Origin of the sequence: Nonomuraea sp. LP-02, assembly GCF_036289125.1 — a bacterium.
Taxonomy (GTDB): Bacteria; Actinomycetota; Actinomycetes; order Streptosporangiales; family Streptosporangiaceae; genus Nonomuraea; species Nonomuraea bangladeshensis.
This window is the reverse complement of record NZ_JAXCLK010000001.1, coordinates 7,843,266-7,899,788: the sequence shown is the minus strand read 5'-3', so window position 1 is coordinate 7,899,788 and position 56,523 is coordinate 7,843,266. Positions and strand designations below refer to the sequence as shown.

Sequence of the window (56,523 nt, the reverse complement as noted above, 5' to 3'; positions counted from 1 at the left end):
TCTCCGCCACCGTCTCGATCCTGGCGTTGATCATGCGCGAGCCGATCGACGGGTCCTTGGCCCAGGCCGGCACCAGGCCCCATTTGACGACCCTGAGCTGCCGCACCGCGCGATCGCCCTCGCCGTGCACCCGGTCCATGATCGCGTAGACGTTCTTGGTGGGCGCGACGTTGTAGTCGGGGCCGAGCTCCTTGTCGGGCTCGCCGTCCAGCTCGACCTGGAACTCCTCCAGGAGCTCGTGCTTCTTGCGCGCCGAGGCGTATCTACCGCACATGACCCCACCCTGCCACGCGACGCCGACACCTACGCCTTCCCGCCGCGTGTTCACCGTCGTCCACAGGTGGTGACCCCGGCCCGTCACGCCCGGATAGGCTTTGACCATGTCCGTTCCGCACTGGCCCGCGCCCACCGCCGCCGCGCCCGTCAGCGCCGCCGTGCCGCTGCCCGGCAGCAAGTCGGTGACCAACCGCGCACTTGTCCTGGCCGCGCTCGCCGAGGGTCCCGGCGTGGTGCGCAGGGCCCTGCGCAGCCGCGACGCCGACCTCATGGTCGCCGCGCTGCGCGCGCTCGGCGCCCGGCTTGAGCCGTCCGCCGAGACCCCGGCGAGCGTCGACTGGCACGTCACGCCCGGCCCGATCCGCGGCGGCGCGGCGGTCGACGCCGGCCTCGCGGGCACGGTCATGAGGTTCGTGCCGCCGATCGCCGCGCTGGCCGACGGGCCGGTCTCCTTCGACGGCGACCCGCACGCCCGCAAGCGCCCGATGGGCCCCATCCTCGACGCCCTGCGGGCGCTCGGCGCGCGCGTCGACAACGACGCGCTGCCGTTCACCATCAGCGGGCCGCTGACCGGCGGCGAGGTCACGCTCGACGCCTCGGGCTCCTCGCAGTTCGTGTCGGGGCTGATGCTGTCGGCCGCGCGCTTCGCCAAGGGCGTCACGATCCGGCACGCCGGGCCGCCGGTGCCCTCCCAGCCCCACATCCGGATGACCGTGCAGATGCTCAGGGCGGCCGAGGTCGCGGTCGACGACAGCGAGCCCGACGTGTGGCGGGTCGAGCCGGGGCCGATCGCGGCGCGCGACGTCACGGTGGAGCCCGACCTGTCCAACGCGGCGCCGTTCCTCGCCGCCGCGCTCGTCACGCGCGGCACGGTCACCATCCCCGCCTGGCCGCGCGTCACCACCCAGCCGGGCGACGCGCTGCGCGGCCTGCTCACGTCCATGGGCGCCACTGTCGCCCGCGACGAGCACGCCGACGCCGCCGACCTCGTGGTCACCGGCACCGGCGAGATCACCGGCATCGACGCCGACCTGCGCGAGGTCGGCGAGCTCACGCCCACCATCGCCGCCCTGGCCGCGCTCGCCACCACGCCCACCCGCATCCGCGGCGTGGCCCACCTGCGCGGCCACGAGACCGACCGGCTGGCCGCGCTGGCCACCGAGATCAACCGCCTCGGCGGCGACGCCGAGGAGACCGGCGACGGGCTGATCATCCGCCCCCGCCCGCTGCACGGCGGCGTCTTCCACAGCTACGACGACCACCGCATGGCCACGGCCGGCGCGGTGATCGGCCTGCGGGTGCCCGGCGTCGAGGTGGAGAACATCGCGACGACCGCCAAGACCCTGCCGGAGTTCGTCCGCATGTGGGCGGCCATGCTGGAGTCCCGGTGACCAGGCGGGCTGGTTTCGCGACCAGCGCTCGGGGCACCTCGCAGAGGACCCGAAGGAAGGACCTCACGCACATGGGAGCGGACCGCTGAGAAAGCGGGAATACGACGAGGACGACGTACGGGTGAGGCCGGGCAAGGGCTCGCGGCCGCGCACCCGCATCCGTCCTGCGCACGAGGACGCCGTCGAGGGCTTCGTGGTCGCCGTCGACCGGGGCCGCTACACCATCCTGGTCGAGCCCGACCGCGCCAAGGGCTCGGCGCAGAAACGCAAGCAGCAGCACCAACGCCGGCTCGTGGTCGCCATGAAGGCCCGCGAGCTGGGTCGCAAGGGCATCGTGGTCGGCGACCGGGTGGCGCTGGTGGGCGACGTGTCGGGCCGGCCCGACACGCTGGCGCGGGTGGTGCGGGTGGAGCCGCGCACCTCGATGCTCCGCCGTTCGGCCGACGACACCGAGGACACCGACGGCATCGAGCGCCCGATCGTGGCCAACGCCGACCAGCTCGTGATCGTCACCGCGCTCGCCGATCCGCCGCCCCGGCCGCGGATGATCGACCGCATCCTCGTGGCGGCGTTCGACGCCGAGATCGACACCCTGCTCTGTCTCACCAAGTCCGACCTCGCCCCGCCCGACGGCCTCGTGGCCCTGTACGAGCCGCTGGGCGTCTCGCACGTCGTCGTCCACAAGGGCGGCTCGCTCGACGAGCTGCGCGAGCACCTGACCGGCCGGATCAGCGTCCTGGTCGGCCACTCGGGGGTCGGCAAGTCGACCCTGGTCAACGCCCTGGTCCCCGACGCCAACCGGGCCGTCTCCCAGGTCAACGCGGTCACCGGCAGGGGCCGGCACACCTCCACCTCGGCGGTGGCCCTTGAGCTGCCGGAGGGCGGCTGGATCATCGACACGCCGGGGGTGCGCAGTTTCGGCCTGGCCCACGTGTCGGTGGAGACGGTGCTGGCCGCCTTCCCCGACCTGGTGGAGGGCACGGTTGACTGCCCCAAGGGCTGCACGCACCTGGCCGACGGCTGCGCGCTCGACGCCTGGGTGGCCGCGGGCAACGCCGATCCCGCCCGGCTGGAGTCGCTGCGCCGCCTGCTGTCCAGCCGCGAAGGCGCGCTCGACGACGCCGCCGAACGCGCCACGTGACGATCAGCGCCGGTGGGGCCGCAGCGTCCAGGTGATGGCGACCGTGGAGACGAGGACGCCGTCGCCGTCCGTCAGCTCCACCGCCACGTCGAACTCCGGCCGCCCGCCCGCGTCGAGCTCGGCGACCACCGCCTCCCGCGTGGCCAGCAGCCGGGCCTCCGCGCACACCTCGCCCTTGGCGAACTTGCGGTACTCCACCCTGGCGCCGGTGGTGAGCGGCACGGCCCGGCCGAGCTCGTCCCCCAGCAGCGAGAGCATCGCCGCCCCCGAGGCCGTCTCGGCCAGCGTGAACAGCGCTCCGGCGTGCGGTCCCGCCACGTGGTTGTGCACGTCCTCGCGGTCGGGCAGCCGGCAGACCGCCCGCCCGTCGCTCACCTCGTCGAAGACGATTCCCACGGTCCGGGCGAAGGGGACGGTTTCCAGCAGCAATGCACCAACATCCAACGACATATCCGCATGCTACCGGCGAGTAACGAGAAGGGCGGTTACCAGAAAAGGGGCGGCTGCGACTGATGTTCCATCCGCCCGGCACGGTAGCGTGGGCGACCGTGCAGGGTTACAACGATGATCTACGCCTCGCGCACGTCATGGCGGACGCCGCCGACGACCTCACCATGCGCCGGTTCAAGGCCGTCGATCTCAAGGTCGACACCAAGCCCGACCTCACCCCGGTCAGCGACGCCGACCGCGCCGTCGAGGAGGCGATCCGCGGCACGCTGCGCCGGGCCCGGCCCCGCGACGCGGTCGTGGGCGAGGAGTTCGGCACGACCGGCCATGGCGCCAGGTCCTGGATCATCGACCCCATCGACGGCACCAAGAACTACGTACGCGGCGTGCCCGTGTGGGCCACGCTGATCGCCCTCATGGAGTACGGCCGCGTCGTCGTCGGCCTCGTCTCCGCCCCCGCGCTCGGCCGGCGCTGGTGGGCGGCCACCGACGGCGGCGCGTGGACCGGCAAGAGCCTCGCCAAGGCGTCCCGGATGCGCGTCTCCTCGGTCTCCGACCTGGGGGACGCCTCCTTCTCCTACTCCAGCTTCGGCGGCTGGGAGCAGACCGGCAGGCTCGAGACGTTCCTCGACCTCAGCCGCGCCTGCTGGCGCACCCGCGCCTACGGCGACTTCTGGTCGCACATGATGGTCGCCGAGGGCTCGGTCGACTTCTCCGCCGAGCCCGAGCTGTCGGCCTGGGACATGGCCGCGCTCACGGTCATCGTCGAGGAGGCCGGCGGCGTCTGGACCGACACGACGGGCGTACGCGGGCTGGAGGGCGGCAGCCTGGTCTGCAGCAACGGCCTCCTGCACGACGAGGTCATCGCCCGGCTCAACGGCACCCGCGTCCGCTGAGCGACCGCGCTTACAACTCCAGCACCCGCCGCACGGCCGCCATCAGGCTCCCCCGGTAGGACCCGCCGTACAGCACGACATGCACCAGCAGCGGATGGAGCTGGTGCAGCGGCACCCGCTCGCGCCACCCGTCGGCGAGCGGCCACTCCTCCCGGTACGCCCCGAGCACCCGGTCCAGGTGAGGCAGCCCGAACAGCGCCAGCATGGCGAGGTCGGTCTCCCGGTGCCCGCCGTGGGCGGCCGGATCGACCAGCACCGCCGAGCCGCCCGACCACAGCACGTTCCCGCTCCACAGGTCACCGTGGATCCTGGCCGGCGGCCCGGCGGGGCCCGCCACCTCGGCGAAACGGTCCACGGCCCGCTCGACCTCGGCCACGTCGGCCGCCGGCAGCCGCGCCTGGCGCAGGAACGGCAGGACCCGCCGCTCGGCGTAGAACTCCGGCCACGAGCCGCACGGCCGGTTGTCCATCGGCAGCTCGGCGATGAACCCGGGCCACGGCGCGCCGAACGCCTCCGCGCCCGCCCGGTGCATCCGGGCCAGCTCCCGCCCGAACCGCTCGGCCGCCGCGGGTCCAGGTCGCTCCTCCTCCACCCAGGACAGCACCAGCCGGTCCGGCCCCGCCTCGATCACCTCGGGCACCGCGGCGACCTCGCCCAGCCAGCGCAGCCCCGCCGCCTCCGCGGCGAACACCTCCGACACGACGCCCGCGGGCCCGCTCTTGACGAACACCGGCCGCCCGTCGTCCAGCACGCCCTGCCGCAGCCGCCAGCCGTGGGACGTGCCGAGCTCCCTAACCGACCTCATCGGCGACGTGCTTGGCCACGCCCTCGGCCGCCGACTCCACCAGCGAGAGCACCTCCTCGAACCCCTCGTGCCCCCCGTAGTACGGATCGGGCACCTCGGCCCCGGACGGCGCCGCCGGATCGAACGAGCGGAACAGCCGCACCTCCACCCCGGGAGGCGCGAGCCGCCGCAGGTTCGCCAGGTTGTCGCGGTCCATGGCCAGCACCAGGTCGTAACGGTCGAACCAGTCGGCGGTGAACTGCCTGGCGCGGTGCGCGGCCCCGTCGTAGCCGCGCTCGGCCAGGATGCCGAGCGCCCGCTCGTCCATGGGCTCGCCCACGTGCCAGCCGCCCGTCCCGGCGCTCTCGACCATGACCTGTTTGCCCAGCCCGCGGTCCTCCAGGACCCGCCTCAGCACGACCTCCGCCATGGGCGAGCGGCAGATGTTCCCCATGCACACCACGCATATGCGATACGTCATAACACCCATCATGAGGGTGACCGAGGGCGTTCACCGTCCGTTCACCCTTGCTAGGGATCCGAGTCACTTTCGCTGCGTAACTTCATCGGCGACTGAGGACCAAGTGAAAAGGAACCCCACCGTGAAGTATGCAGGCCGGCTCGCCGCCGTCGCCGTCGTCGGTGCGCTCTCGCTCGCTGCGTGCGGCACAGACAACAACGCCTCGGCGGGCAACGGCGGCACCACCGCTGCCAGCGCCCCCGCCGCGGGCAACGACAACGCGCTGAGCGGCACCATCAACGCCGCGGGCTCCTCCGCCCAGGCCAACGCGATTGACGAGTGGAAGAAGAACTTCCAGGCCACCAACTCGGGCGTGAGCATCAACTACCAGCCCAGTGGCTCGGGCGCGGGTGTGCAGGCCTTCATCCAGGGCACGGTCTCCTTCGCCGGCTCCGACTCCGCACTGAACGACGAGAAGGGCGAGCCGGCCCAGGCCGACGCCCGCTGCAAGACCGGCAAGGCCATCAACATCCCGATGGTGACCGGTCCCGTGGCCGTGGTCTACAACCTGCCGGGCGTGGACGGCCTGCAGCTCTCGCCCAAGACCATCGGCGGGATCTTCAACAGCAAGATCACCAAGTGGGACGACGCGGCGATCAAGGCCGAGAACCCTGACGCCAAGCTGCCCTCCACCCCGATCCAGGCGTTCCACCGCTCGGACGAGTCGGGCACCAGCGACAACTTCACCAAGTTCCTCAAGGCCACGGCCGAGTGGCCGTACGAGCCGGCCAAGGCCTGGCCCGCCGACGCCAAGGGCCAGGGCGCCAAGGGCTCCGACGGCATCGCCTCCTCGGTCAAGGACACCGAGGGCGCCATCAGCTACGTCGAGCTGTCGTACGCCGAGAACTCCCAGCTCCAGAAGGCCAAGGTGGCCAACGGTTCGGGCGAGTTCGTCGAGCTGACCGCCGACAGCGCCGCCAAGACGGTCGAGACCGCCGAGATCAAGGGCACCGGCAACGACCTCAAGCTCTCGATCGACTACGGCACCAAGACCGCGGGCGCCTACCCGATCGTCCTGGTGACGTACGAGATCACCTGCGAGAAGGGCCTGCCGGCCGAGGAGGCCAAGCTGGTCAAGGAGTTCCTCACCTACACCGCCAGCGACGAGGGCCAGGCGGCGCTCAAGGACCTGGGCTACGCCCCGCTCGCCGGCGGCCTGCTCACCAAGGTCCGCACCGCCATCGAGGCCATCTCCTAGCGGCCGATGACGACCGACACGAAGATCCGCGACGGCGGACCGGCCATGCGCCGGTCCGCCTCGCGGCGCAGCTCCGGTGAAGGGGCCTTCAAGTTCCTGGCCACCGCGGCCGGGGTCGTCCTGCTGGCGATCATGGCGGCGATCGCCGTGTTCCTCATCGCCGAGGCGGTCCCCGCGCTGCAGGCGAACAAGGGCGGCTTCTTCACGGACCTCGTCTGGGAGCCCAACAGCAGCCAGGTGTTCGGCATCGGCGCGCTGGCGTTCGGCACGGTGCTCAGCTCGGGCATCGCGCTGGTCATCGCGACCCCGATCGCGGTCGGCGTCGCGCTGTTCATCTCCCACTACGCGCCGCGCCGCCTCGCCGGGCCGCTCGGCTACCTCATCGACCTGCTCGCCGCGGTCCCCAGCGTCATCTACGGCCTCTGGGGTCTGGCCTTCCTCGTGCCGCTGCTGCGGGAGCCCTCGCAGTGGCTCAACGAGCACCTCGGCTGGTTCCCGCTGTTCGCCGGCGAGGGCGCGATCGGCGGCAAGACCATGCTGGCCGGCGGCATCGTTCTGGCGATCATGATCCTGCCGATCATCGCGGCCATCTCCCGCGAGGTCTTCCTGCAGGTGCCGCGCATGAACGAGGAGGCGGCGCTCGCGCTCGGCGCCACCCGCTGGGAGATGATCAGGATGGCGGTGCTGCCGTTCGGCCGGCCCGGCGTCATCAGCGCCGCGATGCTCGGCCTCGGCCGCGCCATGGGCGAGACCATCGCGGTCGCGCTCATCTTCCCGGCCACGTTCGACATCAGCGTCCAGATCCTCACTCCGCACGGCAACAGCATCGCGGCCAACATCGCCAACGGCTTCGGCGAGGCCACGCCGATCGGGCGTGGCGCGCTGATCGCCTCCGGCCTGGTGCTGTTCGTCATCACGCTGCTGGTCAACATGGCCGCCCGTATGATCATCAACCACCGCAAGGAGTACGCGAGGGCCGGCGCATGACCCTGCAACAGGAGGCCGTGCGCAAGCCGCGCGGGGTCCAGCACATCTCGACCGGCCGCCGGGTGAAGGACCGCTTCGTCCAAGGGCTGGTCTACTTGGCGTTCGCGATGGCCGTGGTGCCGCTGGTCTCGGTGCTGTGGCTGGTGATCTCCAACGGCCTGGCCCGCTTCGACCTGGAGTTCATGACGCACTCGATGCGCGGCATCGGCGCACGGGACGCGGGCGGCGGCGCCTACCACGCCATCATCGGCACCGTCGAACAGGTGCTGCTCGCCTCGGCCATCTCGGTCCCGATCGGCCTGCTCACCGCCATCTACCTGGTCGAGTACGGCAACGGCGGCCGGCTGAGCCGGGCCATCAGCTTCTTCGTGGACGTCATGACCGGCGTCCCCTCGGTGGTCGCCGGCCTGTTCATCCTCGCGTTCTGGATCCTGTTCCTCGGGATGCCGTACAGCGGGTGGGCGGGCGCCATGGCCCTGTCCATCCTCATGATGCCGACCGTGGTCAGGTCCACCGAGGAGATGCTCCGGCTCGTTCCCGGCGATCTGCGCGAGGCCTCGTACGCGCTGGGCGTCCCCAAGTGGCGCACGATCATGAAGATCGTGCTGCCGACGGCGTTCACCGGCATCGTCACCGGCGTCATGCTGGCCGTGGCCCGCGTCGCCGGCGAGACCGCGCCGATCCTGCTCACGGTGTTCTTCACCGACTCCATCAACAACGACCCGTTCAGCGGGCCGCAGATGGGCCTTCCCCTCTATGTCTTCGACCAGGCGGCGCGTCCCAACGACACCGCCATCGACCGGGCGTGGACCGGAGCCCTCACGCTCATCCTGATCGTCATGCTGCTCAACCTGGTGGCGCGCCTGATCGCCTGGTGGCGTGCGCCCGCCAAGGGCCGATAGGGGGTACCGCCACTCATGTCCAAGCAAATCCAGGTTTCGGGGCTGGACGCGTACTACGGCGCGCACAAGGCCATCGAAGACGTGTCGATGACCATCGAACCGCGCTCGATCACCGCGTTCATCGGCCCTTCGGGGTGCGGCAAGTCGACGTTCCTGCGCACGCTCAACCGGATGCACGAGGTGATCCCCGGCGCCCGCGTCGAGGGCAAGGTGCTGCTCGACGGCGACGACCTTTACGGCGCCTCCGTCGAGCCCGTCTCGGTACGCCGGATGATCGGCATGGTCTTCCAGCGCCCCAACCCGTTCCCCACGATGTCGATCTACGAGAACGTCGCCGCCGGCCTCCGGCTCAACGGCCGCCTGCCGAAGTCGCAGCTCGACGGCATCGTCGAGGAGTCGCTGAAGGGCGCCAACCTCTGGAACGAGGTCAAGGACCGCCTCAGCAAGCCCGGCGCGGGCCTGTCCGGCGGCCAGCAGCAGCGGCTCTGCATCGCCCGCGCGATCGCGGTCAAGCCGCAGGTGCTGCTCATGGACGAGCCGTGCTCGGCGCTCGACCCGATCTCCACGCTGGCCATCGAGGACCTCATGGCCAAGCTCAAGGACGAGTTCACGATCGTCATCGTCACCCACAACATGCAGCAGGCCGCCCGCGTCAGCGACCGCACCGCCTTCTTCAACCTGGCCGGCCAGGGCCAGCCCGGCAAGGTCGTCGAGATGGACGAGACCTCACGCATGTTCACCAACCCGAGCCAGAAGGCCACCGAGGACTACATCACGGGGCGCTTCGGCTGATGACCCGACAGCAGTCGCCCGCCACGATGAACGGGGACGTGAGGACCAGGCCCGTGCTGCTCATCGCCGACCCGGACCCGACCGTGGTCGACGAGGTCGCGGACGCCCTCGAACGCGAGGGCGTGGCCGTCACCGGCGCCTCCGACGGCGCCCAAGGTCTGCTGCAGGCGGGAGCTCTGCAGCCGGACGTGGTGCTCGTCTCGGCCACGATCGCGGTCATCGACGCGGTCGAGTTCGTCCGCGCGGTACGGCTCGCCAGGGCCGTACCGGTGCTGCTCGGCGTCGGCGAGGGGCACGCCGAGCAGGCCGTCCGCGCCCTCGCGGCCGGCGCCGCCGCCTGCGTGGCCAGGCCGTACCGGGTGCCGGAGCTGCTGCCGTTCATCCACGCCGCCTCCCCGGAGACGCGCGACGTGCTCCACGTCGGCGGCGTGGAGCTCGACGCGCAGGCCTACCAGGTACGCGTCGGCGGCCGCACCGTCCACCTGCCGCTGCGCGAGTTCGAGCTGCTGCAGTACCTGATGCGCAACGCCGACCGCACGGTCACCCGCGAGCAGATCATGCGGCACGTCTGGCACACCGCCGCGACGACCTCGACGAACACCATCGCGGTGCACGTCAAGCGGCTGCGCGCGCGGCTCGGCGACGAGGACGACCAGCTCATCCAGACCGTACGCGGCGTCGGCTACCGGCTGGTCACGCCGAGCATCTCCGGAAGTCCCGCATGATGCGCCGGGCCACGCCCTCGACGGTCGCGATGCCCTGACGGACGTCCGGGGCGCCCTCGCTGAGCACGGCCACGGCGTAGTGGTGGCCGTCGCCGCTGATCAGACCGACGGTGACGACGGCCCAGCGCCCGGTCGAGACCCGCCTGAGCCAGCCGTTCTTCAGCGCCACCCGCTCGCCCCGGCACGCCGCGGCGCTCAGACCCCAGTCCTGGCCGTCGACCACCGTGCCCATGAGGTCGAGCACCCGCGAGCGCTCCCGGGCCTTCAGCGGGCTCCTGGGGGACACCAGGGCACTCATGAGCCGGACCTGGTCATCCACCGACGTACGGGTGATTCCCCAGCAGAACAGGTCAACGCAGGAACCGGGCACGCCCAGGGTGTGCTTGAGCCCGAACCTCCGCGCCGCCTTCGTGAACCCGCCCGCGCCGCCGATCCGCAGCCAGAGCCGGTCCGCGGCCTGGTTGTCGCTGGCGCGGATCATCAGCTCGGCGTCCCGCCGCACGTCCCGCGGCAGCTTCTTCCACGGCGTCCTCAGCAGCAGCGCCATGAGGATGAGCACCTTGGAACTGCTCGCGGTGATCAGCCGCTCGCCCGGGTGGTAGCGGTAGAGCCGCCCGCTCGCCAGATCCTTGACCATGGCCGTGACCCGTCCAGGGCGGCCCGCCAGGTAGCGGTCGAGCCGCCTGCCGATCCGTTTCGAGGAGACCGGCCGCAGCGGTTCCACGGCCGCGACGCGCTCGGCCCGCCGCAGCGTCACGCCGGTCGTCGCCCGCGCCACCAGGACGGCCGGGCTGGTCTGTTCGGTCTGTTCGGTTTGTTCGGTCTGCTCAGCCGGCACGGTGACCAGGGACAGGAGCAGGGCGAGAGCGAGCAGCACCCGCCCTGTCACCTGCCCCTGGCCTGTGATCACCCGGGCATTATGGCGAGAACCCGGACGAATCTGCTAGACGGCTGAGGCCATCAGCCGAGCGATCGAGTCGTCGTCACAGGTGGCCCAGAAGCCGCCCACGACGTCCTCCAGGTGCTCCAAGGACTCCGCCGCGAACAACACGTCCTGATATTTCGTGATGTCATAGTGCGTGGTGCCCATGGCCGCCAGATCCAGCGGCCGGATGTCCATGCCGCGAAACTCCTCGATCTCCCCGTACGACGACAGGATCCCCGCCCCGTACGCCCGCAGCTCGCCCTGCTCCCGCATCACCCCGAACTCCAGGGTGAACCAGAACACCTTCGAGACGAACTCCAGCGCCTCCTCGCCCTCGACCCGCCGCGCGGCCTGCCCGGCCAGCCGGTAGAGGGCCGCGTACCGGTCGCTGGCCAGCGCGTTGGCGTGCCCGATGACCTCGTGCACGACGTCCGGCTCCGGCGTGTAGAACGGCACCGAGTGGTGCCGGATGTACTGCGTGGAGTGAAAGAACCCGTCGGCGAGCACCCCGTAGAAGTCGCGCAGCGGCACCAGTCCGGCAGCCGGCAGATACCGGAACCCGGTCAGCGGCTCCAGCAGCCTCGAGACCTCCTCCAACTGCGGGATGCGATCGTCGGGCAGGCCCAGCCGGGCCACGCCGTCCAGGTATTCGGCGGTGGCGTACTTGGCGTGCTTGATCGCCAGCTCCCTGCTGACCATCGCCCACACCTCGTGCTCCTGCTCGGTGTACTCGGCCGCCGGAATGGGCGTCCCCGGTCGGTAGCCGAGCGCCAGGGCGGCGATCGCGTTGCGCCGCGCCCGGTACACCGGGTCCGCGAACCCCGGATGCGACGCGGCCAGCTCGACCACCACCGACCCGTCCTCCTGGGCGGCGATCGGCGCGAAGTACTGTGCTTCCTCGAACATGTCCAGATAACAGCAAGTCTCGCTTTTCCTGGCAAGAGCGCTCACTCTTGCTGCGCGATACGCTCAATTCCGCCCGGTCCAACCGCCGTTCCCTGGTCGAATCGCACACTCCCCCGGAGGCCCTTCATGGACGATCTCGACGCCCGCCTGCTGGTGACCATGCGCGCGCACCCGCGCGTCGGCCTCACCGAGCTCGCCCGGCTGCTGGGCGTCGCACGCGGCACCGTACAGGCCCGCGTCGAGAAGCTCACCGCCCGGGGCGTCATCCAGGACTTCGGCCCCACGGTCGCACCGGCCGCGGCCGGCTACCCCATCCTGGCCTTCGTCTGGCTCCAGATCGCGCAGGGCAGGCTGGAGGAGGCGGTCGCCGCTCTGGGGGCCGTACCGCAGATCCTGGAGGTGCACGGCACCAGCGGCCAGCATGACCTGCTCTGCCGCGTGGTGGCCAGAAGCACCGATCATCTGCAGGAGATCATCGCCCGCATCCTGGCCTCACCCGCCGTGCAACGCACGGACACCACGATCGCCCTGAGCACCCAGATCCCGTACCGCATCGAACCCCTCCTGCAGTAAGACGCGCAGAACCCAGAAATGCAGAAGGGCCCCGACGCGAAGCGTCAGGGCCCTCCATAAAGATTGTCCGGCGGTGACCTACTCTCCCACACCCTCCCGAGTGCAGTACCATCGGCGCAGAGAAGCTTAACTTCCGGGTTCGGAATGTAACCGGGTGTTTCCTTCCCGCCATAACCGCCGTAACCCTCCGAAACAAACAAACACACAGTGTTTGCAGTCTCAGAATTGCCTAGTGGACGCGAGCAAAAACTAGAAAGTATGCTTTGTGGTCAAGTCCTCGGCCTATTAGTACCGGTCAGCTCCACACGTTACCGCGCTTCCACCTCCGGCCTATCAACCCGGTCGTCTACCGGGAGCCTTACCCCCTCACGGGGTGGGAGACCTCATCTCAAGGCGAGCTTCCCGCTTAGATGCTTTCAGCGGTTATCCCTTCCGAACGTAGCCAACCAGCCGTGCACCTGGCGATACAACTGGCACACCAGAGGTTCGTCCGTCCCGGTCCTCTCGTACTAGGGACAGCCCCTTTCAAGTCTCCTGCGCGCGCAGCGGATAGGGACCGAACTGTCTCGCGACGTTCTAAACCCAGCTCGCGTACCGCTTTAATGGGCGAACAGCCCAACCCTTGGGACCTACTCCAGCCCCAGGATGCGACGAGCCGACATCGAGGTGCCAAACCATCCCGTCGATATGGACTCTTGGGGAAGATCAGCCGTTATCCCCGGGGTACCTTTTAGCCGTTGAGCGACACCGCTTCCACACGCCGATGCCGGATCACTAGTCCCAGCTTTCGCTCCTGCTCGACCCGTCAGTCTCACAGTCAAGCTCCCTTGTGCACTTACACTCAACACCTGATTGCCAACCAGGCTGAGGGAACCTTTGGGCGCCTCCGTTACCCTTTAGGAGGCAACCGCCCCAGTTAAACTACCCACCAGACACTGTCCCCGATCCGGATCACGGACCAGAGTTAGACGTTCAAAACGACCAGAGTGGTATTTCACCAATGACTCCACCCGAACTAGCGTCCGAGCTTCCCAGTCTCCCACCTATCCTACACAAGACGCTCCAAACGCCAATGTCAAGCTGTAGTGAAGGTCCCGGGGTCTTTCCGTCCTGCTGCGCGAAACGAGCATCTTTACTCGTAGTGCAATTTCGCCGGGTCTGTGGTTGAGACAGCGGGGAAGTCGTTACGCCATTCGTGCAGGTCGGAACTTACCCGACAAGGAATTTCGCTACCTTAGGATGGTTATAGTTACCACCGCCGTTTACCGGCGCTTAAGTTCTCACCTTCGCCAACTCACGCTGACTAAGCGGTCCCCTTAACGTTCCGGCACCGGGCAGGCGTCAGTCCGTATACATCGTCTTACGACTTCGCACGGACCTGTGTTTTTAGTAAACAGTCGCTTCCCCCTGGCCACTGCGACCCCCACCAGCTCCAGGCGCAAAGCCCATCACCAGCAGAGGTCCCCCTTCTCCCGAAGTTACGGGGGCAATTTGCCGAGTTCCTTAACCACAGTTCACCCGATCGCCTTAGTATTCTCTACCTGACCACCTGAGTCGGTTTAGGGTACGGGCCGCCACAACACTCACTAGAGGCTTTTCTCGGCAGCATAGGATCATCCACTTCACCACAATCGGCTCGGCATCACATCTCACCCTGCATGTGTTGCGGATTTGCCTACAACACGGGCTACATGCTTACCCCAGGACAACCATCGCCTGGGCTGGACTACCTTCCTGCGTCACCCCATCGCTTACCTACTACCCGATCGGACCGAGCGTTCAGCCTGACACCCGCCCCGAAGGGCCGGCCGACTTAAGGACTCTTAGCATCACGAGGTTCAGTATGGGCGCATTGAAGCGGGTACGGGAATATCAACCCGTTGTCCATCGACTACGCCTGTCGGCCTCGCCTTAGGTCCCGACTTACCCTGGGCGGATTAGCCTGCCCCAGGAACCCTTGGTCATCCGGCGCGAGGGTTTCTCACCCTCGATTCGCTACTCATGCCTGCATTCTCACTCGCACAGCCTCCACGACTAGATCACTCTGCCGCTTCACCGGCTGCACGACGCTCCCCTACCCATCAACCCTCCCAAAGAGGATCAATGCCACGACTTCGGCGGTGTGCTTGAGCCCCGCTACATTGTCGGCGCAGAATCACTTGACCAGTGAGCTATTACGCACTCTTTCAAGGGTGGCTGCTTCTAAGCCAACCTCCTGGTTGTCTCTGCGACTCCACATCCTTTCCCACTTAGCACACGCTTAGGGGCCTTAGTCGGTGATCTGGGCTGTTTCCCTCTCGACTACGAACCTTATCGCCCGCAGTCTCACTGCCACGCTCTCACTTACCGGCATTCGGAGTTTGGCTGACGTCAGTAACCTTGTCGGGCCCATCGGCCATCCAGTGCTCTACCTCCGGCAAGAAACACGCGACGCTGCACCTAAATGCATTTCGGGGAGAACCAGCTATCACGGAGTTTGATTGGCCTTTCACCCCTACACACAGATCATCCCCCAGGTTTTCAACCCTGGTGGGTTCGGTCCTCCACCCAGTCTTACCTGAGCTTCAACCTGCCCATGCGTAGATCACTCCGCTTCGGGTCTACAGCATGCGACTCAAACGCCCTATTCAGACTCGCTTTCGCTACGGCTCCCCCACACGGGTTAACCTCGCCACACACCATAACTCGCAGGCTCATTCTTCAAAAGGCACGCAGTCACATCACACACCAGCAAGCTGATGTAAGCTCCTACGGCTTGTAGGCACACGGTTTCAGGTACTATTTCACGACCCCTCACCGGGGCACTTTTCACCTTTCCCTCACGGTACTCGTGCACTATCGGTCATCAGGGAGTATTTAGGCTTACCAGGTGGTCCTGGCAGATTCACACAGGATTCCTCGAGCCCCGTGCTACTTGGGATCCCCTCCAGAAGCCTTCAAGGTTTCGTCTACCCGGCTCTCACGGTCTACGGCAGCCCTTCCCAGAGCTTTCAACTACCCCAAAGGTTTATAACTTCTCGAAGCAGCGGCAGCCACTTCAGGCGGGTCCCACGACCCCGGACATGCAACGCCTGCCGGCTATCACACACGCCCGGTTTAGCCTCATCCGCTTTCGCTCACCACTACTCACGGAATCACTCTTGTTTTCTCTTCCTACGGGTACTGAGATGTTTCACTTCCCCGCGTTACCACCAACCGCCCTATACATTCAGGCGGAGGCAACACCACATGACTGGTGCTAGGTTTCCCCATTCGGACATCCCCGGATCAACGTCTGGTTGGCGACTCCCCGAGGCTTAACGCAGCCTCCCACGTCCTTCATCGGCTCCTGATGCCAAGGCATCCACCGTGTGCCCTTAAAAACTTGGCCACAAAGATGCTCGCGTCCACTATGCAAATCTCAAACAACAAACAGCAACCAGCTCCACACCCACATGGTGGATGTCTCGCTGGTCCTGTGCTCCGAAGAAGACGAGCACAACGTGCCCGTTCCTTCAGGACCCAACAGTGTGTTTCAGACCCGGCCCGAACCCCCGGCGACCCGTTCCCACTCCCAGCCTGCCTCCCAAGAGAACACGACGGGCGGTACTTGCGGCCGGCGACCCGGTCCGGCTGACTAGCCAGTGCTCCACTAGTGAGCTGTCACCCCACCACACGTCGGTGGTGACGGGTGAGAGTGCTCCTTAGAAAGGAGGTGATCCAGCCGCACCTTCCGGTACGGCTACCTTGTTACGACTTCGTCCCAATCGCCAGCCCCACCTTCGACCGCTCCCCCCAGCAAGCTGGTTGGGCCACGGGCTTCGGGTGTTGCCGACTTTCGTGACGTGACGGGCGGTGTGTACAAGGCCCGGGAACGTATTCACCGCAGCATTGCTGATCTGCGATTACTAGCGACTCCGACTTCATGGGGTCGAGTTGCAGACCCCAATCCGAACTGAGACCGGCTTTTAGGGATTCGCTCCACCTCACGGTATCGCAACCCTCTGTACCGGCCATTGTAGCATGTTTGCAGCCCAAGACATAAGGGGCATGATGACTTGACGTCATCCCCACCTTCCTCCGAGTTGACCCCGGCAGTCCCCCATGAGTCCCCAACCACCCGAAGGTGTTGCTGGCAACATGGAGCAAGGGTTGCGCTCGTTGCGGGACTTAACCCAACATCTCACGACACGAGCTGACGACAGCCATGCACCACCTGTCACCCAGCCCAAAAGGGAAGCCCCATCTCTGGAGCGGTCCGGGTGATGTCAAACCTTGGTAAGGTTCTTCGCGTTGCGTCGAATTAAGCAACATGCTCCGCCGCTTGTGCGGGCCCCCGTCAATTCCTTTGAGTTTTAGCCTTGCGGCCGTACTCCCCAGGCGGGGCGCTTAATGCGTTAGCTCCGGCACGGAACCCGTGGAAGGGTCCCACACCTAGCGCCCAACGTTTACAGCGTGGACTACCAGGGTATCTAATCCTGTTCGCTCCCCACGCTTTCGCTCCTCAGCGTCAGGTAAGGCCCAGCAAGCCGCCTTCGCCACCGGTGTTCCTCCTGATATCTGCGCATTTCACCGCTACACCAGGAATTCCACTTGCCCCTACCTACCTCTAGCCGGCCCGTATCCACCGCAGACCCGCAGTTAAGCTGCGGGCTTTCACGGCAGACGCGACCAGCCACCTACGAGCTCTTTACGCCCAATAATTCCGGACAACGCTTGCGCCCTACGTATTACCGCGGCTGCTGGCACGTAGTTAGCCGGCGCTTCTTCTGCAGGTACACGTCAACTTCGTCCCTGCTGAAAGAGGTTTACAACCCGAAGGCCGTCATCCCCCACGCGGCGTCGCTGCGTCAGGCTTCCGCCCATTGCGCAATATTCCCCACTGCTGCCTCCCGTAGGAGTCTGGGCCGTGTCTCAGTCCCAGTGTGGCCGGTCGCCCTCTCAGGCCGGCTACCCGTCGTCGCCTTGGTAGGCCACTACCCCACCAACAAGCTGATAGGCCGCGAGCCCATCCCCAACCGAAAAACTTTCCACCACCATCCGATGCCGGAGGCGGTCATATCCGGTATTAGACCCAGTTTCCCGGGCTTATCCCAGAGTCAGGGGCAGGTTGCTCACGTGTTACTCACCCGTTCGCCGCTCGAGTACCCCGAAGGGCCTTTCCGCTCGACTTGCATGTGTTAAGCACGCCGCCAGCGTTCGTCCTGAGCCAGGATCAAACTCTCCAAACAATGTCTGTTATACAGCTTGTCCGGATGAATCATCCAAGCAAGAATCCGTCAAAAATGACGGGGTCATACATGTGTGATGCACATGCACTGGCTTTTAACACACTGTTGAGTTCTCAAGAAACGGACGCGTACTTCCTCACCGGAATCCCTTGCGGGCCCCGCCTCGGAGGCGTTTCGTTTCGTCTTCGTTGTGTCTTAATTCTTTCAGCCGTTCAAGTCTCTGTCAAATTGACCGGACTTGCTCGACCTGCTGGAATTAATCCGCGCCCCGTTCCGGGGCAACCCCTCTAACTTACCAGCCCGTCCGAAGTGGTCGGTCCAGGTCCATCAGTGGGATTTGCGGGCCGGCTCCTGGAGCTCCGTGAGCCCCGGGCGTCCCGCGCGAAGCAACTCTAGCAGCCGATCGCCGGTGCTTCGCGCAACTCGGGTAATCACATGGTCCTTCCCTCCCCTGCTGTCCCCCAAACCTCTCCCATGCTTCGTCCGCACGTCACGCCGGGTCAAGCGCACAGCAAGTCATCCGCAATCGCTCCCCGGTAGGAAGTACTCCACGAGCAGAGTGCTCTCTCGGAGGTGTCCGCCATGACCCGCTCGGAGTTCGACGACATCCGCGCCTTCCTCGCCGACAAGGGGACCAGCGCCGGAGACCTGCTGCGGGTGGCCATGACGCTCATCGACGATCTCGAGCACGCCCACACGCGCGAGGCCGTCCAGCGTTCGCGGTATCTGCAGTTGCTGACGGCCGCGCGAGCCAGTGCCGCGGCCGAACTGGCCGGCGAGCCGGACCCCCTGTCGTTCGTACGGGACGAGCTGGCCCGGCGCGGCGAGCTTCCCCAAGACGACGAAGAGGTGCGGAGCATCCTGTCCGACGCCCGCACGGCGGCCGCCCTGCTCGCCTGCATGGAGAGCGGCGTCAACCCCGTCCCGCCGAGCACGCGCGGCCCGCGGCTGCGCCGATGCGCCGGAACCCGCCGCACCCTGCGGCACTGAGGCGCTGAGTCGGCGCCGGTCGCATCAGACCTGACTGGATGGCGACTGCGGACATACCTGTCCTTTCACCCTGGACTGCCAGACTGCCGATATGTGGCAACGGAGGCTGAACTGGGCGGCGATCCTCCTGGTCGGGATCTTCGGCCTGTTGTGGGCCGGCGTCGTGCTCTACGCGGACGACTCCCCGCCGTGGATGCACGTCGCGCAGGTCGTCTTCGGCATCCTGCTGATCGGCTGGGCCGTGCACAAGGCGGTCGCCTTGATGGGCAAGCGCTTCTGAGTCAGTGCCGGAATCAACGAAGTCTCCGGCCGGTCGGCCGGAGACTTCGGATCGGTCAGGTGTTGCCTTCGTCCTCGGGGATGGGCTCGTTCTCGTTGCGGATGTACTCCAGCAGGTCGGCTTCGTCGATCACCTCGTCGGCGGGCGGTGCGGTGATGACGACGCGGGACCCCCAGGCGGAGTAGCGGGTGTCGGTCCTCTTGACCAGGGTCGCCTCGGTGTCCGTGGTGAGCAGGCGCTTGAGCGTCCCGTCACGACCGGTCCAGAGCTTCCAGGTGATCTTTCCCCGGCTCTTCGGTCCGATGGGGCGGCCGCTGGTCCAGTGGAACAGCGGGGACTTGGTGATCTTGTCCAGGTCCTGGTAGCTCATGGTGCCCTGGTAGAGGAAGCCGGGCTTGCGGGTCGAGCGCTTGAGCACGGCCTTCAGGGTGGACGGGTCGTACACGTTGATCGGCTGCTGGCTCGCGTCGGCCGCCATGTCGCGGGCCATGACTCCCCGATGCTTGTTGGGGAACCGGATCCACTTCTTGCCGTCGGGAATCGGACCGGGGTGTGCGTTGGCTCCGTCGTACACGGTCGAGCCGACGCGGATCACGCGGTAGGTCTCCTTCCGGGGGACAGTCCACCAGGTGAACTGCGCCGCCGCAGGGCCCGCCGACGCGAGCCGGAGCCGGCCGCTGATCCGGGTCTCCGACGGCCGCTTGCCGAGCGTGATGCGGGTGGTCTCGGAGACCCGTACGCCGTGGCCGGCGCGGAGGTGCCGTTGGAGCGCACCTGCCGGGTCCGTGTCGGCCTGAGCCGGAACCGGTGTGGAGGCGACCAGCACGGCGACCGTCAGGACGGCCCACCGCCTCGGCGTCGAATGTCCCATGGACCCATCCTTGCGGAAAAGCCCTGCCAGTAGGCGGTCAAGCCGGGGAAATGAGTAAGGCCCTGGTCGCCGATTTCTCGGTGACCAGGGCCTTCTTTGGTAGCGGGGACAGGATTTGAACCTGCGACCTCTGGGTTATGAGCCCAGCGAGCTACCGAACTGCTCCACCCCGCGTCGGTGTGACTTCACCAACTATACAGGCCGGCGAGAGTGCTTTGTACACAGACGAACCTGGCCCGCAAACGAGCGAAGGCCCGGTTTCCCGGGCCTTCGACTTCTTGGTAGCGGGGGCAGTGTGCTGGTTCAGGACATAGGAAACCCATGTCGCAAGACATAGGAAACTTCAACAGAGTGTGTCTCGGGACATAGGCAACCACCGCGATCAACAGCGTGGGCGGTGTGTCCAAGGCCAGAGTTGTCATCACCGCCGTTGTCGTCGAGGGCCGCTCCCAAGCAGAGGTCGCCCGCGCCTACGGGGTGTCCAAGGGCTGGGTGTCCAAGCTCGTCGCGCGCTACCGGGCCGAGGGCGAGGCGGCGTTCGAGCCCCGGTCGCGACGACCGCGCACCTCGCCGAACGCGATCGACGCCGGCACCGTCGAGCTGATCGTCCGGCTGCGCAAGGAACTGGCCGAGCAGGGACTGGACGCCGGCCCGGACACGATCGCCTGGCACCTTGCCCACCACCACGGGCGGACGGTGTCGCGGGCTACCATCAGCCGCTACCTCACTCGCCGCGGCCTGGTCGTGCCCGAACCGAAGAAACGTCCCCGCTCGTCCTACATCCGCTTCCAAGCAGCGCTGCCGAACGAAACCTGGCAGGCCGACTTCACCCACTACCGCCTCGCCGGCGGCAGTGATGCCGAGATCCTGTCCTGGCTGGACGACCACTCCCGCTATGCCCTGTCGGTGACCGCGCACGCCCGTGTCACCGGCCCGATCGTTCGCGACACCTTCCGCCACGCGGTCAAGGTTCACGGCGTTCCGGCCTCCACACTGACCGACAACGGGATGGTGTTCACCACCCGGCTGGCCGGTGGCCGCGGTGGCCGCAACGCCTTCGAACACGAGCTGCGCCGCCTGCACGTGCGGCAGAAGAACAGCGCCCCCAACCACCCCACCACCTGTGGCAAGGTCGAACGCTTCCAGCAGACCATGAAGAACTGGCTCCGCGCCCAGCCCGGCCAGCCGGCCACCCTGGCCGGCCTGCAGGCGCTGCTCGACCGCTTCTGCGATGCCTACAACCACCACCGCCCGCACCGGTCCCTGCCGCACCGCGCCACCCCGGCCGCCACCTACGCCGCCTCGCCCAAGGCCCTGCCCGACGGCGGCCGCGACACCGACACCCACGCCCGCGTCCGCCACGACCGCATCGACCCCTCAGGAGTGGTCACCCTGCGCGTCAACGGCCGGCTGCACCACATCGGCATCGGACGAACCCACGCCCGAACCCACGTCATCCTCCTGATCGACGACCTGCACATCCGCGTCGCCAACGCCGTCACCGGAGAACTCCTACGCGAGCTGATCCTCGACCCGGCCCGCGACTACCAGCCCCAGGTAAACCCGAACAAGACGAAACCCCCGAACCCGTAGGTTCGAGGGTTTCCGATGTCCTGAGACATCACATTGGTAGCGGGGGCAGGATTTGAACCTGCGACCTCTGGGTTATGAGCCCAGCGAGCTACCGAACTGCTCCACCCCGCGTCGCTGCGTTGCGCCTTAAGACTAGACGGCAACGCGGGGTGGATGCAAACCGGATGGCTAGGTGCCTCCCGCCGGCGACGCCGATGGGGACGGCGCTGCAGGTGGGGAGCCCGTCGGTGAGGCCGAGGGTGAAGCCGACGGCGACGCTGACGGCGACGGGCTGGCGGAGGCGTCCGGCTGCTGCCGGTTCGCGCCCTCCAGCGCCTTCAGCGCCTCCTGCAGCCGCTTCTGCGCCTCGCCGTACGCGTCCCAGTCGGGCGGGCTGGCCTGCAACGCCTTCTGGGCGTCGTCGTAGGCCTTCTGCGCGTTGGTGATCGCGGAAGTGAGCGCGGAGTTGGACTGGTTGGCCTGGCCCTGCTCCTGCTGCTGGTTGTTCTGCTCCTGCTGCTGTTGCTGTTGCTCCTCCGTGCCGAAGACCTCCTGCAGGGCCTCGGTCAGGGTGCGCCCCACGCCGATCTTGCTGCCGAACGACACCAGGACGCGCTGCAGGATCGGGTAGGGCTCCTGCCCGCCTCCCGCGGTCACCTGGATGTACACCGGTTCGATGTAGACCAGGCCGCCCGCGTACGGGAGCGTGAGCAGGTTTCCGTACCGGACCGACGAGGCGCCGACGCCGAGGAGGTTGAGCTCGCCGGCGAAGCGGCTCTGGAAGGCGTTCTGTGCCTGACCGGGACCGGGGATCGGGGTGCTGGACGGCATCCGCAGGATGCGGATGCGTCCGTAGCCGGACTCCGCCGAGGAGTTGACCGCCATGAACGCCGCCAGGTTAGGGCCCTGGCGCGGCACGAACGTGGTGGTCAGCGAGAACGTCGGCTCCTCACCCGGCATCGTGGTGGTCAGGTAGTAGGGCGGCTGCTTGGTGTTCTTGTCGCCCTGCGTCGGGTCGCCCGGGACGTTCCAGAAGTCCTGGCCGCTGTAGAAGGCGGACGGGTCGGTGATGTGGTAGCGCGACAGGGTGTAGCGCTGCACCTTGAACAGGTCCTCGGGGTAGCGGACGTGCGCCTTCAGGTCGGCGCTCATCTCGGAGGCCGGGCGGATGACGCCGGGGAAGGCGGAGCTCCAGGTGCGCAGCACCGGGTCGTTGGTGTCCCAGGCGTACAGCTTCACCGTGCCGTCGTAGGCGTCGACGGTGGCCTTGACCGAGTTGCGGATGTAGTTGATGCGGTCGGTCGGCTGCTGGGCGATGACGCGGCGGTCACTGGAGGTGTCGCGCGTCATGTCGCCGAGGCTCTCGCTCTGCGAGTACGGGTAGTCGTTGGACGTGGTGTAGCCGTCCACGATCCACACGATGCGGCCGTCCACGATCGAGGGGTAGGGGTTGCCGTCGAGCGTCAGGAACGGCGCGACCTTCTGGACGCGGTCCCGGGGGTGGCGCTCGTAGAGGATCTTCGAGTCGGCGTTGACGTCGCCGGACAGCAGGATGTTCGCCTCGCTGTACTTGGCAGCGTAGAGCATGCGGTTGAAGAACGAGCCGAGGGCGACGCCGCCGCCGGTGTAGGTGGTGTTCTTCTGGCCGGTGCCGCCGGTCTGCGGGTAGTCGAGCTCCTGCGGCCGGTTGGGGTTGCCGCCGGCGATGACGTATTCGGCCGAGGCCGGCTCCTCGCCGAAGTAGACGCGCGGCTCCTTCAGGCCCGTGCTGGTCGCCAGCGGGCCGGTGACCGGCATGTCCTTGGCGGTGTAGTCGGGCAGGCCGCTGCTGTCGACCTTGTTGCCGGGCGCGGCGACGAAGCCGTAGCCGTGGGTGTAGACGAGGTGGCGGTTGATCCAGTTGTTCTGGCCCTCGGGCGGGCCGGTCAGCTCGCGGACGCCGACGACGTGGTCGATCATCTTGCCGTTGGCGTCGGGGTAGCGGTCGACGTCGAGCGGCTCGGCGAAGTTGTAGAAGCCGCGGATGCGCTGGGTCTGCTCGTACGTCGAGGAGACCAGCGCCGGGTCGAGCAGTCGCACGCCGGAGACCGAGGCGTCGCCGCCCGGCTGGACCTTGGCCGGGTCGGCCTGGGCGTTGTACGTCTCGACCTCGGTCTTGTCGACGTTGTACGCCTCTCGGGTGGCGTCGATGTTGCGCTGGATGTACAGCGCCTCCTTGCCCTGCTGGTTGGGCTTGACCTGGAACTGCTCGACCAGCGCCGGGTAGACGCCGCCGATCAGGATGGCCGAGAGCACGAGCAGGCCGAAGGACACGCCGGGCAGCATGCCGCCGGGCCGCACCACGCCGGCGAAGAACAGCGCGGCGCAGATCAGCGCGATGATCGCGAGGATGGTCTTGGCCGGCAGGACCGCGTTGACGTCGGTGTAGGACGCGCCGTGCACGAAGCCCCGGTCGGAGAAGACCAGTCCGTAGCGGTCGACCCAGTAGGCGATGGCCTTGAGCAGCACGAAGATGCCGAGCAGCACCGACAGGTGGACGCGGGCGGCCCGGGAGGCGTGCAGACCGGGCGACTGCAGGCGGAAGCCGCCGTACAGGTAGTGCGTGATCGCGGCCAGCAGGATCGAGATGATGATCGCGGTGAACAGGAAGTTCAGGACCATCCGGATGAACGGATAGTCGAACATGTAGAACGAGATGTCGTAGTCGAACAGCTGGTCCGTCTTGCCGAACGACGCGCCGTTGACGAACTGCAGCCACGTCTGCCACTGGCCGGCGAAGGACGAGCCGGAGAACAGCGCAAGCAGCCCCATGCCGATGATGAAGATCAGCTTGCGGTGCGGGTCGAGCGCCATGCGGTAGCGGTCGGCTCCGCTCGCCCCGCCGAACATCGCGGGGCCGAACATGGGCCGCGTGCGGAAGGCCAGCAGCATGTTGCCGCCCGCGATCACGACCATCAGCAGCGCGCCGACCAGGAACAACACGATCTGGGTCAGCACCACGCCGGTGAAGACCGACGTGTAGTTCACTGCGTCGAACCACAGGTAGTCGGTATAGATGCCGCTGAAGAGGAAGAACAACGCGACGATCGCAACAAGGGCGATCGCCACAGGTAGAAGCAGTCGCGGTCGGCGGGGCAAGCGCATCGCCCTGCCGGCTCCTGGGGTCCGGAAGCTCAAGGCCAACCCCTCGTCGTAATGAAGAAACGGTCCGTGTCTGGCAACCTACACCGCTAGGCCAGCCGTACGGCTAACGCACGGCGGCAGGCGAAAGTTTCCTCGTCCGAGGGTTTGTCTGCCAGTTCACAGGTTCAGGAAGGGCAGGCGGGGACGTTGCCCGTGCCGGTGCGCAACGCGTCGAGCGCCTGCACCGCGGCGTGCAGCGTGTCGGCGCGGACCAGCCGCAGCCCGTCGGGCACCGCCTGCACCGCCTCGCCGCAGTTGTCGGCCGGCGTCAGGAACACCGTCGCGCCGGCCTTCTTCGCGCCGATCATCTTCTGCTGGATGCCGCCGATCGGGCCCACCTCGCCCGTGGGCTCGATGGTGCCGGTGCCGGCGATCTTCTTGCCGCCGGTCAGCTCGCCGGGGGTGAGCTTGTCGAGTATGCCCAGCGAGAACATCAGCCCGGCGCTCGGCCCGCCCACGTCGCCGACGTTGATGTCGACGTCGAACGGGAACTTGTACTTGGTCTGCATGAGGACGCCGACCTGCGGCTGTCCCTTCGGCCCCGCGATCGGCCGCAGCGGCACCTCGACCTTCTGCCCGCCCCGCAGGACGCCGAAGACCACCTCTTCGCCGGGTTTGTGCGCCTTGACGGCGCTGCTGACGATGTCGACGTCCTTGGCGTCCTTGCCGTCGATCGAGGTGATCTCGTCGCCCTTCAGCAGCTTGCCGTCGGCGGGCTTGCCCTTCTCCGTGGAGACGACGGTCACGACCATGCTGTAGGGGATCTTGAGCTCGTTGAGCGCGGCGGCGGTCGCGGAGTCCTGGGAGTTGGTCATCTCCACCGTGTTCTCCTCCTCGACCTCCTTCGGGTCGCGGTTGGAAGGGAAGATGGTCTCCTGCGGGACCACGGCCACGTCGGGATCGATCCAGCCGCGCAGCGCCGTCAGCAGGTCGATCTGGGCGGCGGGGCCGCCCTGGTAGGCGACGGTCACCAGGCTGAGCGCGCCGCTGGTGGGATAGGTCTGCCGGCCGGAGATGGAGATCACCGGCTTCTTCTCGAGCTGGCCGAGGGTGTTCTCGGTCGGACCGGGGCTCAGCACGACGTAGGGGACCGGCCTGAAGGCGCCCGCCACCCCGAACGCGAGCACGAGGAATCCCGCGAGCAACAGCGTCAGGGCGCGTCGAGACATGGTCAAGAGCTTATTCGCCGGCGCCGACCCACTCGGTCGCGCCGTCGGCGAACTCCTGGTGCTTCCAGATGGGGACCTGCGCCTTGAGGTCGTCGATCAGCCTGCGCGAGGCGCGGAACGCCTCGTCGCGGTGGGGCGCGGCGACCGCCACGATCACGGCGATGTCGCCCAGCTCCAGGTCGCCCACCCGGTGGACGGCGGCCACGGCCGTCAGGGGGAAGTCGGCGGCGATCTTCTCGGCGACCGCGCGCAGCTCGGCCTCCGCCGTGGGGTGGGCCGAGTAGGAGAGCCTGGTCACGGGCTTGCCGTGGTCCTGCTCACGCACGGTGCCCACGAACAGGGTGGTGCCGCCCGCGGCGTGGTCGCCCACGGCGGCCAGCACCTCGTCGACGGACAGCGGGGTGTCGCGAATGGCGAGCAACCGGATGACGTCCACGCCGCAAGACTACCTTTCCGCCGTCGCCGCTTCCCGCCGCTCGCCGGGCCCTGCGCCACCCGCTATTGGCGGCGCTTCTTGCGTACCTGGCGGACGATCGCGGCGGTGCCGATGACCGCGACGGTCGCGCCGGCCGCGGTGAGGGTCGCCTCCTTGACCGGCAGCCGCCTGCCGACCACGGTGGTGGCGTCCTCGCGCAGCTCCAGGAGCTGCCGGAAGGCCGCCTCGTTGGTCCAGGTGGGCTTCCAGCCGGCCTCGCGCAGCGTCGCGCAGTCGACGACCCACGGGTAGACGACGTAGTGGAGGTCGGTGGCCGGGGCCGGGGTGATGCCGAGGCGGTGCAGGCGCTGCGCGGTGCCGAACGTCAGCCCCGCCGGCAGCTCGAACCTGCGGATGCCGGACAGCTCCTCGACCTGCTCCTGCTCCAGCCAGCCTTCACTGCCGACGGCCACCACGCCGGTGACGACGCCGCGCGCGGCCAGCTCCAGCACCGAGATCAGGTCGTCGAGATGGCAGAACTGCCAGCGCGGCATGCAGCCCTTGACGGTCAGCAGCCGGGGCGACTCGAAGTGACGGGTGATCACCGTGTCGATGCCGGGGCCGACGATCGCGGCCGGGCGGACCACGGTCACCTCCAGGCCGGGGTGGCTGCGCAGCGAGCGGCGTACGAGGGACTCGATCTCCAGGTGGTCGCCCACGAGGCCCGTGTCGGGCTCGGCCGCCACCGGGGCGTCCTCGGCCAGGGGCACCTCGTTGTCGGGCGCGGCGCCGTACACCATGGCGCTCGTGACCAGCACCACACGCCGTACGCGCGCCGCGGCGCAGGCGGTGAGCACGGTCTGGGCCGCCCTCAGGTTGTAGGCGCGCCGCTCGACCGGGTCGGAGTCGAGCGCGTAGTCGCCCGCCAGGTGGACCAGGACGTCGATGTCGGAGATGCGGTTCGCCAAGAGCGGATCTCGTACGTCGATGACTCTCCAGGTGGCCTCCCGGATGTCGCCGCGTTCTTCGTCGATGGCCACCACCCTGCGGAAATCCGCGGAGGACACGAGCTTCGCGAGCAGCTCCCGGCCTATGCCGGTGGCGGCGCCCGTAACGGCGACGACGGGTTGACGCGGGCGTTTCGAGGTAGGCACCAGGTCCTCACTTTGCACTGATCCGCCGCAGGACGACTAACGTGGCGGATGTGGACTCCTCCATCCTGCACGAGGTAGAGCGGTGACTGACCTGCCAGGTCGTGAAAACGACCCCAACGAAAATCCGTTCGCGATGTTCGGCAACCCTGAGCAGATGGCTCAGGCGATGCGCCAGTTCGCCGACATGCTGTCGGCGCCTCAGGGCTCCGGCCCTGTCAACTGGGACATGGCGAAGAACATCGCCCGGCACGCCGTGGTCGCCGAGGGCGACCCGAGCGTCATGGAAGGCGAGCGCCGCCAGATCGTGGAGGCGCTGAGCCTGGCCGACCTCTGGCTGAACGAGGCGACCACGCTGCCCAGCGGCGTGGCGAATCCGCAGGCCTGGAGCCGGTCCGAATGGATCGAGAACACCGTCCCGGTGTGGCGAAAGCTTTGCGAACCCATAGCCCAGCGCATGGTCGACACCATGGGCGGCGCGCTCGGCGGCGCCGGTCTGCCGCCCGAGGCGCAGCAGATGGCCGGCCCGCTCATGGGCATGCTGAAGCAGATGGGCGGCATGATGGTCGGCCAGCAGATCGGCCAGGCCATCGCCTCGCTCGCCCGCGAGGTGGTGGGCACGACCGACATCGGCCTGCCACTGTCCGACAGGGCGGCGCTGCTGCCGGGCGGCATCGCCCGCTTCAGCGAGGGCCTGGAGATCCCCTCCGAGGAGATCAGGATCTACCTGGCGCTGCGCGAGGCCGCGCACCACCGGCTGTTCCAGCACGTGCCGTGGCTGCGTTCGCATCTGCTGGGCGCGGTCGAGGAATACGCCAGGGGCATCACGGTCGACACCTCCAAGCTGGAGGAGCAGATCCGTGGGCTCGACATCAACAACCCCGAGGCCATCCAGGAGGCGCTGAGCGGGGGCAACCTGCTCAAGCCCGAGGAGACCGAGCGGCAGAAGGCCGCCCTGGCCCGCCTGGAGACGACGCTCGCGCTGGTCGAGGGCTGGGTCGCCACCGTGGTCGACAGCAGCGCCTCCGGCAAGCTGCCCTCGTCGGTCGCGCTGGCCGAGACCGTACGCCGGCGCCGGGCCACCGGCGGGCCCGCCGAGCTGACGTTCGGCACGCTGGTGGGGCTGGAGCTGCGGCCCCGGCGGCTGCGCGAGGCGGCGGCGCTGTGGCGGGCCCTTGAGGAGGCGCGCGGCGTCGACGGCCGCGACGCGCTGTGGGGGCACCCCGACCTGATGCCGACGGCCGACGACCTCGACGACCCCGAGGCGTTCGTCCGGGGCGAGCAGGCGTGGGACATCTCCGAGCTGGAGCGCAAACCGGACGACGGCAAGGGCGACGGTGAGGGCGAGGGCGGCGCCAGTTGAGCCTGCACGGCGACGCGGTCTCGGTGCTGTCGGCCTGGACCGCGCCCACGCCCGAGGAGGAGGCGCTGCGCGTCGAGTTCCTCGGCCACCTGCGGGACCACGACGACGCGATGCTGCGCGCCTGCGTGCCCGGGCATCTGACGGCGACCACCGCGGTGCTCTCGCACGACGGCGCGCGGGTGCTGCTCACGCTGCATCCCAAGGCCGGCATGTGGCTGCCCATGGGCGGGCACTGCGAGTCCTCCGACGCCTCGCTGGCCGAGGTGGCTCTGCGTGAGGCGCGGGAGGAGTCCGGCATCTCCGGCCTTGAGCTGCTGCCCGGGCCGCTGGCCGTGGACAAGCACGAGGTGTGGTGCCATCCCCCGACGAGCTGGCACCTCGACGTCGAGTACGCCGCCGTGGCCCCGCCCGGCGCGGAGGCGGTGATCAGCGAGGAGTCGCTCGACCTGCGCTGGTTCCCCGTCGAGGAGATCCCCGAGCTTTCCGACGAGGCGACGCGCCGGTTGGCCAGACGTGGACAGGCGGTGCTCGGCCTGCGTTCCGGCCGGGTTGGCTAGAGTCCTTTGCGTCGTTCCAAAAGGGGGTCTGGTGAGCGCTCCGGCTGAGTCGCCCGTGGGTGGCACGATCGTCACGCCCGTACGCAGACGCCGGAGGGTCCCCGGATCCGTCCTGACCTGGATGGCGGTGACCCCCTTCGCGGCCTGGGCCGCCGTCAGGGTGGCGGGGCTGGAGCGCGGCTCGCTGCCGACGCAGATCATGACGGCGACCCCGTACGCGGCGGCGGGATCGCTGCTCCCGCTGCTGATCGCGGCGGCCGGGCGGCGGCGCGCGGCCACCGCCGTGGCGCTGGTGGCGACCACGGCGCTCGGTCTCGCCGTGCTGCCCCGGGCGCTTGGTAAGGCCGAGGCGGCCGCCGGGCGGCCGTTCAAGGTCATGACGATCAACATGCTGTTCGGGCGGGCCGACGCCGGGACGATCGTGCGGATGGTGCGCGAGTTCGACCCCGACGTGCTGAGCACGCAGGAGCTGACGCCTGGCGCGGCGTCCGACCTGGACGTGGCCGGGCTCAAGGAGCTGCTGCCCCACCGCGTGCTGCAGGCCGAGTGGAGCGCGGGCGGCAGCGGGATCTACTCCAAGCACGAGCTGCGCGAGCTGCCTGACGTGGTGCCGGACGTCGGGCACAAGATGCCGGCCGCGGTCGTGTCGGTGCCGGGCGGGGAGCCCATCGAGTTCGTGGACGTCCATCCGTACCCGCCGCTCGGGCCCAACGTCGTCAACTGGAACCAGGCGCTGCGGACGCTGCCGTCCGCCTCCCCCGACCGGGTGCGGATCCTGGCCGGCGACTTCAACGCCTCGCTCGACCACGCGGCGCTGCGCGGGCTGCTGTCGCGGGGCTACAAGGACGCGGCCGACCAGGTGGGGGCCGGGCTGATCCCGACGTGGCCGGCCAACAAGAAGGTGCCGCCGATCATCACCATCGACCACGTGCTGGTGGACCGGCGGGTGGCGGTGCGGGCGGTGGACGTACGGACGGTGCCGGGCACCGATCACCGGGCCGTGCTGGCCGAGCTCACGCTTCCTTGAGCAGGGCCCGGGTGTTGTCCCAGCCTTCGAGACCGGGGTCCAGGCGGTGGACGTCGTCCGGGGCGCGCAGGCGGTGCCAGCCCGGAGTGGTGGCGACCCTCCGGGGGCCGGGGGCCTGCGCGCGGAGCGTGGCCACGACGGCGGGATCGTCGAGATCGGGATCGGCCCAGGCCGGAGCGGGCAGCGCGCAGGCCAGGGCCACGGCGCCGCCGCCCTCCGCAGGGCAGACCGTGATCTCCGCGCGGCCGAGCTCGCGGAACAACTTGCCCACCAGCAGCGGCGGCAGGTCGGGCGCGTCGGCGCCGATCACCGCGGCCTGGTCGCCCGGGAGCCGGGACAGCACGGACGCCAGCGGCTCGTCCTCGCCGATGTCGATGATCTCGGTGCCGGGCCAGACGATCTCGTCGAGGCCGGGGACGCTGGTGACGAGGACCGGGGTGACGAGGTCGAGTCCGGCTGCCATCTCGTAGGTGTCCTCGGCCATCGCCTCCAGGAACGCCTTGGGGTCGATGCCCGCGGGGGCGGCGTTCGCCATGCGCTGACGTACGAGGACCGCGACGACGCGGATCAACATTCCTCCGGGGCCGAGTGCGCCGCGGCGGAGAATCCTTCAAGGAAGCCGCGGGCCCGCTCCGCCTTGGGGTACTGTTCGACCAGAGCCCAGAACGCGGCGCCATGGCTCGGCACCAGCAGGTGCACCAGCTCGTGGATGATCACATAGTTGATGACCCACTCCGGCAGGCCCTTGAGCCGCGTCGAGATGCGGATCGTGCCGTTCTCCGGGGTGCAGGAGCCCCAGCGGTGCTGCTGGTTGTCGACCCAGCGGACGCTCACGGGCTCGGCGTCGCCGCCTAGATATTTCGCCGACAGCTCCCTGGCTCTCTCCAGCAGCGCCTCGTCCGTCGGCCTGCGGCGGCTCTCCTTGGCGGCCAGCCGATCCAGCATGCGGCTCACCCATTCATCCGCGTCTTCGCCGCTCAGCCAGGCGGGCAGGAGCACGATGGTCTTGTCGCCGTCGCGGTATGCGGAGACCGTACGCCGGCGACGAGAACTTCGACGAACCTCGACTGTCTCGGGGGGCACATATGCACGGTAGCCGAGTTGACGGAAATTCCACAGAGGGGCGGCGCTGTTTCTGCTGGTCAGATGATTAAGAGCCGGTGAATTTGGGCATGCGCCTTTCCCGATGCGCGGCCAGGCCCTCGAGCAGGTCCGACGTGGCCATGGTGATCGGCTGGGCCAAGGATTCCCACCTCAGCGCGGCTTCCAGGTCTTGATGGTCTTGGTTCAGGGCCAGTTTGGTGAGTCTTGTGGCAATGGGAGCGTTCTGAGCGATCTTCTGGGCGAGGGCTCTGACTTCGGGGATCAGGTCATTGTTAGGGAAAGATTGATTTACCAAACCTTTATCCGCCGCTTCCCTGCCGGTCAGCGTGCGGCCGGTCAGCAGCATCTCGCGGGCCAGGCCGACGCCCGCCCTGCGGGGCAGCAGGTACGTCGCCGCCATCCCCGGGTGCAGCCCCAGCGAGGTGAACGGGACCAGGAGCTTCGCGTCGTCGGCGGCGTAGACGAGGTCGCAGGCCAGCGCCACGCACAGGCCCGCGCCGACCGCCGGGCCGTTGACGGCGGCGATCGTGGGGATCTCCAGCTGGTTGACCAGCAGCCACGTGCGGTAGAAGGCGAGCATGCGCTCGCGCAGCTCGGGGACGGCCTCGGCGCCGCGCTCGCCGAGCCAGGACAGGTCGCCGCCTGCCGAGAAGGCGGTGCCCGCGCCGGTCACGACGACGCAGCGGGCGTCGGGGTCGGTGGCGAGCGCGGTCATCGTCTCGCGCCAGCGGTCGGTCATGGCGTCGGTCATGGCGTTGCGGCGTTCGGGGACGTTGAGGGTGATGAGCACCACGCCGTCGTCGTCGCGATCAACCAAGAGCTCGTTCATGCGGAGAGCGTACTCGGGGGGCCTTGGCGGTCTTGATCGCGGCGGGTGGGGTCGCGGGTGGACGGAGTTATCCACAGGCGGCGAGGAACGCTCTCGGGATCATGCTCCGGCGTGCCAATCTTCCCGCCATGAGGCCCCGAGTGAAGCCCGCCCTCCGGCGCGTACTCCGCGACGAGCAGACCCTTCAGTACGGCGTGCACCCCCTGCGCGCCGTCGTGATGTCCGGCCTGACCAGGCCGATCCAGCAATGGCTGGAATGTCTTGACGGCACCCGCGATCTGGATCATGTCCTGCGCGCCGCGGGCGCCGCCGGTCTCGACGAGTGCCGCGCCCGTTCCCTTCTCGACCAGCTCACCGCCCAGGGCGCGCTGCACGACGCATCGGTCTGCTCCGGCGTACTGAGTGATCTCAGCCTGGCCGAGCGGGACCGGCTGAGACCTGACCTCGATGCTCTCGACCTCGCCTCCACGTCACCGGACGGCGGCATGGGGCTGGTCGCCCGGCGCCGCGCCGCCCGGGTGCGGGTCTACGGGGCCGGGCGGGTGGGGGCGCAGATCGTCGCCCTGCTGGCGGCGGCCGGGGTGGGGCACATCCGGGTGATCGATCCCGGCACCGTACGGCCTGCTCACATCACGCCGGGCGGGCTGTCGTGGGCGGAGGTGGGGATGACGCGGGAGGAGGGTGCGGCGGCCGTGGCCCGGCGGCTCACCTCCGGTGGCCGCCCGCCTGTCCCCGACATCCCGGGCGACGTCCCCGCATCCGACTCCGCCGTGCCTGGTTCCCCTGGTTCCCGCTCTGTCCCGGGTCCGGCCGGCGCATCCGCCGCCTCGGCCCGGCCCTCACGGGCCGGCGTCCCGGGGCAGGCGCCGCCGACGGCGGCACGTACGGGTGCCGGTGGCGGCGCGGGCCCGCGTGCTGATGCCGGTCGCAGTGCAGGTGCACCTCCCGATGCCGGTCGCAGTGCTGGCGCGCGTCCTGACGCCGGTCGCGGCGCGGGCCCGCGTACCGATGCCGGTCGCAGTGCAGGTGCGCGTCCTGACGCCGGTGGCGGCGCGGGCCCGCGTACCGATGCCGGTCGCGGCGCCGACGCGCGTTCCGGCTCCGGTCTCGGCGCGGGTGCGCGTGCTGATGCCGGTGGTGGCGCGGGTGTGCGTATGGGTGGCGCCTCCGGGGCGGCTGGGGCGCCGCGCTCTGGTGGCGTCGGCCGGACGTCCTCCCCCGCGATCCCGCAGGCTGTTCCCCCTGGTGGCTCTCCCATGGGTCGACACGGTGGCGCGGTGCCTCCCGTCGGCGAGGGGGCGGCGGGGCGTGGCGGACCACCCGCGTGGCAGGGCGCGGGCCCCAGAACGGGCGCGAACGCAGGCACAGGTGCCAGAACCGGCACGGGCGCAGGCACAGGTGCCAGAACCGGCGCGGGCGTGAACAGAGGTGCGGGCGCGAACAGAAACAGAGCCGCGAACACGGGCAACGAGATGCGATACCTCGGCAGGCCGCCGAGTCAGCGGGCCGCCGAGTTGGCCGCGCGGCAGGAGGCCCTCGCGCGGCCCAGGAAACCGCGCGACAGCCGGTACATCGACGGTCATGACCTGGTCAGACCGACGGTCGAGGTACTTGCCGGAGGGACATATCTTGGGGATCAGTCGGATAGGCCGGATCTGGTGGTCATCGCGCCGGTCACGCCCCTGGACGGGGTGCTGGCCAACGAACTGACCGCCCTGGGCATCCCCCACCTCCTGGCGGCCGCCTTCGAGGGGCATGGGATGGTCGGGCCCCTGGTCCTGCCGGGAAGGACCGCGTGCCTGCACTGCCTCGACCTCGCGCGCCGTGACCACGACCCCGTCTGGCCGATCGTGACCGCAACGGTGGGCGGCTACCCGCCGGGCGAGATCGCCTGTGACGCGACCCTGGCGACGCTGGTCGCGGCGGAGGCGACCGGACATGCGCTTGCTCATCTCGACGGCAAGGACTCCGCTGTGACCAACGGCACAATGGACGTAACGCCTGATTGGCGCTGGAAAAGACGCTCGTGGCAGCAACATCCGCATTGTCGTTGTATGCGAAACAATCCATCTCCGCTAACAATGGTCATGTCGCCTCACCGCGACTGACGTGCTCAGAGGACGACCACGAAGGGGGGAAGCGGACCTCTGCCGAGGTTCCGCGCATCAGTGTGAGCGATCTTCCACGCCGTGCTGTCACGCGCTCCGCCAAGCTGGCCACGCTTCCCCTCGGATTCGCCGGGCGTACCGCCATCGGGCTGGGCAAGCGGCTGGGCGGCAAGTCCGCCGAGATCGTGGCGCAGGAGGTTCAGCAGCGCACCGCCGACCAGGTCTTCAAGGTGCTCGGCGAGCTCAAGGGCGGCGCCATGAAGCTCGGGCAAGCCCTGTCGATCTTCGAGGCCGCGCTGCCGCCGGAGATCGTCGGCCCCTACCGCGCCACGCTGACCAAGCTCCAGGACGCCGCTCCCCCGCTGCCGGTCGCCACCGTCCACAAGGTGCTGGCCGAGCAGCTCGGCGACGACTGGCGGGAGAACTTCCGCTCCTTCGACGACCAGCCGACCGCCGCCGCCTCCATCGGCCAGGTGCACAAGGCCGTCTGGCACGACGGCCGCGAGGTCGCCGTCAAGATCCAGTACCCAGGGGCGGGCAAGGCCCTGCTCGGCGACTTCACCCAGCTCGCGCGGCTGGGCAAGCTGTTCGGGGTGCTGCTGCCCGGCCTCGACATGAAGGCCGTACTGTCCGAGCTGCGCGAACGCATCGAGGAGGAGCTCGACTACCTCCGCGAGGCCCACGCCCAGCACGCCTTCGCCGGCGAGTTCCACGGCGACCCCGACTTCCTGATCCCCGACGTGATCGCGGCCAACGAGATGGTGCTGGTCACCGAGTGGATGGACGGCGTCCCGCTGTCGCGCATCATCACCCAGGGCACCAAGGAGGAGCGCGACCGGGCGGGGCTGCTCTTCGTACGGTTTCTGTTCTGCTCGCCGGCGCGGGTGGGGCTGCTGCACGCCGATCCGCATCCGGGCAACTTCCGCATGCTGCCCGACGGCAGGCTCGGGGTGCTCGACTTCGGCGCGGTCAACCGGCTGCCGGACGGCTATCCGAGGGTGTTCGGGCAGCTGATGCGGATCTTCAACCATGGCGACATGGAGAGCGTCGTGACGGGGCTGCGGCAGGAGGGGTTCATCCGGCCCGAGATCGAGATCGATCCCGACGCGCTGCGGGCCTTCCTGGCGCCGTACGTGGAGCCGACGGCGGTCGAGGAGTTCACCTTCAGCCGCGAATGGCTCCAGACCCAGGCCGCCAGCGTCGCCGACCTGCGCCCCGGCAACGTGGTGCGCCAGCTCAACCTGCCGGCGTCGTACGTGCTCATCCACCGGGTGCACGCGGCGGGCGTGGGCGTCCTCTGCCAGCTCAACACCACGGCACGGTTCCGGGACGAGGTGATCCGCTGGGTGCCCGGCTTCTCGGACGACCCGGACGACCTGCCCGACGAAAAGGCTCTGGCCATCAGCTGACCCCGCCCCCCGACCCCGACCCCCGACCCCAGTCCCCCGGATTTAGGGCCTGATCTGAGTGCTGGGTGTGGGCGGCACCAGGTCAGCAGCGTGATTGACTCGGCATTGGCGGCCCGGCTCGAACCGGCCCGGTCATGGCGCTGAACGCGTGGGCGGACGGCTGTCGCGCGGGCGCGAAGGCGCGCAGGTCCGAGTGCGAGGCGCGGGCGCGGGACGCGGAAGCGCGGGTCCGGGCGCGAGGTGCGGGCCCGGGCGCGAGGTGCGGGCCCGGGCGCAAGGTGCGGGCCCGGGCGCAAGGTGCGGGCCCGGGCGCAAGGTGCGGGCCCGGGCGCAAGGTGCGGGCCCGGGCGCAAGGTGCGGGCCCGGAGGTGCGGGGTGCGGGAGTGGAGCTGTCAGGGGTTGGCTTGGTGGGTGTTTCGGTTCCCTTACAGGTCCACCTCCTTGGGTGCCTGGCCACCCTCGGCGGGAACGGTCCGGCCGTCGGACTCTCAGTGAGGGCGGGCCCGCTCGCCTGGTAGTCGTCGTGGGGCTGATTTTCGGGATCCGGCCGTCAGCCTTCATTACTCTGTGTAATGATGCGAGGGCAGTTTCCCCGCGTGCCTCAGCGATTCGGTCGGGGTCGTCCGTCTGCGAGGGCTTCGTCCAGGCTTCTGCTCTTCCGCGTGGCGGGGCCGTCAGGTAGCGGCGGGCGGGCGGGCCGCGGATCGGTGGGGTCACGGGTGACGGCGGGGCGCCGGCTCCAGTGCAACCGGCGACCCGCCGTCACCACATGACGTTGATGCAGGGCACCTGCCCCATTACCTGCGGGGAGTGCGGGCTCTAGTCGCCGAGAGGGGCGGAGCCGTCGGTGAGGTCGCACGGGGCGACCGGGCCGTTGGAGATTCGGGCCCAGATGCCCGCGACGACGGTGCCCGCCTCGGCGTTCTCGGTCACGGCGAACTCCAGCACGCCGGTCTGGCCGGGCTTGATCTGCTGGGGGTCGATCTGGAAGCCGCCGGTGTCCACGGTGGGCGGGAAGACGGAGAGCGAGTCCTCCTCCTTCGGCACCCAGTTCGTGCCGCGCGGGCGGGTGGCGCACTTCTTGCCCTCGGGCAGGTAGTCGACGACGATGTTGTAGCCCATCCGCTTCAGGTCGGACTCAAGGGCCTTCGGGTCCTTGGCCTCGTCGATGGTGATGGAGATGGTGCCGTCCGGGTTCTTGGCGACGGCGTAGGCGGGGGTGCCGCCGAAGATCAGCGGCAGGGCCACCGCGGCTGCGGCGGCCAGGCCCAGCGCGGGAGCCAGCACGCCGGCGCGCAGCAGCTTGCGACGCGGCCGGGCCGACCGGGACGAAGCAGGCGAAGTGGGCGAAGTGGAGGAAGCGGGCGACGGGGTCGGCTGGGAAGGGGTGGGGTCGTTCTGCAGGGCGGTCATCACGAACTCCTTGAGCAGTTGGTGACGGCCCTCAGGAAGATCCCGTTCGGGCGGGAAGATGTTCATGAGGTGAACTCCTTGACGGACCGGACCGCGGTGCCGCGGTCACCATCTCTCTGTCGCCGGGCCACGGCCAGTTCCAGTTTTTTCCTGGCCCGTGACAACCGTGACCTGACGGTGCCGATCGGGATGCCGAGCGCCTCGGCCGCCTCGGCGTAGTCGAGCCCGGCCCCGGCGCACAGCAGCAGCACGTCCTGCTCGGGCTTGCGCAACCGGCCGAGCGCCTCGCGGACCTCGGCTAACCGTTCCTGGTCGGCGAGTTGCCCGGCGAGTTCGTCGGCGAAATCCGGTACGGCGTCGTCGCGAGGCATCCTGGCCATGACGTCCTCGTGCCGCCGCCGGGCCCTTCGCAGGTTGCGGGCCACGTTCGTGGCCACCCCGAGCAGCCAGGGCCGCAGCGAGCCGCCGTCCGGGGCGAGCCGCTCCCGCAGCCGCCACGCTTCCAGGAACGTCAGCGACACCACGTCCTCGGCCGCCGACCAGTCGCCGGTCAACCGCCAGGCGTGGTTGTAGACGCTTTTGGCGTACTGGTCGAAAAGCTGCTCGAAGGCGCGTTGGTCACCGTCGTGTATGCGGGTCCGCAGGTTCACATCCACAAGCAGTACTGTCCGCCGGGCGCAGGCGAGTTCCCCGGACAGCGCGAGAGCCGGGCGCCCGTCGGCGCCCGGCTCTCGCGTTCATGAGGCTGAATCATCCGTCTTCAGGGAGGAGATCCTGCGCCGGCGGCAGGATCTCCTCGATCACCACTGCAGGAGCAGGGCGCGCCGGAGGCGGTCGTTGGCCTTCTGTACCTCGCGCTGCGCCCGTCGCACGCGCTGTACGCGCAGCGCGAGACGCTCCTCCTCCGCCTCGCGGTGGAGGGTTTGTATTCGGTCGTTCACGAGGTCATGGATGAGATGGGACATTCCGGTGCTCCTAGTCGGTCGAGCGTTCATCGGTCTCGGTTTCCTTTCGGTGTGGTGCGGACGTACGGGTGGATCAGGCAGCGACCGGGTGCTTGCGGGGACGCCCGCGCGGACGCTTACGGGGAACCACGGTCCCCCTGAGGATCAGCTCGCCGCCCCAGACGCCCCACGGCTCCTCGCGCTCGAGCGCGCGGTCGAGGCAGGCCTTCTGGATCGGGCAGCCGCCGCAGAGCGCCTTGGCGAACTCCACGTCATCCGGCGACTCGGCGAACCACAGGTCAGGGTCGGTACGACAGGGGATCTTGGCTTCGTCGATCAGGTCCATGATCGTCTTCGCCCCCATCTTCTTTCTCCTTCGATCGATCCTTTTGTTCTTGGTTGGACACCTCGTAGGTGGTCGGATCGCGGGCAACAAAATGGCCGCGGATCCGTCTGTGGATCCGCGGCCTGGGGGCTACTGTCGCCGGTCAGGTTATGACCGGTGTATCCCTCCAGGGCTGCGGACCGCACAGTCCACCGTTGGTGAGCTGGCTGGCCGGCAGTTCGATACGTCCTGCGTAGGCAGCAGCCATCTGCGGAGCGGCGGCGCCGGCGTGGGCGCGCGCGCGGAAGACGGCGGACTGGCTACGGGCAGACTTCTCCTGCCGTGGCTTGGCGGGCCCATAGGCGAGCCGCACCGAATCACGGCATGCGGAAGCGAGCCACGGCGTGGCTGCAATCTTCTGAATGCTCATCACTGGGCTCACCTCCACTCTGCTGATCGTCGGAAACAGTCGTGTCCGACTCGCTTGCCCATGACCCTAAACCGGAAGGCCGGGACCCGGCAACATATTTTCTACCTGCGATTTCGTTATCGCAGCGGCCGGATCATGGCCTCCTGGACGACGGAGACGACGAGGTCACCGGACGCGGTGAACATCTCACCGCGCGCCAACCCCCGCGCCCCCGCAGACCACGGTGACTCCTGAGCATAGAGCAACCAGTCGTCGGCCCTGAAAGGGCCGTGGAACCACATGGCGTGGTCGAGGGAGGCGCCCATGACGTTGGACATGCCCCACGCCATGCCGTGCGCCAGCAGGATGGTGTCCACGAGCGTGAAGTCGGAGGCGTAGGCGGCCAGCACGACGTGCAGCAGCGGATCGTCGGGCAGCTCGGCGTCGTAGCGGAACCAGACGTTGGTCTCGGCGCTGCGCAGCGACGGGTCGTTGTACGCCTCCCACGTCAGCGGCGAGGCATAGCGGGAGTCGACGGGCCGGGGGCGCGACACCCAGTCGCGGAACTCGGGGTGGTCGCCGACCAGGGCGAACATGCGATCCTGGAACGTGGGCAACGTCTCGGGCGCCGGCACGGCCGGCATCACCGACGCCTGGTGCTCCACCCCCTCCTCCGCGATGTGGAACGACACCGACATCGTGAAGATCGCCTTGCCGTGCTGGACCGCCTGGACCCGGCGGGTGCTGAACGAGCGCCCGTCGCGCACCCGCTCCACGTTGTAGACGATCGGGATCGACGGGTCGCCCGGCCGGATGAAGTAGGCGTGCAGCGAGTGGACGAAGCGGTCCTTGGTGACCGTGCGCCCGGCCGCGACGAGGGCCTGGGCCGCCACCTGACCGCCGAAGACGCGTTGGATGCGCTCCTCGGGGCTCCTCCCCCGGAAGATGTCGAGCTCGATCTGCTCCAGGTCGAGCAGGTCGAGCAGCTCCTTGAGCGCCTCGTTCACGTGTCGGTCCCCCTCGCGGGCCCCGGCGCCGGTCGGTGCTGAGGCGGCGGGGCAGGTCTTCTTCTCGGACAGGTATCCGGTCCTGACACAAGTTTGACGTGCCGCCGGAGCCGGTCCACATCCGGCCCGGCGGTCCGATGATGACCGGCCGGAGTTTCGCGGTTGTTACACCGCCCCGCGCCCAGCGGTTGTCACACCGCGCCGCGCCCAGCGCTTGTCACACCGCGCCGCGGCAGAGGGCGAGCACGGCCTCGCCGTACCGGTCGATCTTGACGCGGCCGACGCCCGGGATCGACAGCAGCTCCTGCTCGGTCGCCGGCGCGCGCTCGGCGATGGCCTGCAGGGTGACGTCGGTGAAGACGACGTACGGCGGGATCTTGTTGTCCTTGGCCGTGGCGGTGCGCCACGCCTTCAGCCGCTCCAGCAGCTCCTCGTCGTAGTCGGCGGGGCAGGTCGCGCAGCGGCCCAGCTTCTGCTCGGCCGCGGCGGTGAGCGTCTTGGCGCAGACCCGGCAGCTCACCGGAGCGGCCACGGTGCGCCGCTCGCGGGTGGCGCCCGGGATCGGGCGCGGCGGGGCGGCGCGGCCGGTGAGGCCGTCGAGGAAGCGGGAGGGCCGGCGGCCCTTGCGCCCGCCCGGCGCGCGCGCCAGCGCCCAGGAGAGCGTCAGGTGCTCGCGGGCGCGGGTGACGCCGACGTAGAGCAGGCGGCGCTCCTCCTCGATCTGCTCGGGGGTCTCGGCGTAGACGATGGGCAGCATGCCGTCGGTGAGGCCGACGAGGAACACGGCGTCCCACTCCAGGCCCTTGGCGGCGTGCAGGGAGGCCAGCGTGACGCCCTCGACGGGCGGCGCGTGCTGTTCGGCCGCGCGGCGCTCCAGCTCGGCGACGAACGCCGGCAGGTCGGCGCCTTCGGCCGCCAGGTCCTCGGCCAGGTCGGCCAGCGCCTTCAGCGACTCCCACCGCTCCCTCGCCTTGCCGCCGCCGGGCGGCGCGGGGGTGAGGCCGACGCCGGCGAGGATGTGGTGCACCTCGGCGGCCAGCGGCTCGCCGGCCGCCGAACGGGCCGCGCCGCGCAGCAGCACGACCGCCTGGCGGACCTCGGGGCGTTCGAAGAAGCGCTCCGCGCCCCGCAGCAGGTAGGGGATCTCGGCCTTGGCCAGCGCCTCTTCGTACGCCTCCGACTGCGAGTTGACCCGGAACAGCACCGCGATCTCGCGGGCCGGGACGCCCTTGTCGAGCAGCTTCCTGATGGCCCTCGCGACCCCGGCGGCCTCGGCCGGCTCGTCGTCGTAGTCGGCGAAGGCGGGCCGGGGGCCGTCGGGCCGCTGGGCGACCAGCTCCAGCCGGTGGGGCGAGCGGCCGCGGGCGATGACCCGGTTGGCCAGGTCGACGACCTGGGGGGTGGAGCGGTAGTCGCGGACGAGCTTGATGACGGCGGCCTGTGGGTGCTCGACCGCGAAGCCGGTGAGGTAGCGCGGGCTGGCCCCGGTGAAGGAGTAGATGGTCTGGTTGGGGTCGCCGACCACGCAGATGTCGTCGCGGCCGCCGAGCCAGGTGTCGAGCAGGAGCTTCTGCAGCGGGTTGACGTCCTGGTATTCGTCGACGACGAAGTAGCGGTATTGCTGGCGGATCTGCGTGGCGACCTCCTGGTGCTCGGTCATCACGGCCGCGGTCAGCTCCAGGATGGTCTCGAAGTCGACCAGGTGTCGCTCGCGCCGGAGCTGCTCGTACGCCTCGTACAGGCGGGAGATCTCGTCGGCGGCCACGGGGGGCGTGCGGTGGTGCTTGGCCACGGCGGCGGCGTAGTCCTCGGGGCCGATCTGGGTGACCTTGGCCCACTCGATCTCGGAGGCGATGTCGCGCAGCTCGGACCGGTCGGGGCTCTTGCGGATCAGCCGGCACGCCTCGACGAGCACCGGCAGCTTCGACTCGATGACCGAGGGCGCCTCGCCGCCGATCACCCGCGGCCAGAAGTAGGTGAGCTGGCGCAGCGCGGCGGCGTGGAACGTGCGGGCCTGCACGCCGGGCGCGCCGAGCGCGCGCAGCCGCTGGCGCAGCTCCCCCGCCGCGCGCGTGGTGAAAGTCACAGCCAGAACGCTCTGGGCGTCGACGACCCCGCTCCGCACCGCGTGCGCGATCCGGTGGGTGATCGCCCTGGTCTTGCCCGTCCCGGCCCCGGCCAGCACGCAGACGGGGCCGCGCACCGCCTCGGCGACGGCGCGCTGCTCGGGGTCGAGGCCGATCAGGACGTCATCCACGTGTGTCACCCCTTCATCTTCCCAGTACTGGCGGCCAGGGGCCTTATTCTGGCAACATGCGGGCCGTCGTATGTTCCTAGTCGACGAGATGCAAAGAACTGGTCTCTACCCCCACAATGGGGCCGACCATTGACCCTGGGGGAAAGGAAGGCCGTGCGGATAGCGGTTCATGTGGGCGCTCTCGCGCTCGCTGCCGTCGTGCTCACGCCCATCAGCGCCAATGCGGTCAGCGTGGGCGCGACCGCGGCGCAGCCCACTCCCTCACCCAGCGTCGCCACCTCGGCGACCACGGACGACGTCTACGGACTGAGCACGGAGACCATCGCGTACGGCGCGCACAAGCGGCAGCAGATGGACGTGTGGTGGACCCCCGACGGCCAGCAGCGGCCCGGCGTGTTCCTCATCCACGGCGGCTGGTGGTCCAGCGGCGACAAGCGGTACATGAAGGAGATCACCCGCAGCTACGCCGAGCTCGGCTACACGGTCTTCAACCTCAACTACCGCCTGTCCGGCGACGCGGCCTGGCCGGCGCAGCGCACCGACGCGCTCACGGCGATCGCGACGGCTCGTAAGTTCGCCGACCGGTGGTCGTTCGACCCGGGCAACTATGTGGTGGTCGGCTTCTCGGCGGGCGGGCACATCGCGGCGGCGGTCGGCACGTACGGCGACGGCGTGAGCGGGCTGAAGGGCGTGGTCGGCCTGTCGCCGATCACCTCCCCGCTGCAGGCGTACGCCGACGGCGACGCCAGGAAGACCACCGACCTCAACAAGCGCAGGCTGCGCAAGGCCGCGATCAAGCTGGCCGGCGGCTGCGCACCCAAGGGCAAGTGCGCGCGCGTGTGGGCCAGCATGGAGGTCGCCTGGCACGCGAGCAGGCGCGACGCCCCGATGCTGACCATTCACTCGCAGGACGAGTTCGTGCCGCCGTCGCAGGGCATCCTGCTGCGGGAGATGCTGGCCAAGGTGGGCGTGCCGGTGACCGTGCTGACGCAGCCGGGCATCAACCACAGCGCGCCGCTCTACCGGGAGCCGGGCGTGGCCGAGCGGGTGCAGACCTGGATCGCCGAGCGCATCGGCTGAGCCCGGCGGTGAGCACGGCCCTCTTGGTCAAGGGATTAACCGGGCATGCCGGGTTGTTGCACCGGACGCCTGACTTCTGACCTGGGAGGGATCACCCGACATGGCGCTCACCGTCTACAGCACGAGCTGGTGCGGCCCCTGTAAGCGGCTCAAGGCTCAGCTGGCCCGTGAGGGCATCAGCTTCGACGAGGTGGACATCGAGCGCGACCCGTCGGCGGCGGAGTTCGTGATGAGCGTCAACAACGGCAACCAGACGGTGCCGACCGTGGTGATCGACACGCCTGGCGGCCGGGTGGTGCGGACGAACCCGTCGGCCCTGGAGGTCAAGGCCATCCTCGGCGCCGCCTGATCGGGCCGGTCACTCGTAGTCGAGCTGCCCGCCGTACCACGTCTCGATGAGGCGGCGGGCGATCGACACCGCGGGCGGCAGACGCAGCTCGCCGGAGTCGAGTGCCGCGGTCAGCTCCTCGCGGGAGAACCAGCGCGCCTCGGCGATCTCTTCGGCGTCGGGCCGCAGCTCGGTGGTGACGGCCTCGGCGAAGAAGCCGAGCATGAGGCTGCGCGGGAACGGCCAGGGCTGGCTGCCGAGGTAGCGCGGCCTGATCACGCTGACGCCGACCTCCTCGGCGACCTCGCGCACCACGGCGTGCTCCAGCGACTCGCCCGGCTCGACGAACCCGGCCAGGATCGACATGCGCCCCTGCGGCCACTGCGGGCCGCGGGCCAGCAGGCAGCGGTCGTCCTCGTCGCGGATCAGCATGATCACGGCCGGGTCGACGCGCGGGAAGTGCTGGCTGCCGTCCTCGGGGCAGACGCGGATGTGGCCGCCCGTCTGGATCTCGGTGCGGTTGCCGCAGCGGGGGCAGAACTCGTGGGTGGCGTGCCAGGCCTCCAGCGCGACGGCGTAGACCAGCAGGCCCGCGTCGCGGTCGCCGAGCAGCCCGCCGACCTGGCGCAGCCCGGCCGCGACCGGGTCGCCGTCGGGGGTGTCGGCCAGCTTCATCGCGAACGTGACCCGCCCGTTGGCCTCGTGCCTGGGCACGCCGGGCAGCGGCGCGGCGACCGCGAAGTAGGCGACCTCGCCCTCGACCCCGAGCAGGTAGCGCGGCCCTTCCGGCGCCTCGTCGGTGCTGAACAGCACCGCCCGCACCTGGTCGCCCTCCCTGCGCACCAGCGTGTGGCCGTCGTCGATGACCAGCACCCTGGTCGCCGGGTCGGACCAGGCACGTTCCAGCCACCGCGCGTCGGCGCGCAACGCCGCGGAGCGGTCGATGGTGCCGCGCGCCAGAAGCAGGGGTCCGATCAGTTGTTCTTCCGCCGTGGTCTCCACAGGCCCGCCCCCTCCAGAATTTCCATGTCATCCTATGACCTCGCGGGTCAGCGCCTGATCGCCGATTCGGGCCCGCCGCCGTCCGCGCTCCGGCTAAGATCATCGGGTTAGGTTAGCCTTACCTGATTCCGGGGGTGCCTCGACGTTGCGGCTCTACCTCACCGCGCTCAAGCCGACCGACTCGGTGACCGCCGGCTTCCTGCCCGCCGCGCGCGCCCTGGGCTGCGAGGTGACCGTGCTGACGGACCGGCCCGAGCAGCATCCCGGCGCGGTGGCCTGCGACGTCCGCGATCCCCGCGCCTTGATCGACACGGTCGAGCGGCTCGGCCGGCCGGACGCGATCTTCTCCAACTCCGACCACCTGCAGGCGGAGACCGCGCTCGCGGCCGACTACTTCGGGCTGCCCGGCAAGGACTGGCGGGCCTGCCTGGCCGCCAAGAACAAGTTCCTCATGCGCCGCGCGCTGCGCGAGGCCGGGATCGAGCGGGTCAGGTCCGCGCGGCTCGCGCCCGGCGATCCCGTGCCGGAGGGGTGGCACTTCCCTGTGGTGCTGAAGCCCAGGGAAGGCGTGGCCAGCGAGGACGTCGTCCTCGTCGAGAAGGACCTCGCCGGGGCCGTGGCCGAGGCGCGGCGGCGGCGTCCCGGCCAGGCCCTCGTCGTGGAGGAGTACCTGGAGGGCCCGCTGCGCACGCTGGAGACCCTCGGGGACGGCGAGGAGGTACGGGTGCTCGGCGGGTTCGAGACCCGGCTCGGGCCGCTGCCGTACTTCGTCGAGGAGCGCCTGGACTGGGCCCCGCCGCAGGACCGGGCCGCCGAGCACGTGCTGGCCGCGCTGCGGGCGCTCGGCGCCGGGTTCGGGGCCTGCCACACCGAGTACGCGCTGACCGCCGCGGGCCCGCGCATCATCGAGATCAACTACCGGGTCATCGGCGACACCTGCGACTTCCTGCTGGCCGACGTGCTCGGGATCCCGCTGTTCGAGTGGATCCTGCGGACGCACCTCGGCGAGCGCCTGCCCCAGGCCGGGCCGGCTCCGGCCGGGCACGGCTGCGCGGTCAGCGTGGTCGCCGACCGGCCGGGCACGGTCAAGGAGGCGCCCGCCGACGAGTACGTGGACCGCGACGGCGTCCGCCTCTGGCACCGCCCGCTGCGCGCCGCCGGCGACCAGGTCTCCGTCACCGGCACCAACCGCGACTACCTGGGCGTCATCCGGGCGGTCGGGCCCTCGCGGGCGCGGGTGGACGCGGCGGTGACCGCCTACCAGGCGGCCCGGCCGTGGGTGGTCGGATGAGCGAGCGGGAGGCATACCTGGCCGCCCGGGTGCTGGACGCGCTGCTGCGGGAGGACTACGGCGGCCTGGCCGGGCGGGTGACCCGCACCAAGGACGGCGTGGGCCTGCTGCTGGCCGACGGGCGATGGGCGCGGCTGGAGCCCGGTCTGCTGTTCCAGGACTTCGTGGTGGCCGGGGACGAGCGGCTGGGGCTGGAGCAGGTGCTGGAGACGCTGGTGGAGGTGGCCGACCCGGCCGACTCCGAAGGCGTCGCGGCCTTCTTCGAGGAGTGCCTGGCGGCGCTCGCGGGGCTGGAGCTGATGGACGCGCACGCGGCGGAGGTGCTGCGGGGCGGGCCCTCGTACGAGACGCTGGCGGCGCTGGCGGACCATCCGGTCTACCCGACGTCGCGGGCGCGGGTGGGGTTGTCGGAGGAGGAGCTGCTGGCGTACGCGCCGGAGTTCGGGCCCCGGTTCCTCCTGCGGTGGGCCGTGGCGCCGCGCGGGGCGCTCGCGCCGGGCTCGGCGGCGTCGCTGCCCGCCGATCTCACGCCCCCTGGCATCCGTCCCGAGGGGGTGCTGTTCCCTGTGCATCCGCTGGCCGTCGAGCAGGTGGGCAAGATCGACGGAGTACGGGTGCTGGAGGAGCGGGCGCTGGAGGTGCGGCCGACGCTGTCCATGCGCACGGTGGAGGTCGATCCGCGTACGCATCTCAAGCTGCCCCTGCCGATCAGCACGCTCGGTATGCGCAACCGGCGCTCGATCAGGCCGGGCTCGCTGGCCGACGGCGCGCGGGCCGAGACGCTGCTGCGGCGGCTGGCCGGCCCGGACATCCTGCTGGCCGACGAGCAGACCTACGCCGCCACCGGGGACGAGCACCTGGCCTGGATGGTGCGGCGGCTGCCCGAGGGCACGATCGTGCCGGTGGCCGCGCTCACCGCGCCCGGCGTGGACCTCGGCCATCTCGTCCCCGCCTACCTGCGGCTGCTGCTGCGCTGGAACGTCGAGCTGTTCGTACGCTACGGCGTCGCCCTGGAGGCGCACCAGCAGAACCTGGCACTGGTCCTCCGGGGCGAGGACATGAAGCTGCTGGTCAAGGACAACGACGGCCTGCTGGCGTCCCCGGCGCGGCTGCGCGCGGCCGGGATCGAGCCGCCGGCGTTCGCCGACGAGCGGATGCTGACCGACGACCCGCACGCCCTCGCCGACGTGTTCGTCACCATCACCCTGCACCTGTCGGCCGCCGCCGTCGCGTTCGGGACGCTGCCGCCGGCCCGCGCCGCCGCGCTGCTGCGCGACAGCCTCGCCGAGGCGCTGGACGAGCACGGCGACCATCCCATGGCCCGGCTGTTACGCGCGAGGACGCTCGACGCGGCCCGCCTGACCGGCAAGTCCATGGTCACCGCCGGGACGCTCGCGCCCAAGTGGCGCACCGGCGCGCGCGACGTCAACAAGCACTACGGCACCAGCGGCCCCAACTACCTGAGGAGAGCCTGAATGCCCGGACCGGCCATCGACGCGCCCTGCGCGCCGGCCGAGGAGGCGACGCTGGCGGCGCTGCTGCGCTGCTGCGTCCGGGAGGTGGCCGGGCCGCGCGGCCTGGTGTGGCCGGCGCCGCCGAACCTGCTGCTGCGGGTCGCGGGGACGCTGCTGCGGGTGCGTACGTACGGCGGCGCCGCACTGCGCTTCGACGGCCCCGCCGAGCGCCTGGACGCCGGGGCCTGGCGCCCGCTGACCACGACCGAGCTGGTGGAGCTGGTGGAGGCCGAGCTCGGCGGGCACAACGGCGAGTTCGCCGGCCAGGTCGCCGCCAGCAGGGACGCGGTCGCGGCCATCCTGCGCGCCAGGGCGGTGGCCGAGCCGCCCGCCGATCCGTGGCTGGCCTCGGAGCAGTCCCTGGTGTACGGGCACCCGTTCCATCCGAGCCCGAAGGCGCGCGGCGGCGACGGCTGGCTGCGCTACGCGCCCGAGGCGCACGCCGCGTTCCCGCTCCGGCTGCTGGGCGTGCGCGCGCCGGCCACCGTCGAGGAGGGCGAGGTCGCGGCGCTGGACGGGCTGGGCCGCGCGCCGGACGGCTACCGGCTGCTCCCCGCGCATCCGTGGCAGCTCGACCTGCTGCGGCCCGCGCTCGACGGGGACGAGCTGATCGACCTCGGCCCCGGCCCCGAGGCGGTGCCGACGTCGTCGGTGCGTACGCTCTACGTCCCGGACGCGGGGGTGTGCCTGAAGTTCTCCCTCGACGTGCGGATCACCAACTGCGTGCGCAAGAACGCCTGGTACGAGCTGGCGGGCGCGGTGGAGCTGACCGCGCGCCTGGGCCCGGTCTTCGAGCGGGTCGCGGCGGCGCACCCGGCCACCCGGTGGCTGCCCGAGCCCGGCTATCGCACGGCGGCCGGGCACCCCGAGGGGCTGGGAGTGATCGTCAGACGGAGCCCGTGGGAGGTGTGCGATCCCGGCGTGACGCCGGTGCTGGCCGCCGCGCTCGCCCTGGACGCGCGGCCCGCCCAACCAGTCCCTTGGTGGCGGGCGTACGTGGCCAAGGTCGCGCTGCCGGTGCTGGAGCTGTTCTTCGCGCACGGCGTCGTCCTGGAACCCCACCTGCAGAACGTCCTCGTCGGGCTGGACGGCGACGGGATGCCCGTCCAGGCCGTCTTCCGCGATCTGGAGGGGACCAAGCTCGTCGCCGGCCGGCACGACCTGTCCGGGCTGCGGCCCGAGGTGGCGGGGGCGCTGACGTACGACGCCGGACGCGGCTGGGCCCGCGTCGTCTACTGCCTGCTGGTCAACCACCTGACCGAGATCGCGGCGGCCGTCGCCGGGCGCGACGACGCGCTGCTACGCACGCTGTGGGAGGCCGCCCGCGAGCTGATCGCCGGGCAGGCCGACGCGCTCGGCCGGCCGCTGCCGCTGTCCGACCTGCTGGCGGGCGCGCCGCTGCCGGCCAAGGCCAACCTGGGCGTGCGCTGGGCGAGGGCCGCCGACCGCGCCGCCGGATACGTCCCGATCGCGAACCCGCTCGCGTGATCCCCGACCGCGTGATCCCCGACCTCGTCAGAGAGGCCGCCGCCGCGCTCCCGGCCCCGGCCTACGTCTACGACCTGCCGGGACTCGACGCGCACGCGGCGGGCGTGCGGCGGGCGCTCACGGACGTCGAGCTGTACTACGCCGTCAAGGCCAACCCCGACGCCGAGCTGCTGCGGGTGCTGGCCGGGCACGTGGACGGGTTCGAGGTGTCGTCGGGCGGCGAGCACGCGCACGTCACCGGCCTGTTCCCCGCCATGCCGGTGGCGCTCGGCGGGCCCGGCAAGACCGACGCCGAGCTGCGGCTGCCGCACCACCGCCTGCACGTCGAGTCCCCGAACGAGCTGCGCCGCCTGCGCGCCACCGGCCTGCCCGCCGACGTGCTGCTGCGGATCAACCCCGACCTGCCGGTCGAGGGGGCGGCGCTGACGATGAGCGGGCCGTTCGGGATGGACGAGGCGGGCGTGGCGGAGTGCCTGCCGCTGTTCGGCGGGCGGCTGCGGCTGCGCGGCCTGCACGCCCACCTGGCGAGCGGACTGGACGCCCCCCAGCTCCTCCGTCTCGCCGCCGCGCTCCTCGACACCGAGCACGAGGAGGTCAACCTGGGCGGCGGCATGGCCGTCTCGTACGCCGAGCCGGGGCGCCGCTTCGACTGGGCCGCGTACGGCGCGGGCCTGCGGGCCCTCGCGGGCGGGCGGCGGCTGCGGATCGAGCCGGGCCGGGCGCTGACCGCGTACTGCGGCTACTACGTGACCCGGGTGGTGGACGTGAGGCGGGTGCGCGGCCAGGCGTACGCGATCCTGCTGGGCGGCACCCACCACCTGCGGACGCCGGTGACCAAGGGCCACGACCAGCCGTTCGAGGTGCTGCCGACGGGCGCGGGGCCGGGCGTGACGGACGAGCCGGTGACGCTCGCCGGCCAGCTCTGCACGCCGAAGGACGTCTTCGCGCACGCCGTGCCGGCCTCGCTCAGGATCGGCGACACGGTGGTGTTCGCGATGGCCGGCGCCTACGCCTGGAACATCTCACACCACGACTTCCTCATGCACCCGAAGCCGGCGTTCCGTCATCTTCGTTCCTGACGCTCTCCACGAGCGCGACCAGCCCGGCCTCGTCCAGCAGGTCGACCGGGCGGACGGTACGGCCCGCGCGCACGTAGTGGAAGGCCGCGCCCACCCGCTCCAGCGGCACCCCGGCCAGGTGCGACCAGGCCATCCGGTAGGCCGCGAGCTGCACCGACGCCGCCTTCGCCGCCTTGCCCCGCGGCGGCTGCCCGGTCTTCCAGTCGACGACCTCGTAGCCGCCGTCCGGCGTGGCGAAGACCGCGTCCATGCGCCCGCGCACCAGCCGGTCGCCGACCATCGTCTCGAACGGGATCTCCAGGTCCACCGGCCGCCGGTCGGCCCACTCGCTGCGTTCGAAGCGCTCCTGCAGCTCGGCCAGGCGCACGTCGGCCTCCTCCGGCTCCAGCTCGTCGTAGAGCTCGAAGTCGTCGATGAGCCGCTGCTGGTCCCAGCGCGTCTCCAGCCACCGGTGGAACGAGGTGCCGCGCCTGGCCAGCGGCGCCGGCTTGACCGGCACCGGGCGGCGGATCCTGCGGGCCAGCTCGCGCGGGTCGGCGGCCAGGGTGACCAGCGACGAGACGGTCAGCTTGGCGGGCAGCTCGACGATCGTGGGCGGGCGGCGCAGGTGCCGTTCGCGCTCGCGCAGCAGCAGGTCGGTGTCGCGTTCCCAGGCCCGCATGCGCTCCTGCTCGTAGGCGCGTACGGGCTCGTCGTCCTCGTCGTCGTCCTCGCCGAGCGCCCCGGACAGGACGTCCTCGACCAGGCGGGCGCCGTCGAGCACGGACTCGTAGCGCAGGCCCTCGGGCGTGACCGGCCAGACGGCCTCGGCGGGCTCGGCGAGCAGCGGGTTGGCCGCGCCCTCGGCGAGGCCGTCGGCCCAGACCGCGACCCGGTCGGCGGTGTCGCGGATCTCCAGCAGGAACTCCGAGGGCTCCAGCGGCTTGGTGGCGCTGCCCCAGCGGTAGCCGGAGGCGATGAGGAGGTAGTGGGCGCGGGTGACGGCGACGTAGGCGAGCCTGCGCTCCTCCGTCAGGTCCCGCTCGCGGCACAGCTCGTCGAAGACCGCGAGGTCCTCCTTGCCGAGCCCGCCGAGCCGCGGCAGGTCGGCGGCGTCGCCGCGCAGCGGGTACGGCAGCTTGCGCGGGTTGTCGGTCCACCGGCTGTTCATGACCGGCGAGGCGGGGAAGACGCTGCCGGTCGCGACGTGCCCCTTGGAGCTGACGAGCTGCGACAGCCCCGGCACCACCACGACCGGCCACTCCAGGCCCTTGGAGGCGTGCACGGTCATGAGCTTGACGCTGTTGCTCTCGCCGACCCGCCCGGCCTCCAGCCCGAACTCCTCGCTCTCGGCCGCCTGGAGATAGGCGAGGAACGCCCCGAGCGTCGGGTCCTCGGCGTCGCCCGCGAAGCGGGAGGCCGCGTCGATGAAGGCGTCGAGGTCGGCCCGCGCCGCGAACGCGCCCGCCGTGCCGCTGCGGGCCGCCACCTCGATGTCGAGGCCGAGCCTGCGCTCCACCTCGGTGATCAGGTCGGGCAGCGGCTGCGCGGCGTGCGCGCGGAGCTGGCGCAGCTCGTGCGCGAGCGCGACCAGCCGGGTGCGGGCCAGCGGGGAGAACGCCGCCAGCCACTCCTCGCGGTCGGGCAGCTCGTCGAGCGCGTCCACCAGGCTGCCGCGCTCCTCGGCGAGGTCGGCCACCACCTGGTCGAGCGGGTCGGTGGCGCGCTCGCTCTCGCTCAGCTCGCGGGCCAGCTCGCGCGCGCACTCGCCGAGCACCCGCAGGTCGGCGGGCCCGATCCGCCAGCGCGGCCCGGCCAGCAGCCGGGCGAGGGCGTCGCCCGCCGTGGCGTCGTAGAGCACGCGGAGGGTGGCGACGATGTCGCTGACCTCGGGCACGGTCAGCAGGCCGCCGAGGCCGACCACCTCGACCGGGATGTCGCGCTCCTCCAGCGCCCGCCGCAGCGCGGGGAACTGGGAGCGACGGCGGGCCAGGATCGCGACGTCCTGGGGCTGGAGCGCGAGGGTCTTCTTGCGCTCCTTGTCGCCCCAGGGCAGACCGTCGGGGGCGACCTCCTGGCCGAGGATCTTCGCGATGCCGTCGGCGACCCATGTGGCCTCGTCCTCGGCGGTCTCATGGAAGGCGCAGGTCACCCGGCCGCGCTCGACCCGGTTCGGTCCCGGTACCAGGACCGGCACCTCGCGCGCCTCCATGCGCAGCGGGAGCTGGACGCGGGCGGCCACGTCGAGCACCCGGTCGCCGTTGCGGAAGCTGACGCTGAGCTGACGTACGGGGGCCGGATCGCCCGCCGCGGTGCGGAAGTCGCGGGAGAAGCGGCGCAGGTTGCCCGCGGACGCGCCGCGCCAGCCGTAGATGGACTGGCAGGGGTCGCCGACGGCGGTCACCGGGTGGCCGCCGCCGAACAGCGAGCGCAGCAGGACGAGCTGGGCGTGGCTGGTGTCCTGGTACTCGTCGAGCAGCACGACCGCGTAGCGCTCGCGCTCGATCTCGCCGACCTCCTTGTGGCGGGCCGCGATCCTGGCGGCGAGGGCCATCTGGTCGCCGTAGTCGATGACCTCCCGGCGGCGCTTGAGCCGCTCGTACGCCTCCACCAGCGGCAGCAGCTGCTCCCTGGCCGCCTGCACGGCGAGCGGCCGGCGCTGCGCGAGCGTGGCGCGGCCGGGCACGCGGGCCAGCCACTCGCGCAGCCGCTCCCCCGTCTCGCGTACGTCGTCGGGGCCGCGCAGGTGCTCCGACAGCTCGCCCGCCAGCTCCAGCAGAGCCGCGGTGACCGAGGGCGGGCCCAGCTCGACCCGGTCCATCGGCCCGTCGTAGGCGGCGACGACGCGCGAGGCGAGCTGCCACGACACGGCCGGGGTGACCAGGCGCATGGTCGGCTCCAGGCCCTCGCGCAGCGCGTGGTCGGTGACCAGGCGGGCGGCGTAGGCGTGGTAGGTGGAGACCGTGGGCTCGTCGTCGAGCGTGCCGGGATCGACCAGGCCCGCCTCGGCCAGCCCGGTCAGGCGCTCGCGTACGCGGGTGGCGAGCTCGGCGGCGGCCTTGCGGGTGAACGTCAGGCCCAGCACGTTCGCGGGTTTGACCAGGCCGTTGGCGACCAGCCAGACCACCCGTCCCGCCATGGTCTCGCTCTTGCCCGAGCCGGCGCCGGCCATGACGACCATCGGCTCCAGCGGCGCCTCGATGACCGCCGCCTGCTCATTCGTGGGGGGAAGGACGCCGAGCTTGCCGGCGAGTTCGGCGGGGGTCAGCACACCTGGCCCCCGTTGTCGTTGACCGGGCAGCTCGACCGGGCCGCGCAGGTGCGACAGCCGTCGTTGACCTTGGCCTGGAAGAACGGGCCCGACATGCCGGTGGCCACCGTGTCGACGAGGTCGGCGGCCCAGCCGGGGTTGGCGTCGTCGGCCAGCGCGCCCTGGCGCTGCTCCAGTGCGTCGTTCTTGCCGCCCGCCTTGCCGAGCTGCACCAGGGCGGCGCCGCCCGGCTCGGTCATGCCGTGCCGGGCGAAGGCGCCGAGCAGCGCGGCGAGCTGGTAGACGCCGAGCTGCGGATGCCGGTCCAGCTCGCCGGCCTTCGGCTTGGACCCGCCGGTCTTGAGGTCGATGATCACCGCCCGGTTGTCGGAGTCGCGCTCGACGCGGTCGACCCGGCCCTTGATCTGCACGCCCTCGGAGATCGTCGCGGTGAACGACTCCTCCAGCGCGACCAGCTCGCGCGGGTTCTCCTTGTGCCAGCGCAGGAACTTGCCGATCATCTGCTCGGCGACCTGGCGCTGCTTGCGGTTGTACCAGGTGCCACCGAAGTCCAGCTCGTGCCAGACCTGGTCGAGGCGCTCGCCCAGCAGGTCCTCGCTCGGCAGGTCGGTGGCGGCCAGCACGGCCAGGGCGTGGATGACGTTGCCGAGGCCCTGGGCGGTGCTGGTGCCGGCCGCGCCGACGGCGGTCTCCAGCAGCCAGCGCAGGCCGCACTTGGTGAAGCTCTCCACCGCCGACGGTGAGATGCTGACGACGCCCTCGGGCCAGCTCAGGGGGCGGTCGTCGGTCATGGGGGTGAGGGCGTACCAGTCGTTGGGGTGGGCGCCCTGGACGCCGGCGGCGGCCAGGCGGGCGAGCTGCCGGGCGGCCTTCCTGCGGACCTTCGCCGGTTTCGTCGGGTCCGTCACGGCGCTGCGCAGGTCGGCCACCAGCGCGGACATGTTCAGCCAGCGGGCGCGGTCGTCCACGGTGGCGGTCTCGACCTCGCCGGGGGTCAGCTCGGACAGGAACCGTGAGGGGCGCTCGTCGGTGTCCTCGCCGCCGACGGCGGTGACGACCAGCCTGCGCCTCGCCCGGGTGGCGGCCACGTAGAACAGCCGGCGCTCCTCGGCCAGCAGCTTGGAGACCAGGGACGCGGCGTTGGGCTCGCCGCCCTCGACGGTCTCGACGAGGTCCTCCACGCCCAGCAGGGAGCCGCGCAGCCGCAGGTCCGGCCAGACGCCCTCCTGCACGCCCGCGACCACGACGACGTCCCACTCCAGGCCCTTGGCCCGGTGGGCGGTCAGCACGCGTACGGCGTCGCCGTCGGGGGCGCGCTCGGCCAGGGTGTCGCCGGGGATCTCCTGGGCGGCGAGGTCGTCGATGAAGACCTCGGGGCCGGCCTTCGGCATGCGGTCCACGAACTTGGCCGCCTGGTCGAACAGGGCCACCACGGCGTCGAGGTCGCGGTCGGCCTGCGCGCCGCGCGGGCCGCCCGACATGGCCAGGTCGCTCCAGCGGGAGGCGAGCCCGGCGGCGTCCCAGACGGCCCACAGCAGGTCCTCGGCGGTGCCGCCGGAGCTGACCGACTCCCTCGCCACGCCGAGGAGCCGCGCCACGCGCTCGGCGGGCAGCGCGACGTGCGGCTCGATCCTGGTCAGCTCGCGGGCGTCGCGCACGGCCGCGACCAGCAGCTCGCCGGACGAGCGGGCCTCGCCCTGCTCGGACGCCTCGTTCTCGGCGATCTTGAGCGCGCGGCGCAGGCGGCGTACGCCGATCATGTCGGTGCCGCCGAGCGGGCCGGTCAGCAGCTCCTCGGCCACGTTCTCGTCCAGCAGGTCCGGATCGAGGGCGACCTTGAGCACGGTGAGCAGCGGGCGCACGCCGGGCTCCTGCGCGATCGGCACCTCGTCGCCGGCGATCATCGTGGGCACGCCGGCGTTGGTCAGCGCGCGGCGCAGCAGCGGAACCTGGCGCTTGGCCGAACGCACCAGGATCGCCATCCGCCGCCACGGCACGCCCTCGACGAGGTGGGCGCGGCGCAGCGTGTCGGCCACGATCGCGGCCTCCTGGCTGGTGCTGTCGGCCAGCAGCACGCGCACCTCGCCCTCGGGCAGGCCGGGCAGCGGCACCAGGTCGCGGTGGTCGTGCCGGTGGTCGAAGCCGGGGGCGACGGGCAGCTTGGCGGCCAGGCGACGGCTGGCCCGCAGCAGGCCCGCGCCGCTCCTGCGGCACACGCGCAGGGCCAGCACGGGCGCGTCGCGGCCGTCGAGGGTGCGGAAGCGCTGCGGGAAGCCCATGATGCCGTGGACGTCGGCGCCGCGGAAACCGTAGATCGACTGGTCGGGGTCGCCCACCGCGACCAGGTCGCGGCCGTCGCCGGCGAGGTGGTGGAGCAGCAGCTCCTGCGCGGGGTCGGAGTCTTGGTACTCGTCCACGAAGACCGCCTCGTGCGCGGCCCGCTCGCGGGCCCGCACCTCCGGCCTGGCCAGCAGCGCCGAGGCGGCGCCGACCAGCTCGGCGTAGTCGAAGGTCTCCTCCGGGTCGAGGTCGAAGCGGTCCTCGTAGCGCTCGGCGAAGCGGCCGGCCGCCACCCAGTCGCGGCGGCCGTGACGGCGGCCCAGCTCGACCAGGCGGGGGCCGTCCAGTCCGCGCTCGTTGGCCCGGGACAGGAAGTCGCGCAGCTCCTCGGCGAAGCCGCGGGTGCGCAGCGGCTCGCGCAGCGACGCCGGCCAGTCGGGCGCGCCGTTCTCCAGCTCGCCGTGGAGCAGGCGGCGGATCTCCAGCAGTTGCTCGGGGCCGGTCAGCAGGCGCGGCGGGGCCTTGCCGGCGAGGACCGCCTCGCGGCGCAGGAGGGCGTAGGCGTAGGAGTGGAAGGTCATCGCGAGCGGGGTGCGGGTGGTGCGGCGCAGCCGGGCGGTGACGCGCCTGCGCAGCTCCTCGGCAGCCTTGCGGCTGAAGGTGAGGATGAGCGCCCGCTCGGGGTCGAGGCCGCGCCGCTCGATGCGGTCGACGACGCTCTCGACGATCGTGGTGGTCTTGCCGGTGCCCGGCCCGGCGAGTACGAGCAGCGGGCCGCCGGGATGCCCGACCACGGCACGCTGATGCTCGTCCAGCACAGGGGGCACATCAGGGGCGGTGTTGCCACGTCGTACCAGCCGCCAGGTCTGACCACTCACAGCACTAGATTCCACCAGACCACAGGGGTAGATCGTGCCGAGTTGCCCGGTCTTCTCGCGCGAACCGCCTACGTTAGCGGGGGAAATCCCGGAAATCGCGACGACACGCCGAGGTCCCGGGCGCGAACACGCGGCCCGGGACCTCGGCGGACGCCCTTTTCAGGAGAAGAGGTGGTCCACGACGCGGACCGTCGCCTTGCCGTCGTCCCGGGGGGCGAAGGTGGCGCGGAAGGCGTCGTAGCGGTCGGCGTGGGCGGCCGCGACCTCGTCGATCGAG

General features: G+C 70.3%; 50 protein-coding genes, 2 tRNA genes, 3 rRNA genes and 1 pseudogene (2 of these 56 running past the window's edge). 24 read left to right on the top strand and 32 right to left on the bottom strand.

What is annotated here, in order from left to right; translation table 11 throughout:
* Window positions 1-274, bottom strand: partial view of an SOS response-associated peptidase gene (locus tag SMD20_RS37095; RefSeq protein ID WP_329590209.1) — the start only. The gene continues 473 nt to the left of window position 1, outside the view; the window shows 274 of its 747 coding nt (coding positions 1-274); its start codon is at window positions 272-274; its stop codon lies off the left edge, out of view.
* A gap of 106 nt (window positions 275-380) precedes the next feature.
* On the opposite strand from SMD20_RS37095, the gene aroA reads away from it, so the two are divergent.
* Complete coding sequence (gene aroA / locus SMD20_RS37090; RefSeq protein ID WP_329590207.1) at window positions 381-1,667, top strand: 3-phosphoshikimate 1-carboxyvinyltransferase; 1,287 nt, start codon at window positions 381-383, stop codon at window positions 1,665-1,667.
* Window positions 1,668-1,788: 121 nt separating this feature from the next.
* On the top strand, window positions 1,789-2,808 hold the full coding sequence (rsgA, locus tag SMD20_RS37085; protein ID WP_329590205.1) for a ribosome small subunit-dependent GTPase A: 1,020 nt from the start codon (window positions 1,789-1,791) through the stop codon (window positions 2,806-2,808).
* A gap of 3 nt (window positions 2,809-2,811) precedes the next feature.
* On the opposite strand, the gene SMD20_RS37080 is transcribed toward rsgA, so the two are convergent.
* Complete coding sequence (locus SMD20_RS37080) at window positions 2,812-3,258, bottom strand: DUF4442 domain-containing protein (RefSeq protein WP_329590203.1); 447 nt, start codon at window positions 3,256-3,258, stop codon at window positions 2,812-2,814.
* A 62-nt stretch (window positions 3,259-3,320) separates the two neighbouring features.
* Between SMD20_RS37080 and hisN the strand changes: the two genes are divergently transcribed.
* On the top strand, window positions 3,321-4,151 hold the full coding sequence (hisN, locus tag SMD20_RS37075) for a histidinol-phosphatase (protein ID WP_442942551.1): 831 nt from the start codon (window positions 3,321-3,323) through the stop codon (window positions 4,149-4,151).
* A gap of 10 nt (window positions 4,152-4,161) precedes the next feature.
* On the opposite strand, the gene SMD20_RS37070 is transcribed toward hisN, so the two are convergent.
* Together SMD20_RS37070 and SMD20_RS37065 are read right to left on the bottom strand one after the other, a co-directional pair.
* Window positions 4,162-4,956, bottom strand: a complete 795-nt coding sequence (locus SMD20_RS37070) for a fructosamine kinase family protein (protein ID WP_329590200.1) — start codon at window positions 4,954-4,956, stop codon at window positions 4,162-4,164.
* A complete protein-coding gene (locus SMD20_RS37065) occupies window positions 4,943-5,416 on the bottom strand; it encodes a low molecular weight protein-tyrosine-phosphatase (protein ID WP_329590198.1) in 474 nt (157 codons plus the stop codon). The genes SMD20_RS37070 and SMD20_RS37065 overlap by 14 nt, the downstream gene beginning before the upstream one ends.
* Window positions 5,417-5,537: 121 nt before the next feature.
* Here SMD20_RS37065 and pstS point away from each other — a divergent pair, with 121 nt between their 5' ends.
* From pstS to SMD20_RS37040, 5 genes are read left to right on the top strand one after another with little or no spacing between them, the layout of a single operon-like run.
* Window positions 5,538-6,653, top strand: a complete 1,116-nt coding sequence (gene pstS / locus SMD20_RS37060; protein ID WP_329590196.1) for a phosphate ABC transporter substrate-binding protein PstS — start codon at window positions 5,538-5,540, stop codon at window positions 6,651-6,653.
* Between the two features lie 6 nt (window positions 6,654-6,659).
* On the top strand, window positions 6,660-7,640 hold the full coding sequence (gene pstC, locus SMD20_RS37055) for a phosphate ABC transporter permease subunit PstC (protein ID WP_329590194.1): 981 nt from the start codon (window positions 6,660-6,662) through the stop codon (window positions 7,638-7,640).
* Window positions 7,637-8,542 carry a phosphate ABC transporter permease PstA gene (gene pstA, locus SMD20_RS37050; protein WP_329590193.1) on the top strand — a complete coding sequence of 302 codons (906 nt, stop codon included), beginning with the start codon at window positions 7,637-7,639 and terminating at the stop codon, window positions 8,540-8,542. Before pstC ends, pstA begins: the two co-directional genes overlap by 4 nt.
* A gap of 15 nt (window positions 8,543-8,557) precedes the next feature.
* On the top strand, window positions 8,558-9,334 hold the full coding sequence (pstB, locus tag SMD20_RS37045; protein ID WP_329590191.1) for a phosphate ABC transporter ATP-binding protein PstB: 777 nt from the start codon (window positions 8,558-8,560) through the stop codon (window positions 9,332-9,334).
* A complete protein-coding gene (locus tag SMD20_RS37040; protein WP_329590189.1) occupies window positions 9,334-10,059 on the top strand; it encodes a response regulator transcription factor in 726 nt (241 codons plus the stop codon). Before pstB ends, SMD20_RS37040 begins: the two co-directional genes overlap by 1 nt.
* On the opposite strand, the gene SMD20_RS37035 is transcribed toward SMD20_RS37040, so the two are convergent.
* Window positions 10,028-10,969: a serine hydrolase gene (locus tag SMD20_RS37035; RefSeq protein WP_329590187.1), complete on the bottom strand. Its 942-nt coding sequence runs from the start codon at window positions 10,967-10,969 to the stop codon at window positions 10,028-10,030. The two genes, SMD20_RS37040 and SMD20_RS37035, sit on opposite strands and share 32 nt — an antisense overlap.
* 33 nt (window positions 10,970-11,002) lie before the next feature.
* Complete coding sequence (locus tag SMD20_RS37030) at window positions 11,003-11,890, bottom strand: phenylalanine 4-monooxygenase (RefSeq protein ID WP_329590185.1); 888 nt, start codon at window positions 11,888-11,890, stop codon at window positions 11,003-11,005.
* A gap of 126 nt (window positions 11,891-12,016) precedes the next feature.
* Between SMD20_RS37030 and SMD20_RS37025 the strand changes: the two genes are divergently transcribed.
* Complete coding sequence (locus SMD20_RS37025) at window positions 12,017-12,463, top strand: Lrp/AsnC family transcriptional regulator (RefSeq protein ID WP_329590183.1); 447 nt, start codon at window positions 12,017-12,019, stop codon at window positions 12,461-12,463.
* Window positions 12,464-12,528: 65 nt separating this feature from the next.
* On the opposite strand, the gene rrf is transcribed toward SMD20_RS37025, so the two are convergent.
* From rrf to SMD20_RS37010, 3 genes are all read right to left on the bottom strand, one after another.
* Window positions 12,529-12,645 (bottom strand): 5S ribosomal RNA (gene rrf / locus SMD20_RS37020).
* 83 nt (window positions 12,646-12,728) lie between these two features.
* Window positions 12,729-15,833: ribosomal RNA gene (locus SMD20_RS37015) — 23S ribosomal RNA — on the bottom strand.
* A 317-nt stretch (window positions 15,834-16,150) separates the two neighbouring features.
* Window positions 16,151-17,673 (bottom strand): 16S ribosomal RNA (locus tag SMD20_RS37010).
* The 16S, 23S and 5S rRNA genes sit together here, the layout of an rRNA operon.
* Window positions 17,674-18,255: 582 nt before the next feature.
* On the opposite strand from SMD20_RS37010, the gene SMD20_RS37005 reads away from it, so the two are divergent.
* Both SMD20_RS37005 and SMD20_RS37000 read left to right on the top strand, forming a co-directional pair.
* Window positions 18,256-18,663 carry a hypothetical protein gene (locus SMD20_RS37005; protein ID WP_329590181.1) on the top strand — a complete coding sequence of 136 codons (408 nt, stop codon included), beginning with the start codon at window positions 18,256-18,258 and terminating at the stop codon, window positions 18,661-18,663.
* Between the two features lie 91 nt (window positions 18,664-18,754).
* Window positions 18,755-18,943: a hypothetical protein gene (locus SMD20_RS37000; protein WP_329590179.1), complete on the top strand. Its 189-nt coding sequence runs from the start codon at window positions 18,755-18,757 to the stop codon at window positions 18,941-18,943.
* 55 nt (window positions 18,944-18,998) lie between these two features.
* Here the strand turns inward: SMD20_RS37000 and SMD20_RS36995 are convergent, their stop codons facing one another.
* Window positions 18,999-19,814, bottom strand: coding sequence for a hypothetical protein (locus SMD20_RS36995; RefSeq protein WP_329590177.1), 816 nt, complete (start codon window positions 19,812-19,814; stop codon window positions 18,999-19,001).
* Between the two features lie 97 nt (window positions 19,815-19,911).
* Window positions 19,912-19,988, bottom strand: a tRNA-Met gene (locus SMD20_RS36990).
* 225 nt (window positions 19,989-20,213) lie between these two features.
* Between SMD20_RS36990 and SMD20_RS36985 the strand changes: the two genes are divergently transcribed.
* Complete coding sequence (locus SMD20_RS36985; RefSeq protein WP_329590175.1) at window positions 20,214-21,407, top strand: IS481 family transposase; 1,194 nt, start codon at window positions 20,214-20,216, stop codon at window positions 21,405-21,407.
* 34 nt (window positions 21,408-21,441) lie between these two features.
* Here the strand turns inward: SMD20_RS36985 and SMD20_RS36980 are convergent.
* The 5 genes from SMD20_RS36980 to SMD20_RS36960 form a co-directional block, all read right to left on the bottom strand.
* Window positions 21,442-21,518, bottom strand: a tRNA-Met gene (locus SMD20_RS36980).
* A 57-nt stretch (window positions 21,519-21,575) separates the two neighbouring features.
* Window positions 21,576-24,530, bottom strand: a complete 2,955-nt coding sequence (locus SMD20_RS36975) for a UPF0182 family membrane protein (protein WP_329590173.1) — start codon at window positions 24,528-24,530, stop codon at window positions 21,576-21,578.
* Window positions 24,531-24,694: 164 nt separating this feature from the next.
* Complete coding sequence (locus SMD20_RS36970; RefSeq protein WP_329590171.1) at window positions 24,695-25,738, bottom strand: YlbL family protein; 1,044 nt, start codon at window positions 25,736-25,738, stop codon at window positions 24,695-24,697.
* A gap of 10 nt (window positions 25,739-25,748) precedes the next feature.
* Window positions 25,749-26,174 (bottom strand): molybdenum cofactor biosynthesis protein MoaE, encoded by a 426-nt coding sequence (locus SMD20_RS36965; RefSeq protein ID WP_329590170.1) that lies wholly within the window; start codon window positions 26,172-26,174, stop codon window positions 25,749-25,751.
* Window positions 26,175-26,236: 62 nt separating this feature from the next.
* Window positions 26,237-27,310 carry an NAD-dependent epimerase/dehydratase family protein gene (locus SMD20_RS36960; RefSeq protein ID WP_329592802.1) on the bottom strand — a complete coding sequence of 358 codons (1,074 nt, stop codon included), beginning with the start codon at window positions 27,308-27,310 and terminating at the stop codon, window positions 26,237-26,239.
* A 130-nt stretch (window positions 27,311-27,440) separates the two neighbouring features.
* Here SMD20_RS36960 and SMD20_RS36955 point away from each other — a divergent pair, with 130 nt between their 5' ends.
* The 3 genes from SMD20_RS36955 to SMD20_RS36945 are packed head-to-tail and all read left to right on the top strand — an operon-like array spanning window position 27,441 to window position 30,251.
* Entirely contained in the window at window positions 27,441-28,667 is a 1,227-nt protein-coding gene (locus tag SMD20_RS36955; RefSeq protein WP_329590168.1) for a zinc-dependent metalloprotease, read from the top strand.
* Window positions 28,664-29,224 (top strand): NUDIX hydrolase, encoded by a 561-nt coding sequence (locus tag SMD20_RS36950; protein ID WP_329590166.1) that lies wholly within the window; start codon window positions 28,664-28,666, stop codon window positions 29,222-29,224. Before SMD20_RS36955 ends, SMD20_RS36950 begins: the two co-directional genes overlap by 4 nt.
* A gap of 31 nt (window positions 29,225-29,255) precedes the next feature.
* A complete protein-coding gene (locus tag SMD20_RS36945) occupies window positions 29,256-30,251 on the top strand; it encodes an endonuclease/exonuclease/phosphatase family protein (protein WP_329590164.1) in 996 nt (331 codons plus the stop codon).
* Here SMD20_RS36945 and SMD20_RS36940 read toward each other — a convergent pair.
* The 4 genes from SMD20_RS36940 to SMD20_RS36925 all read right to left on the bottom strand — a co-directional run bounded on the left by SMD20_RS36940 (window position 30,238) and on the right by SMD20_RS36925 (window position 32,558).
* Window positions 30,238-30,825, bottom strand: a complete 588-nt coding sequence (locus SMD20_RS36940; RefSeq protein ID WP_329590162.1) for a DUF2064 domain-containing protein — start codon at window positions 30,823-30,825, stop codon at window positions 30,238-30,240. The genes SMD20_RS36945 and SMD20_RS36940 overlap by 14 nt on opposite strands.
* Window positions 30,819-31,334 carry a M48 metallopeptidase family protein gene (locus tag SMD20_RS36935; protein ID WP_177241275.1) on the bottom strand — a complete coding sequence of 172 codons (516 nt, stop codon included), beginning with the start codon at window positions 31,332-31,334 and terminating at the stop codon, window positions 30,819-30,821. The genes SMD20_RS36940 and SMD20_RS36935 overlap by 7 nt, the downstream gene beginning before the upstream one ends.
* Before the next feature lie 67 nt (window positions 31,335-31,401).
* Window positions 31,402-32,184, bottom strand: a complete 783-nt coding sequence (locus tag SMD20_RS36930) for an enoyl-CoA hydratase/isomerase family protein (RefSeq protein WP_329590159.1) — start codon at window positions 32,182-32,184, stop codon at window positions 31,402-31,404.
* Complete coding sequence (locus tag SMD20_RS36925) at window positions 32,181-32,558, bottom strand: hypothetical protein (RefSeq protein ID WP_329592866.1); 378 nt, start codon at window positions 32,556-32,558, stop codon at window positions 32,181-32,183. Before SMD20_RS36925 ends, SMD20_RS36930 begins: the two co-directional genes overlap by 4 nt.
* 111 nt (window positions 32,559-32,669) lie before the next feature.
* Between SMD20_RS36925 and SMD20_RS36920 the strand changes: the two are divergent.
* Window positions 32,670-32,882, top strand: a pseudogene (locus tag SMD20_RS36920) (ThiF family adenylyltransferase); the annotation flags it as partial.
* 141 nt (window positions 32,883-33,023) lie between these two features.
* On the opposite strand, the gene SMD20_RS36915 reads toward SMD20_RS36920, so the two are convergent.
* The gene (locus tag SMD20_RS36915) at window positions 33,024-33,452 is read right to left on the bottom strand and encodes a hypothetical protein (protein ID WP_329592864.1); all 429 of its coding nucleotides are present in this window, start codon (window positions 33,450-33,452) and stop codon (window positions 33,024-33,026) included.
* Window positions 33,453-33,842: 390 nt separating this feature from the next.
* Here SMD20_RS36915 and SMD20_RS36910 point away from each other — a divergent pair, with 390 nt between their 5' ends.
* Both SMD20_RS36910 and SMD20_RS36905 read left to right on the top strand, forming a co-directional pair.
* Window positions 33,843-34,292, top strand: a complete 450-nt coding sequence (locus SMD20_RS36910; RefSeq protein WP_329592862.1) for a hypothetical protein — start codon at window positions 33,843-33,845, stop codon at window positions 34,290-34,292.
* A gap of 62 nt (window positions 34,293-34,354) precedes the next feature.
* Window positions 34,355-35,701 carry an ABC1 kinase family protein gene (locus SMD20_RS36905; protein WP_329590157.1) on the top strand — a complete coding sequence of 449 codons (1,347 nt, stop codon included), beginning with the start codon at window positions 34,355-34,357 and terminating at the stop codon, window positions 35,699-35,701.
* Between the two features lie 819 nt (window positions 35,702-36,520).
* Here SMD20_RS36905 and SMD20_RS36900 read toward each other — a convergent pair.
* The 7 genes from SMD20_RS36900 to SMD20_RS36870 form a co-directional block, all read right to left on the bottom strand.
* On the bottom strand, window positions 36,521-37,180 hold the full coding sequence (locus tag SMD20_RS36900) for a hypothetical protein (protein ID WP_329590155.1): 660 nt from the start codon (window positions 37,178-37,180) through the stop codon (window positions 36,521-36,523).
* Window positions 37,177-37,770, bottom strand: a complete 594-nt coding sequence (locus SMD20_RS36895) for an RNA polymerase sigma factor (RefSeq protein WP_329590153.1) — start codon at window positions 37,768-37,770, stop codon at window positions 37,177-37,179. Before SMD20_RS36895 ends, SMD20_RS36900 begins: the two co-directional genes overlap by 4 nt.
* A 144-nt stretch (window positions 37,771-37,914) precedes the next feature.
* Entirely contained in the window at window positions 37,915-38,079 is a 165-nt protein-coding gene (locus SMD20_RS36890) for a hypothetical protein (protein WP_177240918.1), read from the bottom strand.
* Between the two features lie 73 nt (window positions 38,080-38,152).
* Window positions 38,153-38,422 carry a WhiB family transcriptional regulator gene (locus SMD20_RS36885; protein WP_020544973.1) on the bottom strand — a complete coding sequence of 90 codons (270 nt, stop codon included), beginning with the start codon at window positions 38,420-38,422 and terminating at the stop codon, window positions 38,153-38,155.
* A gap of 124 nt (window positions 38,423-38,546) precedes the next feature.
* On the bottom strand, window positions 38,547-38,813 hold the full coding sequence (locus SMD20_RS36880; protein ID WP_329590150.1) for a hypothetical protein: 267 nt from the start codon (window positions 38,811-38,813) through the stop codon (window positions 38,547-38,549).
* A 116-nt stretch (window positions 38,814-38,929) separates the two neighbouring features.
* Complete coding sequence (tesB, locus tag SMD20_RS36875; protein WP_329590148.1) at window positions 38,930-39,799, bottom strand: acyl-CoA thioesterase II; 870 nt, start codon at window positions 39,797-39,799, stop codon at window positions 38,930-38,932.
* A gap of 217 nt (window positions 39,800-40,016) precedes the next feature.
* Window positions 40,017-42,056 (bottom strand): ATP-dependent DNA helicase UvrD2, encoded by a 2,040-nt coding sequence (locus tag SMD20_RS36870; protein WP_329590146.1) that lies wholly within the window; start codon window positions 42,054-42,056, stop codon window positions 40,017-40,019.
* A gap of 153 nt (window positions 42,057-42,209) precedes the next feature.
* On the opposite strand from SMD20_RS36870, the gene SMD20_RS36865 reads away from it, so the two are divergent.
* Together SMD20_RS36865 and SMD20_RS36860 are read left to right on the top strand one after the other, a co-directional pair.
* Entirely contained in the window at window positions 42,210-43,136 is a 927-nt protein-coding gene (locus SMD20_RS36865; RefSeq protein WP_329590144.1) for an alpha/beta hydrolase, read from the top strand.
* Window positions 43,137-43,236: 100 nt separating this feature from the next.
* The gene (locus SMD20_RS36860; RefSeq protein ID WP_091087046.1) at window positions 43,237-43,485 is read left to right on the top strand and encodes a mycoredoxin; all 249 of its coding nucleotides are present in this window, start codon (window positions 43,237-43,239) and stop codon (window positions 43,483-43,485) included.
* Between the two features lie 9 nt (window positions 43,486-43,494).
* On the opposite strand, the gene nudC is transcribed toward SMD20_RS36860, so the two are convergent.
* Window positions 43,495-44,466, bottom strand: coding sequence for an NAD(+) diphosphatase (gene nudC, locus SMD20_RS36855; RefSeq protein ID WP_329590140.1), 972 nt, complete (start codon window positions 44,464-44,466; stop codon window positions 43,495-43,497).
* Between the two features lie 145 nt (window positions 44,467-44,611).
* Here nudC and SMD20_RS36850 point away from each other — a divergent pair, with 145 nt between their 5' ends.
* The 4 genes from SMD20_RS36850 to SMD20_RS36835 are packed head-to-tail and all read left to right on the top strand — an operon-like array spanning window position 44,612 to window position 49,838.
* Window positions 44,612-45,757, top strand: coding sequence for an ATP-grasp domain-containing protein (locus tag SMD20_RS36850; RefSeq protein WP_329590138.1), 1,146 nt, complete (start codon window positions 44,612-44,614; stop codon window positions 45,755-45,757).
* Complete coding sequence (locus SMD20_RS36845; protein WP_329590136.1) at window positions 45,754-47,232, top strand: IucA/IucC family protein; 1,479 nt, start codon at window positions 45,754-45,756, stop codon at window positions 47,230-47,232. Before SMD20_RS36850 ends, SMD20_RS36845 begins: the two co-directional genes overlap by 4 nt.
* Window positions 47,233-48,759, top strand: a complete 1,527-nt coding sequence (locus SMD20_RS36840) for an IucA/IucC family protein (RefSeq protein ID WP_329590135.1) — start codon at window positions 47,233-47,235, stop codon at window positions 48,757-48,759. It abuts the gene before it with no gap.
* Window positions 48,756-49,838: a type III PLP-dependent enzyme gene (locus SMD20_RS36835; protein ID WP_329590133.1), complete on the top strand. Its 1,083-nt coding sequence runs from the start codon at window positions 48,756-48,758 to the stop codon at window positions 49,836-49,838. Before SMD20_RS36840 ends, SMD20_RS36835 begins: the two co-directional genes overlap by 4 nt.
* Here SMD20_RS36835 and SMD20_RS36830 read toward each other — a convergent pair.
* The 3 genes from SMD20_RS36830 to SMD20_RS36820 all read right to left on the bottom strand — a co-directional run.
* A complete protein-coding gene (locus SMD20_RS36830; RefSeq protein WP_329590131.1) occupies window positions 49,798-53,088 on the bottom strand; it encodes an ATP-dependent helicase in 3,291 nt (1,096 codons plus the stop codon). The two genes, SMD20_RS36835 and SMD20_RS36830, sit on opposite strands and share 41 nt — an antisense overlap.
* Window positions 53,082-56,246, bottom strand: coding sequence for an ATP-dependent helicase (locus SMD20_RS36825; protein WP_442942549.1), 3,165 nt, complete (start codon window positions 56,244-56,246; stop codon window positions 53,082-53,084). Before SMD20_RS36825 ends, SMD20_RS36830 begins: the two co-directional genes overlap by 7 nt.
* A gap of 159 nt (window positions 56,247-56,405) precedes the next feature.
* Window positions 56,406-56,523, bottom strand: the 3' end of a protein-coding gene (locus SMD20_RS36820; RefSeq protein WP_329590129.1) for a CDP-glycerol glycerophosphotransferase family protein. Its footprint extends 2,630 nt past the window's final position; only the last 118 of its 2,748 coding nucleotides appear in the window; its start codon lies off the right edge, out of view — the gene reads right to left on this strand; the stop codon is at window positions 56,406-56,408.

Bases quoted from the DNA above. Each gene is read 5' to 3' on its own strand.
- SMD20_RS36955 (WP_329590168.1), top strand. From the start codon at position 27,441: ATGTTCGGCAACCCTGAGCAGATGGCTCAGGCGATGCGCCAGTTCGCC.
- SMD20_RS36880 (WP_329590150.1), bottom strand. From the start codon at position 38,813: ATGAGCATTCAGAAGATTGCAGCCACGCCGTGGCTCGCTTCCGCATGC.
- SMD20_RS37030 (WP_329590185.1), bottom strand. From the start codon at position 11,890: ATGTTCGAGGAAGCACAGTACTTCGCGCCGATCGCCGCCCAGGAGGAC.
- hisN (WP_442942551.1), top strand. From the start codon at position 3,321: ATGTTCCATCCGCCCGGCACGGTAGCGTGGGCGACCGTGCAGGGTTAC.
- SMD20_RS36890 (WP_177240918.1), bottom strand. From the start codon at position 38,079: ATGTCCCATCTCATCCATGACCTCGTGAACGACCGAATACAAACCCTC.
- SMD20_RS36885 (WP_020544973.1), bottom strand. From the start codon at position 38,422: ATGGGGGCGAAGACGATCATGGACCTGATCGACGAAGCCAAGATCCCC.
- pstA (WP_329590193.1), top strand. From the start codon at position 7,637: ATGACCCTGCAACAGGAGGCCGTGCGCAAGCCGCGCGGGGTCCAGCAC.
- SMD20_RS36930 (WP_329590159.1), bottom strand. From the start codon at position 32,184: ATGAACGAGCTCTTGGTTGATCGCGACGACGACGGCGTGGTGCTCATC.
- SMD20_RS36940 (WP_329590162.1), bottom strand. From the start codon at position 30,825: ATGTTGATCCGCGTCGTCGCGGTCCTCGTACGTCAGCGCATGGCGAAC.
- SMD20_RS37005 (WP_329590181.1), top strand. From the start codon at position 18,256: ATGACCCGCTCGGAGTTCGACGACATCCGCGCCTTCCTCGCCGACAAG.
- pstB (WP_329590191.1), top strand. From the start codon at position 8,558: ATGTCCAAGCAAATCCAGGTTTCGGGGCTGGACGCGTACTACGGCGCG.
- SMD20_RS36975 (WP_329590173.1), bottom strand. From the start codon at position 24,530: ATGCGCTTGCCCCGCCGACCGCGACTGCTTCTACCTGTGGCGATCGCC.
- SMD20_RS37070 (WP_329590200.1), bottom strand. From the start codon at position 4,956: ATGAGGTCGGTTAGGGAGCTCGGCACGTCCCACGGCTGGCGGCTGCGG.
- SMD20_RS36900 (WP_329590155.1), bottom strand. From the start codon at position 37,180: ATGAACATCTTCCCGCCCGAACGGGATCTTCCTGAGGGCCGTCACCAA.
- SMD20_RS36970 (WP_329590171.1), bottom strand. From the start codon at position 25,738: ATGTCTCGACGCGCCCTGACGCTGTTGCTCGCGGGATTCCTCGTGCTC.
- aroA (WP_329590207.1), top strand. From the start codon at position 381: ATGTCCGTTCCGCACTGGCCCGCGCCCACCGCCGCCGCGCCCGTCAGC.
- SMD20_RS37040 (WP_329590189.1), top strand. From the start codon at position 9,334: ATGACCCGACAGCAGTCGCCCGCCACGATGAACGGGGACGTGAGGACC.
- SMD20_RS36860 (WP_091087046.1), top strand. From the start codon at position 43,237: ATGGCGCTCACCGTCTACAGCACGAGCTGGTGCGGCCCCTGTAAGCGG.
- SMD20_RS36840 (WP_329590135.1), top strand. From the start codon at position 47,233: ATGCCCGGACCGGCCATCGACGCGCCCTGCGCGCCGGCCGAGGAGGCG.
- SMD20_RS37065 (WP_329590198.1), bottom strand. From the start codon at position 5,416: ATGACGTATCGCATATGCGTGGTGTGCATGGGGAACATCTGCCGCTCG.
- SMD20_RS37025 (WP_329590183.1), top strand. From the start codon at position 12,017: ATGGACGATCTCGACGCCCGCCTGCTGGTGACCATGCGCGCGCACCCG.
- SMD20_RS37080 (WP_329590203.1), bottom strand. From the start codon at position 3,258: ATGTCGTTGGATGTTGGTGCATTGCTGCTGGAAACCGTCCCCTTCGCC.
- pstC (WP_329590194.1), top strand. From the start codon at position 6,660: ATGACGACCGACACGAAGATCCGCGACGGCGGACCGGCCATGCGCCGG.
- SMD20_RS36845 (WP_329590136.1), top strand. From the start codon at position 45,754: ATGAGCGAGCGGGAGGCATACCTGGCCGCCCGGGTGCTGGACGCGCTG.
- SMD20_RS36995 (WP_329590177.1), bottom strand. From the start codon at position 19,814: ATGGGACATTCGACGCCGAGGCGGTGGGCCGTCCTGACGGTCGCCGTG.
- SMD20_RS37000 (WP_329590179.1), top strand. From the start codon at position 18,755: ATGTGGCAACGGAGGCTGAACTGGGCGGCGATCCTCCTGGTCGGGATC.